45 protein-coding genes and 1 pseudogene (1 of these 46 running past the window's edge) are annotated in these 57,671 nt (G+C 73.7%); 26 read left to right on the top strand and 20 right to left on the bottom strand.

Annotation, left to right across the window (positions count from 1 at the left end; genetic code table 11):
• Positions 1-254, top strand: the 3' portion of a protein-coding gene (locus tag ACZ4A5_RS23660) for an acyl-CoA dehydrogenase family protein (RefSeq protein WP_467587613.1). The gene continues 904 nt to the left of window position 1, outside the view; 254 of the gene's 1,158 nt are visible here — the last part of the coding sequence; the start codon falls outside the window, past its left edge; the stop codon is at positions 252-254.
• A 23-nt stretch (positions 255-277) separates the two neighbouring features.
• Entirely contained in the window at positions 278-1,189 is a 912-nt protein-coding gene (locus tag ACZ4A5_RS23655; RefSeq protein WP_467587610.1) for an acyl-CoA thioesterase, read from the top strand.
• A gap of 598 nt (positions 1,190-1,787) precedes the next feature.
• Here ACZ4A5_RS23655 and ACZ4A5_RS23650 read toward each other — a convergent pair.
• Positions 1,788-2,576, bottom strand: a complete 789-nt coding sequence (locus ACZ4A5_RS23650) for a phosphatase (protein WP_467587608.1) — start codon at positions 2,574-2,576, stop codon at positions 1,788-1,790.
• A 179-nt stretch (positions 2,577-2,755) separates the two neighbouring features.
• Between ACZ4A5_RS23650 and speB the strand changes: the two genes are divergently transcribed.
• From speB to ACZ4A5_RS23625, 5 genes are all read left to right on the top strand, one after another.
• Complete coding sequence (speB, locus tag ACZ4A5_RS23645) at positions 2,756-3,727, top strand: agmatinase (RefSeq protein WP_467587605.1); 972 nt, start codon at positions 2,756-2,758, stop codon at positions 3,725-3,727.
• Between the two features lie 138 nt (positions 3,728-3,865).
• Positions 3,866-5,998 carry a potassium-transporting ATPase subunit KdpB gene (kdpB, locus tag ACZ4A5_RS23640; RefSeq protein ID WP_467587602.1) on the top strand — a complete coding sequence of 711 codons (2,133 nt, stop codon included), beginning with the start codon at positions 3,866-3,868 and terminating at the stop codon, positions 5,996-5,998.
• A gap of 104 nt (positions 5,999-6,102) precedes the next feature.
• Positions 6,103-7,170 carry an esterase-like activity of phytase family protein gene (locus ACZ4A5_RS23635; RefSeq protein ID WP_467587599.1) on the top strand — a complete coding sequence of 356 codons (1,068 nt, stop codon included), beginning with the start codon at positions 6,103-6,105 and terminating at the stop codon, positions 7,168-7,170.
• Between the two features lie 224 nt (positions 7,171-7,394).
• Complete coding sequence (locus tag ACZ4A5_RS23630; protein ID WP_467587597.1) at positions 7,395-11,162, top strand: ABC transporter ATP-binding protein; 3,768 nt, start codon at positions 7,395-7,397, stop codon at positions 11,160-11,162.
• A 124-nt stretch (positions 11,163-11,286) separates the two neighbouring features.
• The gene (locus ACZ4A5_RS23625) at positions 11,287-12,714 is read left to right on the top strand and encodes a S28 family serine protease (protein WP_467587594.1); all 1,428 of its coding nucleotides are present in this window, start codon (positions 11,287-11,289) and stop codon (positions 12,712-12,714) included.
• A 9-nt stretch (positions 12,715-12,723) separates the two neighbouring features.
• On the opposite strand, the gene ACZ4A5_RS23620 is transcribed toward ACZ4A5_RS23625, so the two are convergent.
• From ACZ4A5_RS23620 to ACZ4A5_RS23610, 3 genes are all read right to left on the bottom strand, one after another.
• Entirely contained in the window at positions 12,724-13,335 is a 612-nt protein-coding gene (locus ACZ4A5_RS23620; RefSeq protein ID WP_467587591.1) for a hypothetical protein, read from the bottom strand.
• A 350-nt stretch (positions 13,336-13,685) separates the two neighbouring features.
• Positions 13,686-14,312, bottom strand: coding sequence for a TetR/AcrR family transcriptional regulator (locus tag ACZ4A5_RS23615; protein WP_467587588.1), 627 nt, complete (start codon positions 14,310-14,312; stop codon positions 13,686-13,688).
• Between the two features lie 73 nt (positions 14,313-14,385).
• The gene (locus ACZ4A5_RS23610; protein ID WP_467587583.1) at positions 14,386-15,186 is read right to left on the bottom strand and encodes a sugar phosphate isomerase/epimerase family protein; all 801 of its coding nucleotides are present in this window, start codon (positions 15,184-15,186) and stop codon (positions 14,386-14,388) included.
• Between the two features lie 91 nt (positions 15,187-15,277).
• Between ACZ4A5_RS23610 and ACZ4A5_RS23605 the strand changes: the two genes are divergently transcribed.
• From ACZ4A5_RS23605 to ACZ4A5_RS23585, 5 genes are all read left to right on the top strand, one after another.
• Entirely contained in the window at positions 15,278-16,432 is a 1,155-nt protein-coding gene (locus ACZ4A5_RS23605; RefSeq protein ID WP_467587580.1) for a Gfo/Idh/MocA family protein, read from the top strand.
• Positions 16,429-17,586 (top strand): dihydrodipicolinate synthase family protein, encoded by a 1,158-nt coding sequence (locus ACZ4A5_RS23600; RefSeq protein ID WP_467587577.1) that lies wholly within the window; start codon positions 16,429-16,431, stop codon positions 17,584-17,586. Before ACZ4A5_RS23605 ends, ACZ4A5_RS23600 begins: the two co-directional genes overlap by 4 nt.
• Entirely contained in the window at positions 17,583-18,437 is an 855-nt protein-coding gene (locus ACZ4A5_RS23595; protein ID WP_467587573.1) for a sugar phosphate isomerase/epimerase family protein, read from the top strand. Before ACZ4A5_RS23600 ends, ACZ4A5_RS23595 begins: the two co-directional genes overlap by 4 nt.
• 257 nt (positions 18,438-18,694) lie before the next feature.
• Positions 18,695-20,986 (top strand): SF1B family DNA helicase RecD2, encoded by a 2,292-nt coding sequence (recD2, locus tag ACZ4A5_RS23590; protein WP_467587569.1) that lies wholly within the window; start codon positions 18,695-18,697, stop codon positions 20,984-20,986.
• 115 nt (positions 20,987-21,101) lie between these two features.
• Complete coding sequence (locus ACZ4A5_RS23585) at positions 21,102-22,388, top strand: citrate synthase (protein WP_467587563.1); 1,287 nt, start codon at positions 21,102-21,104, stop codon at positions 22,386-22,388.
• 418 nt (positions 22,389-22,806) lie between these two features.
• Here the strand turns inward: ACZ4A5_RS23585 and ACZ4A5_RS23580 are convergent, their stop codons facing one another.
• The 6 genes and pseudogenes from ACZ4A5_RS23580 to ACZ4A5_RS23555 all read right to left on the bottom strand — a co-directional run bounded on the left by ACZ4A5_RS23580 (position 22,807) and on the right by ACZ4A5_RS23555 (position 29,134).
• Complete coding sequence (locus ACZ4A5_RS23580) at positions 22,807-25,059, bottom strand: heavy metal translocating P-type ATPase (protein ID WP_467587558.1); 2,253 nt, start codon at positions 25,057-25,059, stop codon at positions 22,807-22,809.
• A 16-nt stretch (positions 25,060-25,075) separates the two neighbouring features.
• Positions 25,076-25,282, bottom strand: a pseudogene (locus ACZ4A5_RS23575) (heavy-metal-associated domain-containing protein); the annotation flags it as partial.
• A 177-nt stretch (positions 25,283-25,459) separates the two neighbouring features.
• Positions 25,460-25,666: a helix-turn-helix transcriptional regulator gene (locus ACZ4A5_RS23570; protein WP_398868440.1), complete on the bottom strand. Its 207-nt coding sequence runs from the start codon at positions 25,664-25,666 to the stop codon at positions 25,460-25,462.
• A gap of 218 nt (positions 25,667-25,884) precedes the next feature.
• Positions 25,885-26,976, bottom strand: a complete 1,092-nt coding sequence (locus ACZ4A5_RS23565; protein WP_467587548.1) for a Gfo/Idh/MocA family protein — start codon at positions 26,974-26,976, stop codon at positions 25,885-25,887.
• Between the two features lie 151 nt (positions 26,977-27,127).
• A complete protein-coding gene (locus tag ACZ4A5_RS23560) occupies positions 27,128-28,147 on the bottom strand; it encodes a Gfo/Idh/MocA family protein (protein WP_467587545.1) in 1,020 nt (339 codons plus the stop codon).
• 69 nt (positions 28,148-28,216) lie between these two features.
• On the bottom strand, positions 28,217-29,134 hold the full coding sequence (locus ACZ4A5_RS23555) for a sugar phosphate isomerase/epimerase family protein (protein WP_467587542.1): 918 nt from the start codon (positions 29,132-29,134) through the stop codon (positions 28,217-28,219).
• Between the two features lie 184 nt (positions 29,135-29,318).
• Between ACZ4A5_RS23555 and iolC the strand changes: the two genes are divergently transcribed.
• The 6 genes from iolC to ACZ4A5_RS23525 all read left to right on the top strand — a co-directional run bounded on the left by iolC (position 29,319) and on the right by ACZ4A5_RS23525 (position 38,168).
• On the top strand, positions 29,319-30,323 hold the full coding sequence (gene iolC / locus ACZ4A5_RS23550; RefSeq protein WP_467587536.1) for a 5-dehydro-2-deoxygluconokinase: 1,005 nt from the start codon (positions 29,319-29,321) through the stop codon (positions 30,321-30,323).
• A 412-nt stretch (positions 30,324-30,735) separates the two neighbouring features.
• A complete protein-coding gene (locus ACZ4A5_RS23545) occupies positions 30,736-31,605 on the top strand; it encodes a Cgl0159 family (beta/alpha)8-fold protein (protein ID WP_467587532.1) in 870 nt (289 codons plus the stop codon).
• Positions 31,606-31,645: 40 nt separating this feature from the next.
• Entirely contained in the window at positions 31,646-32,521 is an 876-nt protein-coding gene (iolB, locus tag ACZ4A5_RS23540) for a 5-deoxy-glucuronate isomerase (protein ID WP_467587528.1), read from the top strand.
• The gene (gene iolD / locus ACZ4A5_RS23535) at positions 32,518-34,398 is read left to right on the top strand and encodes a 3D-(3,5/4)-trihydroxycyclohexane-1,2-dione acylhydrolase (decyclizing) (RefSeq protein ID WP_467587526.1); all 1,881 of its coding nucleotides are present in this window, start codon (positions 32,518-32,520) and stop codon (positions 34,396-34,398) included. Before iolB ends, iolD begins: the two co-directional genes overlap by 4 nt.
• Positions 34,399-34,476: 78 nt before the next feature.
• The gene (locus ACZ4A5_RS23530) at positions 34,477-35,970 is read left to right on the top strand and encodes a CoA-acylating methylmalonate-semialdehyde dehydrogenase (protein ID WP_467587524.1); all 1,494 of its coding nucleotides are present in this window, start codon (positions 34,477-34,479) and stop codon (positions 35,968-35,970) included.
• Positions 35,971-36,065: 95 nt separating this feature from the next.
• Positions 36,066-38,168 (top strand): FUSC family protein, encoded by a 2,103-nt coding sequence (locus ACZ4A5_RS23525; protein ID WP_467587522.1) that lies wholly within the window; start codon positions 36,066-36,068, stop codon positions 38,166-38,168.
• A 28-nt stretch (positions 38,169-38,196) separates the two neighbouring features.
• On the opposite strand, the gene ACZ4A5_RS23520 is transcribed toward ACZ4A5_RS23525, so the two are convergent.
• Positions 38,197-38,796, bottom strand: coding sequence for a TetR/AcrR family transcriptional regulator (locus tag ACZ4A5_RS23520; protein WP_467587519.1), 600 nt, complete (start codon positions 38,794-38,796; stop codon positions 38,197-38,199).
• A 92-nt stretch (positions 38,797-38,888) separates the two neighbouring features.
• On the opposite strand from ACZ4A5_RS23520, the gene ACZ4A5_RS23515 reads away from it, so the two are divergent.
• The 4 genes from ACZ4A5_RS23515 (at position 38,889) to ACZ4A5_RS23500 (ending at position 43,610) form a co-directional block, all read left to right on the top strand.
• Positions 38,889-39,416 (top strand): PH domain-containing protein, encoded by a 528-nt coding sequence (locus ACZ4A5_RS23515; protein WP_467587516.1) that lies wholly within the window; start codon positions 38,889-38,891, stop codon positions 39,414-39,416.
• Complete coding sequence (locus ACZ4A5_RS23510; RefSeq protein WP_467587513.1) at positions 39,413-40,882, top strand: PH domain-containing protein; 1,470 nt, start codon at positions 39,413-39,415, stop codon at positions 40,880-40,882. The genes ACZ4A5_RS23515 and ACZ4A5_RS23510 overlap by 4 nt, the downstream gene beginning before the upstream one ends.
• 73 nt (positions 40,883-40,955) lie before the next feature.
• Positions 40,956-42,653, top strand: a complete 1,698-nt coding sequence (locus tag ACZ4A5_RS23505; RefSeq protein WP_467587510.1) for a sigma-70 family RNA polymerase sigma factor — start codon at positions 40,956-40,958, stop codon at positions 42,651-42,653.
• A gap of 63 nt (positions 42,654-42,716) precedes the next feature.
• Positions 42,717-43,610, top strand: coding sequence for a LysR family transcriptional regulator (locus ACZ4A5_RS23500; protein WP_398868454.1), 894 nt, complete (start codon positions 42,717-42,719; stop codon positions 43,608-43,610).
• Between the two features lie 189 nt (positions 43,611-43,799).
• Here the strand turns inward: ACZ4A5_RS23500 and crcB (ACZ4A5_RS23495) are convergent, their stop codons facing one another.
• The 4 genes from crcB (ACZ4A5_RS23495) to ACZ4A5_RS23480 form a co-directional block, all read right to left on the bottom strand.
• A complete protein-coding gene (crcB, locus tag ACZ4A5_RS23495; protein WP_467587505.1) occupies positions 43,800-44,162 on the bottom strand; it encodes a fluoride efflux transporter CrcB in 363 nt (120 codons plus the stop codon).
• Positions 44,159-44,515 carry a DUF190 domain-containing protein gene (locus tag ACZ4A5_RS23490; protein WP_467587502.1) on the bottom strand — a complete coding sequence of 119 codons (357 nt, stop codon included), beginning with the start codon at positions 44,513-44,515 and terminating at the stop codon, positions 44,159-44,161. The genes crcB (ACZ4A5_RS23495) and ACZ4A5_RS23490 overlap by 4 nt, the downstream gene beginning before the upstream one ends.
• The gene (gene crcB / locus ACZ4A5_RS23485; RefSeq protein WP_467587498.1) at positions 44,512-44,979 is read right to left on the bottom strand and encodes a fluoride efflux transporter CrcB; all 468 of its coding nucleotides are present in this window, start codon (positions 44,977-44,979) and stop codon (positions 44,512-44,514) included. Before crcB (ACZ4A5_RS23485) ends, ACZ4A5_RS23490 begins: the two co-directional genes overlap by 4 nt.
• A 145-nt stretch (positions 44,980-45,124) precedes the next feature.
• Positions 45,125-46,357, bottom strand: a complete 1,233-nt coding sequence (locus ACZ4A5_RS23480; protein WP_467587495.1) for a styrene monooxygenase/indole monooxygenase family protein — start codon at positions 46,355-46,357, stop codon at positions 45,125-45,127.
• Between the two features lie 367 nt (positions 46,358-46,724).
• Between ACZ4A5_RS23480 and ACZ4A5_RS23475 the strand changes: the two genes are divergently transcribed.
• The 3 genes from ACZ4A5_RS23475 (at position 46,725) to ACZ4A5_RS23465 (ending at position 50,725) form a co-directional block, all read left to right on the top strand.
• Positions 46,725-47,702 carry a polyprenyl synthetase family protein gene (locus ACZ4A5_RS23475; protein ID WP_467587491.1) on the top strand — a complete coding sequence of 326 codons (978 nt, stop codon included), beginning with the start codon at positions 46,725-46,727 and terminating at the stop codon, positions 47,700-47,702.
• 271 nt (positions 47,703-47,973) lie between these two features.
• The gene (locus ACZ4A5_RS23470) at positions 47,974-48,216 is read left to right on the top strand and encodes a chaplin (RefSeq protein WP_467587488.1); all 243 of its coding nucleotides are present in this window, start codon (positions 47,974-47,976) and stop codon (positions 48,214-48,216) included.
• A gap of 169 nt (positions 48,217-48,385) precedes the next feature.
• Positions 48,386-50,725 carry an ATP-binding protein gene (locus ACZ4A5_RS23465; RefSeq protein WP_467587485.1) on the top strand — a complete coding sequence of 780 codons (2,340 nt, stop codon included), beginning with the start codon at positions 48,386-48,388 and terminating at the stop codon, positions 50,723-50,725.
• A 246-nt stretch (positions 50,726-50,971) separates the two neighbouring features.
• Here ACZ4A5_RS23465 and ACZ4A5_RS23460 read toward each other — a convergent pair whose 3' ends face one another.
• The 5 genes from ACZ4A5_RS23460 to ACZ4A5_RS23440 are packed head-to-tail and all read right to left on the bottom strand — an operon-like array spanning position 50,972 to position 56,238.
• Positions 50,972-52,315, bottom strand: coding sequence for a hypothetical protein (locus tag ACZ4A5_RS23460; RefSeq protein WP_467587482.1), 1,344 nt, complete (start codon positions 52,313-52,315; stop codon positions 50,972-50,974).
• Positions 52,290-52,790: a hypothetical protein gene (locus ACZ4A5_RS23455; protein WP_467587480.1), complete on the bottom strand. Its 501-nt coding sequence runs from the start codon at positions 52,788-52,790 to the stop codon at positions 52,290-52,292. Before ACZ4A5_RS23455 ends, ACZ4A5_RS23460 begins: the two co-directional genes overlap by 26 nt.
• A gap of 49 nt (positions 52,791-52,839) precedes the next feature.
• Positions 52,840-53,589: a succinate dehydrogenase/fumarate reductase iron-sulfur subunit gene (locus ACZ4A5_RS23450; RefSeq protein ID WP_398868461.1), complete on the bottom strand. Its 750-nt coding sequence runs from the start codon at positions 53,587-53,589 to the stop codon at positions 52,840-52,842.
• A complete protein-coding gene (locus ACZ4A5_RS23445; RefSeq protein WP_467587476.1) occupies positions 53,586-55,532 on the bottom strand; it encodes a fumarate reductase/succinate dehydrogenase flavoprotein subunit in 1,947 nt (648 codons plus the stop codon). The genes ACZ4A5_RS23450 and ACZ4A5_RS23445 overlap by 4 nt, the downstream gene beginning before the upstream one ends.
• A 1-nt stretch (position 55,533) precedes the next feature.
• Entirely contained in the window at positions 55,534-56,238 is a 705-nt protein-coding gene (locus tag ACZ4A5_RS23440) for a succinate dehydrogenase (RefSeq protein ID WP_467587473.1), read from the bottom strand.
• Between the two features lie 225 nt (positions 56,239-56,463).
• Between ACZ4A5_RS23440 and ACZ4A5_RS23435 the strand changes: the two genes are divergently transcribed.
• Complete coding sequence (locus ACZ4A5_RS23435) at positions 56,464-57,426, top strand: ornithine cyclodeaminase family protein (protein ID WP_467587470.1); 963 nt, start codon at positions 56,464-56,466, stop codon at positions 57,424-57,426.
• The last annotated feature ends 245 nt before the right edge of the window (positions 57,427-57,671 follow it).

Here is a 57,671-nt window from a genome sequence, read left to right as displayed (position 1 = left end):
AGGCGGTCGTGGACCGCGCCCTGGAGGCCCACGACGCGGGCGAGCTGACCGCCGCCGACGCCGCCTCCGCGAAGCTCTTCACCACCGAGCGCGCCGCCGTCGTCATCGACAAGTGCCTCCAACTGCACGGCGGGTACGGCTACATGATGGAGTACCCCATCGCCCGCCTGTACGCGGACACCCGCGTCAGCCGGATCTACGGCGGTACGAGCGAGGTCATGCGCTCCATCATCGCCAAGTCCATGGGCCTGTAGCGGCCGGTAAGCCCCAGACGCCCATGAACGAGCCCCTTACACCCCTGGACGACCTGCTCTCCGTCCTCGACCCCGAGCAGATCGAGCGGGACATCTTCCGCGGCACCAGCCGCCCCTCGCTGGTGCCGCGCGTCTTCGGCGGGCAGGTCGCCGCCCAGGCCCTGGTCGCCGCCGGGCGCACGGTCCCCGGGGACCGGCTCCCGCACTCCCTGCACTCCTACTTCCTGCGCCCCGGCGACCCCGAGGTGCCCATCGTCTACACCGTCGACCGCATCCGCGACGGGCGGTCCTTCACCACCCGCCGGGTCGTCGCCGTCCAGCACGGTCAGCCGGTCTTCCACCTCTCCGCGTCCTTCCAGGCGCACGAGGAGGGGCTGGAGCACCAGGAGCCGATGCCGGCCGCGCCGGACCCGCTCTCCCTGCCCACCGCGGCCGAGATGCTGCCCCGCCACGCGCACCGCTTCGCCGACCCGCGGCTGCTCGACCGGCTGCTGGACGCCCGCGCGGCGGTCGACCTGCGCTACGCGGAGGAGCCGCCGTTCGGCAAGGTGGGGGAGCCCCGCGAACCGAAGTCGCAGGTTTGGTTCCGGACGAACGGCAAACTGGCGGACGATCCGCTGCTGCACATCTGCCTGGCGACCTATGTCTCCGACATGACGCTCCTGGACTCCGTGCTGCTCGCGCACGGGCGGGGCGGCTGGGCCGTCGGGGACGTCGTCGGGGCGAGCCTGGACCACGCGATGTGGTTCCACCGGCCGTTCCGGGCGGACGAGTGGCTGCTCTACGACCAGGAGAGCCCGACCTCCTCCGGCGGGCGCGGCCTGGCGCGTGGCCGCATCTTCACGGAGAACGGCGCGCTGGCGGTGTCGGTGATCCAGGAGGGCCTGGTGCGGGTGCCGCGTTTGCCGCGGGGCGGCGGGGCGGGGGAGGCTTAGCTTCTGCCCGGGGCAGGCCCCGGGCCCCCTGACGCGGCTGCGCCGCGTGTCCTCAAGCGCCGGACGGGCTTGTTCCGGCTGACGCGGGGGGCGCCGGCGGCCTCCGGCCGACGTGAGGCTCCGGCCGGCCCCAGGCTCCGGGCGACGGATGCTTTGGCCGACCTCGGGCTCGTGGTGACGGATGCTTCGGCCGGGCTCGGGCTCGGACCGGCCCCAGGCTCCGGGCGACGGATGCTTCGACCGGCCTCGGGCTCGGACCGGCCTCTGGCCCCGGCCGACGGATGCTTCGACCGGGCTCGGGCTCCGGCCGGCCCCAGGCCGCGGGTGACGGATGCTTCGGCCGGGCTCGGGTTCCGGGCGACGGAGGCTTCCGAGGGGCCTCGGGCTCGGCCTGGCCCCCCGGCCCCGGGTGACTGATGCTTCGGTCGGCCTCAGGCTCCGGCCGACGGATGCGTCGACCGGGCTCGGGCTTGGACCGGCCTCAGGCTCGTGGCGGAGGCTCCGCCGACTTCGGGCTCCGGGCGACAGAGGCCCCGGCCGGCCCCCGGCCCCGGGCGGCGGAAGCTCCGAGGCTCCGTCGGCCCAGGCTCCGACCGGCCTACGCCGGCACCCGCAGTCCCGCCGCGTTCAGCAGATACGCCGTCATCGGCTCGTAGAACCGCGGATCCACCACGTGGTCGTCCATCGGCACGGCCACCCGCAGCGTTCCCTCCGCCTCCGCCAGGAACAGCGCCGGGTCGTTGCTGTCCGCGTAGCCCACCGCGTCGATGCCGCGCTGCGCCGCGCAGCCCGCCCAGCCGTGGTCGGCGACGACCAGGTCGGGCAGCGGGCGGCCCTCCCGGGTGAGGGCGTCGAGGATCGTCGCCATCGGCGCGGGGGAGTGCGTGTGCCACAGCGTCGCGCCGCCCTCGAAGAGGGCGACGTCCGCGAACTGGCAGACCACGCCCTCGTCCGCCCGGAGCCCGCCCGGGATCCGGACGATCTCGCAGCCGGCCGCGCGCAGCGCCTTCGCCGTCGTGTGGTGCACGTCCAGCAGGCCGCCCGGGTGGCCGGTCGCCAGCAGCACCCGCTGCCGCCCCTCAGCCGCCTTGCGCAGCAGCGCCGCCATCCGCTCCAGCCCGTCGACCGTCAGCTCCGGGTCGATCGTGTCCTGGCCCGAGCGGTGGCCGAGGTCGTCGCTGACGCCGCAGCGCTCCGCCATCACGGCCAGCACGTCCTGCTCGTCCGACCAGCGGTCGCCCAGCTCCAGGCCCAGCCAGTGGCGCCGGTCGCCGGCCGCGAGCTTGCGGTAGTGGTCGAGGTTGTTCTCGCGCGGGGTCGCCACGGCGCCCGCGACGCGCGTACGGACAAGGTGGTCGATCAGTTCGGCACGGCTCGGTATCGGCATACGGCTCATTCTCTCCCCCGACGGCCTCGCGATGGACGTGATGTCCATATGGCGATGCCGGATCCTTCAGTACGTACATGTGCGGAACCCGCCGCCCTGCCTACCCTCGGGTACGTCCGCAGCCGCCGCCCCGACGTTGGTCCGACCGTGACGCGTCCGTGATTTCGAGAGGCTCCCGTATGAGCACCCCCGCCCCCCGTGAACCGCGCGGCCCCGTCGACTCCTCCCGGATCCCGCGCTACGCGGGCCCGGCGACCTTCGCCCGCCTGCCGCGCCTGGACGAGGTCGGCACCACCGACGTCGCCGTCGTGGGCGTGCCCTTCGACACCGGCGTCTCCTACCGGCCGGGCGCCCGCTTCGGCGGCAACGCCATCCGCGAGGCGTCCCGCCTCCTGCGCCCGTACAACCCGGCCCAGGACGCCTCCCCCTTCGCGCTCGCGCAGGTCGCCGACGCCGGTGACATCGCCGCGAACCCGTTCGACATCAACGAGGCCGTCGAGACCATCGAGGCCGCGGCCGACGACCTGCTCGGCACCGGCGCCCGGATGATGACCCTGGGCGGCGACCACACCATCGCGCTGCCGCTGCTGCGCTCGGTCGCCAAGAAGCACGGCCCGGTGGCGCTGCTGCACTTCGACGCGCACCTGGACACCTGGGACACCTACTTCGGCGCCGAGTACACCCACGGCACGCCGTTCCGCCGCGCCGTAGAGGAGGGCATCCTCGACACCGAGGCGCTGTCCCACGTCGGCACGCGCGGCCCGCTGTACGGCAAGAAGGACCTCACCGACGACGAGAAGATGGGCTTCGGCATCGTCACCTCCGCCGACGTCATGCGCCGCGGGGTCGACGAGATCGCCGACCAGCTGCGCCAGCGCGTCGGCGACCGCCCGCTGTACATCTCCATCGACATCGACGTCCTGGACCCCGCCCACGCCCCCGGCACCGGCACCCCGGAGGCGGGCGGCCTGACCTCCCGCGAGCTGCTGGAGATCATCCGCGGCCTGTCCTCCTGCAACCTCGTCTCCGCGGACCTGGTCGAGGTGGCCCCCGCCTACGACCACGCGGAGATCACCTCCGTGGCGGCCTCCCACACGGCGTACGAGCTGACGACGATCATGTCCCGGCAGATCGCGGCCGCCCGGGGCTGACGCGCCGCGCCGGGGGCGGCCGCGTCAAGGCCCCGTCAGGCCCGTGCCCTTCGGCGACAAGGGCCCGTCAGGGCGTCGGCGCGGCCCCCGCCCGGCCGGTTGGGTGAGGTGATCGTTCACCTCACCCGAAGGCCCTTGATGCTGCACCTGGCCCCTCAGCAGGACACCACCCCGCCCACCGTCGTCGGGCGGCGGCGCAGGCACCGGGCCGTCGCGGGCGGTGCCATCGACCCCAAGCAGCTGATCGCGTCCCTGCCGGACGCCGCCCGGAAGCTGCACCCGCGGGTGATGGTCAGGAACCCCGTGATGTTCGTGGTCGAGGTCGGCTCGGTCCTCACCACGCTCTCCGCCGTCCTGGACCCCTCCGTCTTCACCTGGCTGATCAGCGGCTGGCTCTGGCTCACCGTCGTCTTCGCCAACCTCGCCGAGGCCGTCGCGGAGGGCCGCGGCAAGGCGCAGGCGGAGTCGCTGCGCCGGACGCGGTCGACGATCGTGGCGCGCCGGCTGAACAGATGGCACGTGGGCCTGGACCACCGCGACTGGGAGGAGCGGAGCGTCCCCGCGACCGACCTGCGCCCGCAGGACGTCGTGGTCGTCGAGGCGGGCGGCACCGTGCCGGGCGACGGCGAGATCGTCGACGGGGTCGCCGCCGTGGACGAGTCGGCGATCACGGGCGAGTCCGCGCCGGTCATCCGGGAGGCGGGCGGCGACCGTTCGGGCGTGACGGGCGGCACGACGGTGCTGTCGGACCGGATCGTCGTACGGATCACCTCCCGCCCCGGCCACACCTTCCTCGACCGCATGATCGCCCTGGTCGAGGGCACCAGCAGGCAGAAGACCCCCAACGAGCTGGCGCTGAACATCCTGCTCGCCTCGCTCACCGTGATCTTCATCCTGGCCGTGGTCTCGCTCCAGCCCATGGCCGACTGGGCGGGCGCCCCGCAGACGATCACCGTGCTGGTCGCGCTGCTGGTGACGCTGATCCCCACCACGATCGGCGCGCTGCTCTCCGCGATCGGCATCGCGGGCATGGACCGGCTGGTGCAGCGCAACGTCCTCGCCCTGTCGGGCCGCGCCGTCGAGGCCGCGGGCGACGTCAACACCCTGCTGCTGGACAAGACGGGCACCATCACCTTCGGCAACCGGCAGGCGACCGCCTTCGTGCCCGTCCAGGGGATGGCGCACGAACTCCTCGCGGACGCGGCCCAGTTGTCCTCGCTCTCCGACGAGACGCCCGAGGGCCGCTCCATCGTCGCGCTCGCCGAGCGGTACGGCATCCACCACCACAGCGGGGACTTCACGCACGGCCGCTTCGTGCCGTTCTCCGCGCAGACCCGGATGAGCGGTGTCGACTTCGCCTTCGAGGGCGACTTCCTGCGCATCCGCAAGGGCGCGGGCAACGCGGTCGTCCAGTGGGTGACCCGCCGTGGCGGCCACGTGCCCGAGGACACCCGCCGGATCGTCGGCTCCATCGCGGCGGACGGCGGCACGCCCCTGCTCGTCGCCGTCGAGGACCGCGACGGCGCCCGCGTCCTGGGCGCCGTCCACCTCAAGGACATCGTCAAGCCCGGCATCGCCGAGCGCTTTGCCGCCCTGCGCAGCATGGGCATCAAGACCGTCATGATCACCGGTGACAACCCGCTGACCGCCAAGGCCATCGCCGCCGAGGCGGGGGTCGACGACTTCCTGGCCGAGGCCACGCCCGAGCAGAAGCTGGCCCGCATCCGGGAGGAACAGGCGGGCGGCAACCTCGTCGCCATGACGGGCGACGGCACCAACGACGCCCCGGCCCTCGCCCAGGCGGACGTCGGCGTCGCCATGAACACCGGCACCTCCGCCGCCAAGGAGGCCGGGAACATGGTCGACCTGGACTCCAGCCCCACCAAGCTGATCGACATCGTCGAGGTGGGTAAGCAGCTGCTCATCACCCGCGGCGCGCTCACCACCTTCTCCATCTGCAACGACGTCGCGAAGTACTTCGCGATCGTCCCGGCGATGTTCGGCGGGGTCGCCGGCTACGAGGGCCTGGAGAAGCTCAACATCATGGGCCTGCACAGCCCCACCTCGGCCATCGCCTCGGCGATCATCTTCAACGCGCTCGTCATCGTCGCCCTGATCCCGCTCGCCCTGCGCGGCGTCCGCTACGTCCCCTCCACCGCGCACGCGCTGCTGCGGCGCAACCTGAGCGTCTACGGACTGGGCGGCCTCGTCGCGCCGTTCGTCGGCATCAAGCTCATCGACCTGCTGCTGGAGCTCGTCCCCGGGATGTGAACCGGACGTTCACCGCGAGTTCCGGCAACCCGCCTCCCACCCCGCACCAGGGCCTCTACCGTCGACAGCAGCCGAAGCCTGTCCGAGCCCCAGGAGGCCCGCCCGTGCGCATCCGACCCGTCCTCGCCGCCGCCACCGCCGCGCTGACGGTGGCCGCCGGCCTGACCGTCGCCGGGCCGGCGCAGGCGCGGTCGCGGGCGGACGGCGCGTCGCGCGCCTGCTCGCCGTACGCCCGGATCGACGGGTTCTCCGACGGACTCGACAAGACGACATTCCAGGGCACGGCGGTGGGCAACCTCTCGGCGCTCGCCGTCGACCGGGACGGCACGGTCGCCGCGCTCTCCGACCGGTCGCAACTCTTCTCCCTGGAGGTACGCGAAGGGCTCGCGGCCAAGCCGGTGCGGGTCGTGCCGCTGACGGACGAGAAGGGCGCCGAGCTCGACTCCGAGGCGCTGGTCGTCGACCGCGACGGCAGCCGCCTGATCACCTCCGAGACCGAGCCGTCGGTCCGGCGCTACGCCCCCTCCGGCAAGCTCCTCGGCCGGCTGCCCGTCCCCGACGCCCTGCGGGTCGCCCCGGCCGGGCGCGGCCGGCCCAACCTCACCTTCGAGGGCCTCGCCCTCCAGCCCGGCGGCCGCACCCTCGTGGCGTCCATGGAGGCCCCGCTCACCGGCGACGGCCCGGACGCCGCCGGCCACCCGCTCGTACGCTTCCAGAGCTGGCGACGGCACGGCGGCGGGGAATTCCGCCTCTCCCGGCAGTTCGCCTACCCCGTCGACGCGGGACTCGGCGTCTCCGAGGCGACCGCCGCGGGCGACGGCCGCCTGTTCGTCCTGGAACGCGGCTTCACGCCGGGCGTCGGCAATACGGTACGGCTGTACGCGGCGGATCTCCGGGGCGCGAGCGATGTGAGCGCCGTCCCCGCGCTGCCGGGCCCGGGCGTGCGGCCGGTGCGCAAGACGCTGGTCGCGGACATCGGGGCGTGTCCTTCGCTGGGCGCCACGGCGAAGCAGCCGCAGCGGAATCCGCTGCTGGACAACATCGAGGGGCTGGCGGTCGTGGGGCGGGCGCCGGGCGGGCGTCTGCGCTTGCTGCTTGTCAGCGACGACAACGAGAATCCGAAGCAGGTCACTCGGCTGTACGGGATGACGGTGCGGCTGCCGAGGATGTAGGCGGTTTTTCTTCCCCAGCCCCGCCCCTCCCCGCACTGGGGGCAAGCCCCCAGACCCCCGCAACACGGCTTCGCCGCGTTGTCCTCAAACGCCGGACGGGCTGGTTTTGGCTGATGATGGGTGCGCAATTCAGCCCACCCCAAATGTTGCCGCGGGATGAAATCCGCAGCCCAGCGCGTTGGGCCCTCCGGAACGAGAAACGTGGGGACAGCGGGAGGTCTCGGGTGGGCAAGACGGAAGTGACCGGACAAGGATGGGCCAGGCGCCTGGCAGGACACTGCTGGCGCTACCGCCGCACCGTGCTGCTCGCGCTCGGGTCCTCCCTCGTCGGCATGGCCGTCATGGCCCTCGTCCCTCTCATACCCAAGCTGATCATCGACGACGTCATAGGCGCCCAGGACCGCCCGCTGGCGCCCTGGGCCACGCTGCTGATCGTCGCCGCCGTCGTCGTCTACGGCCTCACCTACCTCCGCCGCTACTACGGCGGGCGCCTCGCCCTCGACGTCCAGCACGACCTGCGGACCGAGATGTACGCGTCGATAGCCCGGCTCGACGGCAGACGCCAGGACGAGCTCTCCACCGGCCAGGTCGTCGGCCGCGGCACCAGTGATCTCCAGCTGGTGCAGAGCCTGCTGTTCATGCTGCCGATGATGATCGGCAACATCCTGCTGTTCCTGATCTCGCTGGCCGTCATGGTCTTCCTCTCGCCGCTGCTCACGGTCATCGCCCTGGCCGTCGCACCGGCGCTGTGGTTCCTGGCGAAGCGCAGCCGCGTCAAGCTCTTCCCGGCCACCTGGTACGCCCAGGGCCAGGCCGCCGCCGTCGCGGGCGTCGTGGACGGCGCCGTCACCGGCGTACGCGTCGTCAAGGGCTTCGGCCAGGAGGCGCAGGAGGCGGGGAAGCTGCGCGAGGTCAGCCGCAGGCTGTTCGCCGGGCGGCTGCGCACCGTGCGGCTCAACTCCCGCTACACCCCGGCCCTCCAGGCCGTACCGGCCCTCGGGCAGGTCGCCATGCTGGCCGTCGGCGGCTGGATGGCCACGCGTGGCCAGATCACCCTCGGCACCTTCGTGGCCTTCTCGACCTACCTCTCGCAGCTCGTCGGGCCCGTCCGGATGCTCACCATGATGCTGACGGTCGGTCAGCAGGCCCGCGCCGGAGTGGAGCGCGTCTTCGAGCTCATCGACACCGAGCCGGTCGTCGAGGAGCGCCCCGGCGCCCATACGCTGCCCGAGGACGCCCCGGCCACCGTCGAGTTCGACGGCGTCACCTTCGGCTACGACCCGGAGCGGCCCGTCCTCGCGGACTTCTCCCTGCGCATCGAGCCCGGCGAGACCGTGGCGGTCGTGGGCGCCTCCGGCAGCGGCAAGTCCACCGTCTCGCTGCTCCTGCCGCGCTTCTACGACGTCACCGCCGGCGCGGTCCGGGTCGGCGGGCACGACGTGCGCGATCTGACGCTGCCCTCGCTCCGGGCGGCCATCGGACTCGTGCCGGAGGACAGCTTCCTCTTCTCCGCCTCCATCCGCGACAACATCGCCTACGGGCACCCAGACGCCACCGACGAGGAGATACGGGCCGCCGCGCGCGCCGCGCAGGCCGACGGCTTCATATCCGCGCTGCCCGACGGCTACGCCACGGAGGTCGGCGAACAGGGCCTCACCCTCTCCGGCGGCCAGCGCCAGCGCATGGCCCTCGCCCGCGCCATCCTCACCGACCCCCGCCTGCTGCTCCTGGACGACGCGACCTCCGCGGTCGACGCCCGCGTGGAGCACGAGATCCACGAGGCCCTGCGCGGCGTCATGGCGGGCCGTACGACCCTCCTCATCGCCCACCGCGCCTCCACCCTGGCGCTCGCCGACCGCATCGCCGTCCTCGACGGCGGCCGCCTCGCCGACATCGGCACGGCGGAGGAGCTGGAGAGCCGCTGCGCGCTCTACCGCGAGCTGCTCACCGACCCCGAGGAACTGGCGGGCGTGCCGAAGGACCCCGCGGGCCTCGCCCCTGCCGACGGCCCCCTGGCCCTCGCGGGCGCCTTCGGCGGGGAGGCGGCGGCCACCGGCCTCGCGGACCCCGTGGCGACCGCGCCCCGCGCCGGGCGCCGGGTCGTCGACGGCGTCACGCCGTCCCTGTGGGTCCGCAAGGACACCGGCGAGAGCCCCGACATCGCCGGGATGCCCGCCACCCCGGAGCTGCTCGCCAAGGTGGCCGCGCTGCCGCCCGCGGACGACACCCCCGACATCGACGAGGAGCGCGCCGCCCGGCCCGAGGAGTCGTACGGCCTGCGGCAGTTGCTGCGGGGCTTCGGGGCGCCGCTCGCGCTGGGTCTGCTGCTGGTGGTCGTGGACGCGGTGGCGGGCCTGCTGCTGCCCATCCTGATCCGGCACGGCATCGACCAGGGCGTCCAGCGCATGGCCCTCGGCGCCGTCTGGGCCGCCTCCGGCCTCGCGCTGCTCGTCGTGACCGGCCAGTGGGCCGCGCAGGTCGCCGAGACCCGGCTGACCGGCCGCACGGGCGAGCGCGTGCTCTACGCCCTGCGCGTGAAGATCTTCGCCCAGCTCCAGCGGCTCGGGCTCGACTACTACGAGCGCGAGCTCACCGGCAAGATCATGACCCGGATGACGACGGACGTGGACGCCCTGTCGTCCTTCCTCCAGACCGGCCTGATCACCGCTGTCGTCTCCGTCCTCACCTTCTTCGGCATCCTCGTCGCCCTCCTCGTCCTCGACGTCGAGCTGGCCCTGGTCGTCTTCGCGACCCTGCCGCTGCTGGTCGTCGGCACGGTGATCTTCCGCAGGAAGAGCGTCAAGGCGTACGAGCTCGCCCGCGAGCGCGTGGGCGTCGTCAACGCCGACCTCCAGGAGAGCGTCGCCGGGCTGCGCGTCGTGCAGGCGTTCCGCCGCGAGGAGACCGGCGCCCGGCGGTTCGCCGAGCGCAGTGACGGCTACCGGCAGGCGCGGGTGCGCGGCCAGTGGCTGATCTCGGTCTACTTCCCGTTCGTCCAGCTGCTGTCGTCCGTCGCGTCCGCGGCGGTGCTGATCGTGGGCGCGGGCCGGGTGAGCGACGGCACCCTGACGGCGGGCGCGCTGGTGGCGTATCTGCTCTACATCGACCTGTTCTTCGCGCCCGTGCAGCAGCTGTCGCAGGTCTTCGACGGCTATCAGCAGGCGACGGTCTCCCTCGGCCGCGTGCAGGGGCTGCTGCGCGAGCCCACCACGACCCCGGTGGCCGCCGAGCCGCGCGAGGTGCGGGAGCTGAGCGGCGAGATCACCTTCGACGGCGTGCACTTCCACTACGGCGACGGGGAACCGGCGCTGACCGGCATCGACCTGACCATCCCCGCCGGGCAGACGGTCGCGTTCGTCGGCGAGACGGGCGCGGGCAAGTCCACGCTCGTCAAGCTGGTGGCGCGGTTCTACGACCCGTCCTCCGGCGCCGTCCGGGTCGACGGCCACGACCTGCGCGAGCTCGACCCCACCGGCTACCGGCACCGGCTCGGCGTCGTCCCCCAGGAGCCCTATCTCTTCCCGGGCACGGTGCGCGACGCCATCGCGTACGGACGCCCCGACGCCAGTGACGCCGAGGTCGAGGCCGCGGCCCGCGCCGTGGGCGCGCACGCGATGATCGCCGGGCTGGAGGACGGCTATCTGCACCGGGTCACCGAGCGCGGCCGCAATCTCTCCGCCGGACAGCGGCAGTTGATCGCCCTGGCCCGCGCGGAGCTGGTCGACCCGGACATCCTGCTCCTGGACGAGGCCACCGCCGCGCTCGACCTGGCGACGGAGGCACTGGTCAACCAGGCCACGGAACGGCTGGCGGGCACGCGCACCACCCTGGTCGTCGCCCACCGCCTGACCACCGCGGCCCGCGCGGACCGCGTGATCGTCCTCTCCCGCGGCCGCGTGGCGGAGGACGGCACGCACGACGAACTCCTCGCGCTGGACGGGCACTACGCCCAGCTGTGGCGCACGTTCACGGGGGCGACGATCGCGGCGTGAACGGCGGCCTGTCCGGCGGGCCTTGCGGTCCGCCGTGGCCGCCGTCGTCGGAAGAGGCTCAAGACAAACACCTGTCCACCCCGGTAGGTTCGCCGCGACCTATGCGAACCCAAGGGGAGGGCGAATGCGCAAGGTACTCAGATGGCTGTTGGCGCTGACGGTGCTCATGAGCACCGTCAGCCTCGGGGCGGCGACCACGGCCACCGCCGCGAGTCCGGACCCGGACATCAAACAACGCATCCTCGGCATCCCGGGGATGCACTTCCTCGAGGAGCGTCCTTATCAGGACTACCGCTATTTCGTCCTGAGCTACGACCAGCCCGTCGACCACCGGGACCCGTCGAAGGGCACGTTCCAGCAGCGCTTCACCCTGCTGCACAAGTCCGTCGACCGCCCGACGGTGTTCTTCACCTCCGGCTACAACGTCAACACCACCCCCGGCCGCAGCGAGCCCACCCGCATTGTCGACGGCAACCAGGTGTCGCTGGAGTACCGGTTCTTCACGCCGTCCCGCCCGCAGCCCGCGGACTGGTCCAAGCTCGACATCCGGCAGGCGGCCGAGGACCAGCACCGCCTCTTCGCGGCGCTCAAGCCCGTCTACACCAAGAACTGGCTGGCCACCGGCGGCAGCAAGGGCGGCATGACGGCGACCTACTACCGCCGCTTCTTCCCGCACGACATGGACGGCACCGTCGCCTACGTCGCGCCCAACGACGTCAACAACGACGAGGACTCGGCGTACGACCGCTTCTTCGCGAACGTCGGTGACAAGGCGTGCCGCGCGCAGCTCGGCTCCGTGCAGAAGCAGGCGCTCGTCCGCCGCGACGAGATCGTCGCCCGCTATCAGAAGTGGGCCGACGCCAACGGCAGGACGTTCAAGGTCGTCGGCAGCGCCGACAAGGCGTACGAGAACGTCGTGCTCGACCTGGTGTGGTCGTTCTGGCAGTACCACCTGCAGAGCGACTGCGCGTCCGTGCCCGCGACCGACGCCTCCACGGACGCCCTCTACACGTTCGTCGACACCATCTCGGGCTTCGACTCCTACACCGACCAGGGCCTGGAGAAGTTCACGCCGTACTACTACCAGGCGGGCACCGAGCTGGGCTGGCCCACGGTCAAGACCCCTCAGCTCAAGGGCCTGTTGCGGTACCCCGGCGTCAACGTCCCCCGGGCGTACGTCCCGCGGGACATCCCGATGCGCTTCCACCGCGGTGTGATGGCCGACATCGACCGCTGGGTCCGCAAGGACAGCGAGCGGATGCTCTTCGTCTACGGCCAGAACGACCCGTGGAGCGGTGAGCCCTTCACCCTCGGCAGGAACGCGGCGGAGCGCCACGACTTCCGCTTCTACGCCCCCGGCGGCAACCACGGCTCGAACATCGCCCAACTCGTCGCCGACGAGCGGGCGAAGGCCACGGCGGAGGTCCTCCAGTGGGCGGGCGTCGCGCCCAAGGCCGTCCAGCAGGACCCGTCCCACGCCAGGCCCCTCGCGCCGTACGACGCGAAGCTCGACCGTCCGGTCGTCGACCGGCAGCAGAGCCTGCGCCCGTAGCGGCGCCCCTCAGGTCAGGCGGCGGGCGCACCCGACGGGTGTCCCGCCGCCCACCTGCACATAGAGATCCGTCGCCGGCGGGCACGCGTCGCGCGTGGTGACCTCGTCGGTCACCCGGTACTCCGGCGCGTGCGCCCCCGAGCCGTCGCACGCGGTCTCCTTCACCACCCCGTCCCGCTGGGCGTAGACGCAGTCGCCGGTCACCGTCTGCGGGCCGCCGCCCTGCCCCGGGTCGCCCGGGTGCGGCGGCCGGAGGCCGCGCATGCAGGCGTAGCCCTCCGGCGAGCTGTCCTCCTCCGAGTCACCGTGGTCGACCGCCGCGATGTGCAGGACGAAGTCCGTCGCGGCCGGGCAGCGCGGGCCGTTCGCCTGCGGGCCGTTGTAGCGGGCGAGGACCCGTGCGGTCGCGCGCCGGTCCGCGCAGTCGACCTCCGTGAACGACTGCCCGCTCCCGCCCGCGCACGCGTCCTCGGCCAGGAACGCCGCCCTCTCCCCGGAGGAGGACGGCGAGGGCGTGACGACCGCGCCGGTCCGCTGCGGCGCGTGGCAGCCGGACAGCGCCGCCTGTCCCGTGAGTCCCATGAGTGCGAGCAGCGCGCCCGGCAGAGCGCGATGGCGCATGTCGTCCCCCGTCCGTCCTCCTGTGCGCTCCATCGTGCTCCCCGGAACCGGCGCGCGCCAGCCGCGCGGGGCGCGTACGGAAGGAGGGAACGGAGCGTGTGCGGGGCGCGCTGTACGGGTCGTACGCGGGCGTGTGCGGCCCTCGTCCGCGCTGTCAGGGCCGGGTGTTGGCGCCGCCGGCGCGTGGAAAGGGGGGTGCGCCGGCGGCGGTGCTGTCGGGACGCAGGCGGCGGAGAGGGTAGGTCAGCGACGCGGTCTGCGGCGTACGCCGATACCGCACTGCGATGCCCCGACGGCAGCACGCCCCTTGGACGGACCGGGCCTCCGGGCGGTTCCGTACGGGGCGTGTGTCAGCCGTGCGCGCGCCGTCTGCCGCTGAGCCGCGTCGGCAGCCGACGGGTGAGCAGCCGCGCGCGGGGGGCGAGCCGCCGGGCCATCGCGAACACCGACTCCGTGCGCGAGCGGTCGGAGTCGAGCACGGTGAAGAGGTTGACCCCGAGATAGAACGTGATCGCCGCGTTGGCCAGGTCGCGCGGTGGCGTCAGCCGGGCCAGCGGCGTCCCCCCGATGACCCGCTCCAGGGTCTCCTCGACGAAGGAGATCCACGGCTCCGCCCGCACCTTGATCTCGTCCCGCAGCTCCGGCTTGGCGACGGCGGCGGCGACGAGCTCGGAGAAGAGCGTGAGGTGCCCGGCCTCGACGTCGTGCCGGTAGACGCGGGTGCCCGCCTCCACGAGGTCCTCGAGGGTGCGGCAGTCGGTGACGGCGTCGGAGAGGACGTCCATCCGCTCGGCGGAGGACCGGTCGAGCGCGGCGAAAAGCAGCGGGTCGACACCGCCGAAGTGATAGAAGATCAGCGCCGAGTTGACCCCGGCCTCCTTGGCGATCGTCCGGGCGCTGGACCTGCCGTAGCCCTGCGTCCTCAGCACGGTGCCCGCCGCGCCGATCAGCCGTTCCTTGGTGTCCTCCACCGCCATGTGCAGCCCTCTCGCCAGGGCTGATCATACGGTTCGGGCGGTGGCCGGGACCGGGCGCGCCCGGCCTGGGGGCTCACGGCCCGGCAGCGGCCAGCAGGCCCTCCAGATACGCCCGCCCCGGGCCCATCAGCTGGACGAAGTCCGTGGCCTGCGGGTGCCACCGGCGCTCGTACTCCCAGCACAGCCAGCCGTCCCAGCCCGCCCGGCCGAGGACGTCCACGCAGGCGCCCAGCGGCAGCGAGCCCGTGCCCAGGGGCAGCGGGGCGGTGTCGTCGGCCGAGGCGACGTCCTTGAGCTGGACGTAGCCCAGGTGCGGGGCGAGCGCCGGGAAGCTGACGGCCGGGGTCTCGCCGCCCAGCCAGGTGTGGAGGACGTCCCAGAGCGCGCCGACGCTGGGGTGGCCCACGGGGCCCAGGACGCGGGCGGTGTCCTGGGCCCGGCGGTGGGAGTCGTGAGTCTCCAGCAGGACATGGACGCCGAGGTCCGCCGCGAGGGGCGCGACCGCGCCGAGGCGCCGCGCGGCGTCCGCGTCCGCCTCCTCGACGGGGCGGTCGCCGCCGCCCGGGAAGACGCGGACGTACCGCGCGCCGATGTCGCCCGCGAGCCGGATCAGCCCGTTCAGGCCGTCGAAGACGGCCTCGTCCGGCTCCTGGCCGGCCACCCGCACGTAACCGGCGACGCTCAGGATCTCCACCCCCGCGTCGGCGAACAGCGCGGCCGCCGCGGCCCGCTCGCGCGGGCCCGTGGCCGGGTGCAGGGGTTCCTCCGGGTGGGCCCGCAGTTCGACACCGTCGTAGCCGTGCGCGCGGGCGAGACCGGCCACCTCCGGGAGGGGCGTTCCGGGCACTCCGAGTGTGGAGAAAGCGAGTTTCATGGGGAGCGGGTTCCCCGGCGGCGTCCGGGAAATGCTTTCCGTACGGCAGAAGGGGGTGACCGGAACGGACACCAGAGCCTTACGGATAGCCATGAACGGTGTCACCGGACGCATGGGACACCACCAGCACCTCGTCCGCTCGATCCTCGCCCTGCGCGAGGAAGGCGGCATCGAGGTGGGCGACGGCACCCGGCTGTGGCCGGAACCCGTCCTCGTCGGACGCAGCGCACACAAGCTCAGAGCACTCGCCGGGCGCTACGGACTGGACGCGTGGACGACCGATCTCGACACCGTCCTCGGCGACCCGGCGATCGACATCTACTTCGACGCGCAGGCCACCACCGCCCGCGAAGGCGCCGTGCACAAGGCCATCGACGCGGGCAAGCACGTCTACTGCGAGAAGCCGACCGCACTCGACCACAGCGGAGCCCTCGTCCTTCACCACCGGGCCGTCCAGGTGGGCGTCAAGCACGGCGTCGTGCAGGACAAGCTCTTCCTCCCGGGCATCCGCAAGCTGAAGCGGCTGCTCGACAGCGGCTTCTTCGGCCGGGTGCTCTCGGTGCGCGGGGAGTTCGGCTACTGGGTCTTCGAGGGCGACTGGCAGCCCGCCCAGCGCCCCTCCTGGAACTACCGCGACCCGGACGCCGGCATCACCGCCGACATGTTCCCGCACTGGGAGTACGTCCTGCGCGAGCTGTTCGGCCCCATCCGGTCCGTACAGGCGCACACGGCCACGCACATCCCGCGCCGCTGGGACGAGCGGGGCCTGCCGTACGAGGCGGCCGCCGACGACGCGGTCTACGCGATCCTGGAGCTGGAGGGCGGGATCGTGGCCCAGCTCAACTCCTCCTGGGCGGTGCGGGTGCACCGCGAGGAGCTGCTGGAGTTCCAGGTCGACGGCACCGAGGGCTCGGCCGTCGCGGGCCTGCGGAACTGCCGCGCGCAGCACCGCTCCGCCACCCCGCGGCCGGTGTGGAACCCCGACGTCCCGGTGGCCGAGGACTTCCGCGCGCAGTGGCAGGAGGTCCCGGACAACGGCAGCGCGGGGGAGGACACCAACGCCTTCAAGGCGCAGTGGGAGCTCTTCCTGCGCCACGTCGCCCTGGACGAGCCCTGGCGCTTCGGGCTCGACGCGGGCGCGCGCGGCGTACGGCTCGGGCTGCTCGCCCGGGGCTCCGCCCGGGACGGCCGCAAGCGCGTGCTCGCGGTGTCCGGTCCCGGGGAGCGGGAGGGGGCGGCCCCGTGATCCGGCTCCCCGACGCGTCCGGCGCGCTGCGCCCGTACGAGCCCCGCGAGCTCCCCGCGGAGCCGGTGGCGCCGGGCGGCCCGCCGGTCTCCCGCACGCTCTTCGCCGCCGCCCACGTCGTCGCCGACCCCTGCGGCAACACCACGCCGTACGGCCCCGCCGACCTCGACTGGGACGCCACCCTCGCCTTCCGCCGCCACCTGTGGGCGCACGGGCTGGCCGTCGCCGAGGCGATGGACACCGCGCAGCGGGGCGCGGGCCTGGACTGGCCGCGGGCGGCGGAGCTGATCCGGCGCTCCACGGCCGAGGCGCGGGCCGTGGGCGGCCGGATCGCGTGCGGGGCGGGCACCGACCACCTCGCGCCGCCGTACGGCACGCTGGAGGACGTCACGGCGGCCTACGAGGAGCAACTGGACGTGGTGGAGGCGCACGGCGCCCAGGCCGTCGTCCTGGCCTCCCGGGCGCTCGCGGCCGTCGCCACGGGACCGGACGACTACCGGGAGACGTACGGGCGGCTGCTGAGCCAGACGTCGGGGCCGGTGATACTGCACTGGCTGGGCCCGGTGTTCGATCCCGCCCTGGAGGGCTACTGGGGCAGCGACGATCTCGACAGTGCCGCGCGGACGCTCCTCGACATCGTCTCCGCCCACCGGGAGAAGGTCGACGGGGTGAAGGTCTCGCTGCTGGACGCGGGCCGCGAACGGGCCCTGCGCAGGCGGCTGCCCGCCGGGGTGCGCTGCTTCACCGGCGACGATCTGCACTATCCCGAGCTGATCGAGGGGGACGAGCAGGGCCACAGCGACGCGCTCCTCGGGGTGTTCGACCCGCTGGGGCCGCTCGCCGTGGACGCCGCGCGCAGGCTCGACTCCGGTGACCGGCGGGGGTTCCGGGAGCGGCTGGACCCGGCGCTCGCACTGTCCCGACACCTCTTCGAGCCGCCCACGCGCGCGTACAAGACCGGAGTCGTCCTGCTGGCCTGGCTCGCGGGCCACCAGGAGCACTTCACGATGGTCGCCGGTCAGCACGCCGCGCGCTCCCTGCCGCACCTCGCGCGGGCCTACGAACTGGCCGACGGGCTCGGCCTGTTCCCCGACCCGGAGCGCGCGGCGGCCCGGATGGCGCGGCTGCTCGCGCTGCACGGGGTGGGCCCGTGACGGGGCGGGCGCGGTTCAGCCTCAACCAGCAGACCGTGCGCCAGTGGTCCCTGCCCGAGCTCGTGGCGGGCTGCGCGGCGGCCGGGGTGCGTCAGGTGGGGCTGTGGCGCGGGCCCGTGCGGGAGTACGGCGTGGCGGCGGCCGCCCGGCTGGTGCGGGACGCCGGCCTGGCCGTCAGCAGCCTGTGCCGCGGCGGCTTCCTGACCGCCGCCGACCCGGCAGGGCGGGCCGCCGCGCTGGCCGACAACAGGGCGGCCGTCGAGGAGGCGGCCACCCTGGGCACCGGCACGCTCGTGCTGGTGGCGGGCGGCCTGCCGCCCGGCTCCCGGGACCTGCCGGGGGCGCGCGAGCGGGTCGGCGCCGCGCTGGCCGAACTCGGGCCGTACGCGGCCGGGCTCGGGGTCCGCCTCGCGATCGAGCCGCTGCACCCGATGTTCGCCTCCGACCGGTGCGTCGTGTCGACCCTGCGTCAGGCGCTCGACCTGGCCGAGCGCTTCCCGGCCGACCAGGTGGGCGTGGTGGTCGACACCTACCACCTGTGGTGGGACGACGCCGTGGCCGGGCAGCTCGCGCGGGCGGGGGCAGGCGGCCGGATCGCGGCCTTCCAGCTGGCCGACTGGGTCACCCCGCTGCCGGAGGGCGCGCTGCTGGGCCGGGGGCAGCTGGGCGACGGCTGCGTGGACCTGCGGTGGTTCCACGAGCGGGTCGGCGCGGCCGGCTACCGCGGGCCGGTGGAGGCGGAGATCTTCCATCCGGGGCTGTGGGCGCGGGACGGCGGGGAGGTCCTGGCGGAGGTGCTGGACCGCTACGAGCGGCACGTGCTGGGGGTACCGACGGTAACGGGCGGCTGATCGTTCCCTGTTCGCGTAACGGAATGATAACTCCTTGAAGCCGGTGCAACCCTTTGGCCGTCAGCGGGGTCGTATCTTGCATCGGGCTTCCTGGGGAGGGATCCGGGGGGATTTCGGAGGAAGCCGGTAGTGGGGGGTGCCCGAGGGGCCCGGTCGTCGGACCGGGCCCCTCGGCTTGTCCCCGCTCGCTCCCCTCGCTCCCGCGGAGTTGTCCACAGCCCCGAACGCCTGTCGCACCCCGGCGGTACCGTCGGGTCATGGCGAACATGGCAGTGGTCGAAGGGGTCCTGGAGCGGATCACCTACGCCAATGAGGAGAGCGGCTATACGGTCGCCCGCGTCGACACCGGCCGCGGCAGCGGCGACCTCCTCACGGTCGTCGGCTCCCTGCTCGGCGCGCAGCCCGGGGAGTCGCTGCGGATGGAGGGCCGCTGGGGCTCCCACCCGCAGTACGGCCGCCAGTTCACCGTCGAGAACTACACCACGCTGCTCCCCGCCACCATCCAGGGCATCCGCCGCTATCTGGGCTCCGGCCTCATCAAGGGCATCGGCCCGCGCATCGCGGACCGCATCACCGAGCACTTCGGCACCGACACCCTGGACGTCATCGAGCAGGATCCCAAGCGGCTGATCGAGGTCCCCGGCCTCGGCCCCAAGCGGACGAAGATGATCGGCGCCGCCTGGGAGGAGCAGAAGGCCATCAAGGAGGTCATGGTCTTCCTCCAGGGCGTCGGCGTCTCCACCTCCATCGCGGTGCGGATCTACAAGAAATACGGCGACGCCTCCATCTCCGTGACCCGCCATCAGCCCTACCGGCTGGCCGCCGACGTCTGGGGCATCGGCTTCCTGACCGCCGACCGCATCGCCCAGGCCGTCGGCATCCCCCACGACAGCCCCGAGCGCGTCAAGGCCGGTCTGCAGTACGCCCTTTCCCAGTCCACCGACCAGGGACACTGCTATCTCCCCGAGGAGAAGCTGATCGCCGACGCCGTCAAGCTCCTCCAGGTCGACACCGGGCTCGTCATCGACTGCCTCGCCGAGCTCGCCGCCGACGAGGAGGGCGTGGTCCGCGAGCGCGTGCCGGGCCCGGACGGCCAGCCTGTGACCGCCGTCTATCTCATCCCCTTCCACCGCGCCGAGCTCTCCCTCGCCGGCCGGCTGACGCGGCTGCTGCGGGCCGAGGACGACCGGCTGGCCGCCTTCCGCACCGTGGAGTGGGACAAGGCGCTGGCCTGGCTCGCCGACCGCACCGGCGCCGAACTGGCCCCCGAGCAGGAGCAGGCGGTGCGGCTCGCGCTCTCCAGCAAGGTCGCCGTCCTCACCGGCGGCCCCGGCTGCGGCAAGTCCTTCACCGTGCGGTCGGTGGTCGAGCTGGCCCGCGCCAAGAAGGCCAAGGTCGTCCTCGCCGCGCCCACGGGGCGGGCCGCCAAGCGGCTCTCCGAGCTCACCGGCGCCGACGCCTCCACGGTGCACCGGCTGCTGGAGCTCAAGCCCGGTGGTGACGCCGCGTACGACGCCGACCGGCCGCTGGGCGCCGATCTGGTGGTGGTCGACGAGGCGTCCATGCTCGACCTGCTGCTGGCCAACAAGCTCGTCAAGGCTGTGGCCCCGGGCGCCCACCTGCTGCTCGTCGGCGACGTCGACCAGCTGCCGTCCGTGGGCGCCGGAGAGGTGCTGCGCGACCTCCTCGCGCCCGGCAGCCCCGTCCCGGCCGTGCGGCTCACCCGCATCTTCCGGCAGGCGCAGCAGTCCGGCGTGGTGACCAACGCCCACCGCATCAACTCCGGCGTGCAGCCCATCACTCAGGGCCTGGCCGACTTCTTCCTCTTCCCCGAGGAGGACACCGAGGAGGCGGGCCGGCTCACCGTGGAGGTGGCGGCGCGCCGCATCCCCGCGAAGTTCGGCCTCGACCCGCGCCGCGACATCCAGGTGCTGGCCCCCATGCACCGCGGCCCGGCCGGCGCGGGCAACCTCAACGCCCTGCTCCAGCAGGCGATCACGCCCGCCCGGCCCGACCTGCCGGAGCGCCGCTTCGGCGGCCGTGTCTTCCGCGTGGGCGACAAGGTCACCCAGATCCGGAACAACTACGAGAAGGGCGAGAACGGCGTCTTCAACGGCACGGTCGGCGTGGTCACCGCCCTGGACACCGTCGAGCAGCGCCTGACGGTGCGCACCGACGAGGACGAGGAGGTCGGCTACGACTTCGACGAGCTCGACGAGCTCGCCCACGCCTACGCGGTGACCATCCATCGGTCGCAGGGCAGCGAGTATCCGGCGGTGGTGATCCCGGTCACCACGGGCGCGTGGATGATGCTCCAGCGCAATCTGCTCTATACCGCCGTGACCCGGGCGAAGCGCCTGGTGGTCCTGGTGGGCTCCCGCAAGGCCCTGGGCCAGGCCGTCCGCACCGTTTCCGCAGGCCGCAGATGTACGGCTCTGGACCACCGGCTCGGCGCGGGCCCCGGCGGAAGTGATGCAGACGGCATTCCTTCCCAGACGGTTTACCAACCGGGGCGAACGGGGCAGTATGGCCAGGCTGGGCGGCACTGAGTGCCGTCATTAGGCCCTATGGCCGACCCCGAGTGCACGTGCATCGTCCAAATGGGGGAAGGTAGGGGTAGTCAGGGCACCTCGAAGAAGAGGCACAACGTCGGTGAGGGATGACGTGAGCGACAACTCTGTAGTACTGCGGTACGGGGACGGCGAATACACCTACCCGGTGGTCGACAGCACCGTCGGCGACAAGGGCTTCGACATCGGCAAGCTCCGCGCCGAGACCGGGCTGGTGACCCTGGACTCCGGTTACGGCAACACCGCCGCGTACAAGTCCGCTATCACCTACCTCGATGGCGAGCAGGGCATCCTCCGCTACCGCGGTTACCCGATCGAGCAGGTCGCCGAGCGCAGCACGTTCCTGGAGACGGCGTTCCTGCTGATCAACGGCGAGCTGCCGTCCGCCGACGAGCTCGCCACCTTCAAGGGCGAGATCACCCAGCACACGCTGCTGCACGAGGACGTCAAGCGCTTCTTCGACGGCTTCCCGCGTGACGCCCACCCGATGGCCATGCTGTCGTCCGTGGTCAGCGCGCTGTCCACCTTCTACCAGGACAGCCACAACCCGTTCGACGAGAAGCAGCGCCACCTCTCGACGATCCGTCTGCTGGCCAAGCTGCCGACGATCGCCGCGTACGCCTACAAGAAGTCGATCGGCCACCCGTTCGTCTACCCGCGCAACGACCTCGGCTACGTCGAGAACTTCCTGCGGATGACGTTCTCGGTGCCGGCCCAGGAGTACGACCTCGACCCGGTCGTCGTCTCGGCCCTCGAGAAGCTGCTGATCCTGCACGCGGACCACGAGCAGAACTGCTCGACCTCCACCGTGCGCCTGGTCGGCTCCTCGCAGGCGAACATGTTCGCCTCGATCTCCGCCGGCATCAGCGCCCTGTGGGGCCCGCTGCACGGTGGTGCCAACCAGTCGGTCCTGGAGATGCTGGAAGGCATCCAGGCCAACGGCGGCGACGTGGACTCCTTCATCCGCAAGGTGAAGAACAAGGAGGACGGCGTCCGCCTGATGGGCTTCGGCCACCGCGTCTACAAGAGCTTCGACCCCCGGGCGAAGATCATCAAGGCGGCGGCCCACGATGTCCTCTCGGCGCTCGGCAAGTCCGATGAGCTGCTGGACATCGCGCTGAAGCTGGAGGAGCACGCGCTCTCCGACGACTACTTCGTCTCGCGCAACCTCTACCCCAACGTGGACTTCTACACCGGTCTCATCTACCGGGCCATGGGCTTCCCGACCGAGATGTTCACCGTGCTCTTCGCGCTCGGCCGCCTCCCCGGCTGGATCGCCCAGTGGCACGAGATGATCAAGGAGCCCGGCTCCCGCATCGGCCGCCCGCGCCAGATCTACACCGGCGTCGTGGAGCGCGAGCTGCCGCTCGACCGCGGCTGATCCGCTCGGCGGCGCAGGCCGCGCAGCAGCGGTGACAGGCAGAGAAAAGCGCCCCGCTACCGATCCCCCCACGGGTCGGAGCGGGGCGCTTTCCGTTCCCCGGTACGGATTCCCCCCACGGGATCCGGCCGGGAGCCGCGGTGCGCGGTGCCGACGCGATCTGCCGGGACGCGTACGCACGGGAGGGCCGCTCAAAGCTCCCCGGTGTACGTGCCCCGGCCACGCGTGGCCGGTACCGTCCCCCAAGACGATCCAGCACTGCCTGGTTAGACCCACGACCCCCCGCAATGGTTACGTCGGAATCGCTGTGATCTAGGTCTCCTGCCATAACTGGACGTAAAAGGGCAAGGGGGTGAATGTGTGGGTGTTGTGTCGCTTTTATGGGTTACGTGAACGCGGGCCCCGCCCGGCCCGGCGCTCAGCGGAAAGCGCGCAGCCGCAGGCTGTTGGTCACGACGAAGACGGAGGAGAAGGCCATCGCCGCTCCCGCGATCATGGGGTTGAGGAGTCCGGCGGCGGCCAGGGGGAGGGCGGCCACGTTGTAGCCGAACGCCCAGAAGAGGTTGCCCTTGATGGTCGCGAGGGTGCGCCGGGCCAGCCGGATCGCGTCCGCCGCGACCCGCAGGTCGCCGCGGACGAGCGTGAGGTCGCCCGCCTCGATCGCCGCGTCCGTGCCGGTGCCCATCGCGAGTCCGAGGTCGGCCGTGGCCAGGGCGGCGGCGTCGTTGACCCCGTCGCCGACCATCGCGACCGTACGGCCCTCGCCCTGCAGCCGCCGGACGACGTCGGCCTTGTCCTGCGGCATGACCTCGGCGATCACCTCGTCGATGCCGACCTCGGCGGCCACGGCCTCGGCCACGGCGCGGTTGTCGCCGGTCAGCAGCACCGGGCGCAGCCCCAGGGCCTTGAGCTCGGCCACCGCTCGGGCGCTGGTCTCCTTCACCGTGTCGGCGACGGACAGGACCCCCCGGGCCTTCCCGTCCCAGGCCACCGCCACGGCGGTGCGGCCCTCGGCCCGCGCCGCGGCCAGTGCGTCCGCGAGGCGGCCGGGCAGCTCGGTCCCGGCCCCGGTCAGCAGGGACTCCCGGCCCACGAGCACCTCGCGCCCCTCGACCGTGCCCCGCACGCCCAGCCCGGCCACGCTCCCGAAGTGCTCGACGGGCGGCACCTCACCGGCCCGCTCCACGGCCCCGGCGGCGACGGCCCGCGCGACCGGGTGCTCGGAGGAGTGCTCCAGCGCCCCGGCCAGCCGCAGCAGTTCGCGCTCGTCCTCGCCCGGCGCGGTGACGACGTCGTGCAGCCCCATCCGGCCGGTGGTCACCGTGCCCGTCTTGTCCAGCACGACCGTGTCCACCCGCCGCGTCGACTCCAGCACCTCCGGCCCCTTGATCAGGATGCCGAGCTGCGCGCCCCGGCCCGTACCGACCATCAGCGCGGTCGGCGTCGCCAGGCCCAGGGCGCAGGGGCAGGCGATGATCAGCACCGCGACGGCGGCGGTGAACGCGGCCGTGGTGTCCCCGGTCGCCAGTAGCCAGCCGGCCAGTGTGCCGAGCGCGATCAGCAGCACCACGGGCACGAAGACGCCGGAGACGCGGTCGGCGAGGCGCTGCACCTCGGCCTTGCCGTTCTGCGCGTCCTCCACCAGCCGGGCCATCCGCGCGAGCTGGGTGTCCGCGCCGACCCGCGTGGCCTCGACGACCAGCCGCCCGGCGGCGTTGACGGTCGCGCCCGCCACCGTGTCGCCCACGGCCACGTCCACCGGCAGCGACTCCCCGGTCAGCATCGAAGCGTCCACCGCGGACGCGCCCTCGACGACTGTGCCGTCCGTCGCGATCTTCTCCCCGGGCCGTACGACGAAGCGGTCGCCGACCGCCAGCCGGGACACCGGGATCCGCTCCTCGCGCCCGCCCCGCAGCACGGCCACGTCCTTGGCGCCCAGCTCCAGCAGCGCCCGCAGCGCGGCCCCCGCCTTCCGCTTGGACCGCGCCTCCAGCCAGCGCCCGGCCAGGAGGAACGTCGTCACCCCGGCCGCCGCCTCCAGATAGATCGCCGACGACCCGTCCGTCCGGGACACGGTCAGCGAGAAGGCGTGCCGCATGTGCGGCATCCCGGCCGTGCCGAGGAACAGCGCCCACAGCGACCAGCCGAAAGCGGCCAGCGTGCCGATCGAGACCAGGGTGTCCATGCTCGCCGCGCCGTGCCGGGCGTTGGTCCACGCGGCCCGGTGGAAGGGGAACGCGCCCCAGACCACGACCGGCGCGGCGAGCGTCAGGGACAGCCACTGCCAGTTGTCGAACTGGAGCGACGGGACCATCGACAGCAGCACGACCGGCGCGGACAGCACGGCGGAGACGGTCAGCCGCCGCCGGAGCGCCCCCGCCTCCCCGCCGCCGTCGGCCTCGCCGGCATCCGCCGCGGGCCCGGGCGCCCGCGGCGGCTCGGCCGTATAGCCCGTCCGCTCCACCGTGGCGATGACGTCCGCCACCGCGACCCCCGCGCCGAGGGCGACGCGCGCCTTCTGTGTGGCGAAGTTGACGGAGGCCCGGACGCCGTCCATCCGGTTGAGCTTGCGCTCCACGCGGGCGGCGCACGACGCGCACGTCATCCCGCCGATGGCGAGTTCGACCTCGGCGGGAGCGGGTGCCTTCGGGGTGGGGGCCGTGCTGTTCATCGCGGGGTCCTGGCGGTCAGGCGCGGCCGGTGAGCTCGTAGCCGGCCTCGTCGACGGCGGCGCGGACCGCCTCGTCGTCCAGCGGCGCGGTGGCGGTCACGGTGACCTGGCCGGTCGCGGCGACGGCCTTCACCGAGGTGACCCCGGCGAGTGCGGAGATCTCCTCGGTGACCGCGGACTCGCAGTGGCCGCAGGTCATGCCGGTCACCTGGTAGACGGTGGTGGAGTCGCTCATGGTGGTTCCCCTCGGTGAGGTCGTGCGTCGTCGGACAACAGCGGCAACAGCTTACCCCCTGGGGGTATTCCCGGGCGGGTGTTCCACCGGTCCCGCGGGGGCGCGCACGGCCAGGGGCCCCGGGCCGGAAGTCCGGCCCGGGGCCCCTGTGAGGGCGATTCCCGGTCAGTCCTCGGCCGTGCGCCGGGAACGGTTGCCGGGGCGGGCGGCCACCCAGTCGCGGATGGTGTCCGCGAACCAGTAGGGCTTGCCGCCCTCGACGAGATCCGGCGTGGGCAGCATGCCGTGCTTGCGGTAGGTCCGGACGGTGTCGGTCTGTACGCCGATGTGTGCCGCGATCTCTTTGTAGGACCAGAGTCGACGGTCGGTCATCTCTCGCGCCTCTCCGCTGCGCCGCGGCGACGGAGGGGGGTCCGTCGGGGAAGCCGTGACGCGGCCTTCTTGATCACTGAGCCTGTGCCCGGTGAACGACCCCGAGTGACGGACGACGAGGGGTTGTTGGCCCTCTGTGACCGAAGCTCTGCGAAAGCGTGACGGTCGTAACGGGAGGATGACGGGCCAACCGGCCACAGGGCCCCGGCGGAGGGCGCTCACAGGCCCAGGGGGTCCACCCGCACGGGACGGTTCTCCCGCCGCGACACCTCGCACGCCTCGGCGACGAGCAGCGCCGCCAGCCCCTCCCGGCCGGAGCAGGGATTGGCCGCCTCGCCGCGCGCGGCCCGCAGGAAATGAGCCAGTTCGGCGCGGTAGGCGGCCTCGAACCGCTCCAGGAAGTCCGCCCAGGGCCGCTTTGGCGCCCCGGGCCCGCCGGGCTCGGCCGAGGTCGTGGGCGTACGCTCGCCGAGCCCGGCCACCCACTGGTCGCGCTCGCCGGACAGCTCCATCCGTACGTCGTAGCCGGCGCCGTTGTAACGGGTGGCGGTCGCGGTGACGAGCGTGCCGTCGTCCAGGGTGAGCAGGGCGGCCGCGGTGTCCACGTCGCCCGCCTCCCGGAAGAACGCCGCGCCGCCGGCCGAACCCCGCGCGTAGACCTCCGTCACCTCGCGCCCCGTCAGCCACCGCACGGTGTCGAAGTCGTGGACCAGGCAGTCGCGGATCAGACCCCCCGACAGCGGCAGGAAGTCCGCGGGCGGGGGAGCGGCGTCGGAGGTGACGGCCCGGATGGTGTGCACCCGCCCCAGCCGCCCCGCCCGCACCGCCTCACGCGCCGCCCGGAACCCGGGGTCGAACCTCCGCTGGAACCCCAGCTGCAACAAGGTGCCCGCCTCCTCGACCGCGCGCAGCGCCTCCCGCGTGCGGCGGAGGCCGAGCGCTACGGGCTTCTCGCAGAAGGCGGGCAGACCGGCTGCCGCGGCGCGCGTGATCAGCTCCGCGTGGGTGGCGGTGGGGGCGGTGATGACGACGGCGTCGGCGGTGCGGAGGAGGGTGTCGGGGGTGGTGGTGCGGGCGCTCAGGCGGGTGGCGAGTGCGGCGGCGCGGGGTGGGTCGGTGTCGGTGATGAGGAGGTCGTCGACGTTGTCGTTGGCGGCGAGGGCGGTGGCGTGGAACGAGCCGATGCGGCCTGCGCCGATGAGTCCGATGCGCATGGTGGGTGCCCCTTTCTTTTCCCCGGTCCCGCCCCTTCCCGAACTGGGGGCTGGCCCCCAGCCCCCTGCAACACGGCTTCGCCGCGTTGTCCTCAAACGCCGGACGGGCTGGATATCCAGCCCGTTGGGGGCACCTCTGGGGGCACCCCCGGACGGAGTCTGGGGGAGGTGGCCGGGGGAGTTTGAGGACGCGGCCGCAGGCCGCTTCCGCCGCAGGCGGCAACCGGCTCGCGCACCCCCGCCGACATCAGGCGTACAGCTCCGGCCGCCCCGCCAAGGAGACCACTTCGCGGGCGCCCGACCCCTGCGACCGGGTGCCCGCTTCGCAGGCCGCCGCCGCCGCGTAGCCGTCCCACGCCGACGGGCCCTCCACGCGGCCCGACCGCGTCGCCGTCACCCAGCGCTGCACCTGCTCGTCGTACGCGGAGCGGAAGCGGGTCACGAAGTCCTGGGCGATCTCGCCGCCCCAGCGGCCCGCCGTGTGCACGAGCGGGCCGTACGTCTCGCCGATGCGCGCGCTGCCGCGTTCACCGACGGCCTCGCACTGGACCTGGTAGCCGAAGCCGCAGTTGACGAAGATCTCGACGTCCGCGAGGACGCCGCCGGAGGTCTCCAGGAGGACGAGCTGAGGGTCGCTCAGACCCTCGGGCGCGGCGGCGGAGCGGGCCGGCTTGAGGACGGTGACGGCGGCGATCTCCTGGCCGAGCAGCCAGCGGGTGGCGTCGATCTCGTGGACCACCGAGTCATTGATCATCATCTGCTCGGTGAAGCCGGGCGGCGTGGTGACGTTGCGGTGCCGGCAGTGCAGCATCAGCGGGCGGCCGATCCCGCCGCCGTCCAGCAGGGCCTTGAGCTGGAGATACTCCGCGTCGTACCGCCGCATGAAGCCCACCTGGACGCGCCGGTGCCCGAGCCGGGCCTCGGCCTCCACCACGCGCAGCGCGGACGCGGCGTCCGGCGTCAGCGGCTTCTCGCAGAGCACGGGCAGGTCGCGCGCGAACGCCGCCAGCAGCGCGGCCTCGTGCGCGGGGCCCGGGGAGGCGATGAGCACGGCGTCCACGCCGGGGTCGGACAGGGCGGCGGCCGTGTCGGTGTAGGCCGCGCAGCCGTCGATGCCCGCGGCGGCCCGTTTCGCGCGGTCGCCGTCGACGTCGACGACCGCCGCGACCCGCGCCCCGCTGATGACCTCGTCGAGCCGCCGGACGTGGTCGGCGCCCATCCGCCCCGTGCCGATGACGGCGACGCCGAGCGTGCCTTGCTGCGTCATGGTGGGTGTCTCCTCGTCTCCGTGCGTCTCCGTGCGTCTCTGTGCGTCTCAGCGCGGGCGGGGACGCCGTCAGACGCCGCAGCCGCGCAGATAGCGCCGGGTGCGCCGGGCGATGGGCAGCGGGCGGTCGGGCGGGCAGGGGTACATGTCCTGCTCCACGATCGCGAACAGATCGGCGTCGAGCTTCGCGGCGGCCGCGAGCACGGGCTCCAGCGCCGGTACGCCGAGCGGCGGTTCGCACATCACGCCCTGCCGCACGGCGGGCCCGAACGGCGTGCCCTTCGCGACCACGTCCGCCAGCACCGCCGGGTCGACCTGCTTGAGGTGGAGATAGCCGATCCGCTCGCCGTAGGTCTCGATGAGCTTGACGCTGTCACCGCCGCAGTACGCGTAATGGCCGGTGTCCAGGCACAGGTTGACCAGCGCGGGGTCCGTCGCGTCGAGGAAGCGCTCGACGTGCGCCTCGGTGTCGATGTGGGTGTCGGCGTGCGGGTGGACGACGATCTCCAGGCCGAAGCGCTCGCGGACCTCGCGGGCCAGCCGCTCCGTGCCCGTGGTCAGATGGCGCCACTGCTCGGCCGTCAGCTCGGGGCTCTCGATGGCCTCGGCGGTGCGGTCGTCGCGCCAGAAGGCCGGGATGACGACCAGGTGCCGCGCGCCCGTCGCCCGCGCCAGCCCGGCGACGGCGGCCACCTGCTCCCACGTCGCGTCCCAGACGGCGGGGCCGCGGTGGAGGGCGGTGAAGACGGTGCCCGCGGAGACGGAGAGGCCGCGCCGGCCGGTCTCCTCGCGCAGCCGGGCGGGGTCGGTGGGGAGATAGCCGTACGGCCCGAGCTCGATCCAGGCGTAGCCCGCGTCGGCGACCTCGTCCAGAAAGCGCTGCCAGGGGACCTGGACCGGGTCGTCGGCGAACCACACGCCCCAGGAGTCCGGGGCGGAACCCACCCGGACGCGGGGCGCGGGCGACGGAGCGGGGCTGGGGGGCATCTGCGGCTCTCCTCGGGTCGCCTCGGACGAGGGGCGGGGCTCCTCCGTAGCTTCCCCGCCGCGCGGACGGGGTGTCAAGGTTACGTCCGGACATTCGGACGTCACGTCAAGTCCGGCCCGGGTACGTCAATATGTAAGGACAATTCCTTGACAGGGTCGTGAGGCCCCGGCTAGACCTGACCCCATGAGCGAGACGGGACCGTACGACCTGATCACGATGGGCCGGGTCGGGGTGGACCTCTATCCCCTCCAGCCCGGCGTGCCGTTGGCGGAGGTCGAGACCTTCGGGAAGTTCCTCGGCGGGTCGCCGGCCAATGTCGCGGTCGCCGCCGCCCGGCTCGGCCGCCGCACCGCGCTGATCAGCCGCACCGGCGCGGACCCCTTCGGCGACTACGTCCACCGGGCGCTGCGCGACTTCGGTGTGGACGACCGGTGGGTGACGGCCGTGCCGGCCCACCCCACGCCCCTGACCTTCTGCGAGATCTTCCCGCCGGACGACTTCCCGCTCTACTTCTACCGCCGCCCCAAGGCCCCCGACCTCGACATCCACACCACCGAGCTGGACCTGGACGCCGTGCGCGCCGCCCGGATCTTCTGGGTGACGGGCACGGGGCTGTGCGAGGAGCCGAGCCGCTCCGCGACCCTGGCCGCGCTGGCGGCCCGCGCCAAGCGGGGCACCACGGTCTTCGACCTCGACTGGCGCCCGCTCTTCTGGGGCGGCGAGGGCGGCGCCTCCGGCGACGGCGGGCGTACGGGCGCCGCCGCGATGGCCACCGCCCGGCCGTACTACGCGGCCGCCCTCGCCCACGCCACCGTCGCCGTCGGCAACGCCGACGAGTGCGAGGTCGCCACCGGCGAACGCGAACCCCTCGCGGCGGCCTGGGCGCTCCTCGACGCCGGCGTCGAACTGGCCGTCGTCAAACAGGGCCCCAAGGGCGTGCTCGCCGTCCACCGGGACGGCACGACGGCCGAGGTCCCGCCGGTGGAGATCGAGGTCCTCAACGGCCTGGGCGCGGGCGACGCGTTCGGAGGGGCGCTGTGTGACGGCTTGCTGGCCGGGCGCTCCTTGGAGGCGGCCCTGCGGTACGCGAACGCTGCCGGGGCGATTGTGGCTTCGCGGCTGTCGTGTTCGGCGGCGATGCCGGTGCCTGCGGAGATCGAGGGGCTCCTCGGCGGATCGGGTGGGTAGGGGGTGCGCTGTTTTATCGCCTGCGGCGCTTTGTTCCCCAGTCCCGCCCCTTCCCGAAACTGGGGGCGAGCCCCAGACCCCGCAACACGCTTCGCGCGTTGTCCTCAATCGCCGGACGGGCTGAATGGCGCACCCACATCAGCACAATCCAGCCCGTGGGGGCACCTCTGGGGGCACCCCCGGACGGAGTCTGGGGGAGGTAGCTGGGGGAGTTTGAGGACGCGCCCGCAGGGCGCTCCCGCCGCAGGCGGCAACGAAACCCGCGGCCGGGGGTCTGGGGCACGCGCCCCCCACGCGGCGGAGCCGCACATCAGATGCAGCCGGGAAGGGGCGGGGCTGGGGAAAGAGCCCGCCGCAGGCGCCAGCGACCCGCACCCCCCAAAAAAACCACCCGCCCCAACCAGAGGCCACCGTGAGAATCGACATCGCCGACCTCGCCAGAACAAGAAGCCGGCACCCCGAAGCCATCGCCGAAGCCGCGCGGCGAAGAGCGCGGCGGCCGCTCGTCGGTGACACCGGCCGGCTGATGATCATCGCCGCCGATCACCCCGCCCGCGGCGCCCTCGCCGTCGGCGGGCGGCCGTTCGCCATGGCGGACAGGGCCGGGCTGCTGGAGCGGCTGTGCCTCGCGCTGTCGCGGCCCGGCGTCGACGGAGTGCTCGGTTCCGCCGACGTGCTCGACGACCTGCTGCTGCTCGGCGCGCTGGAGGGCAAGGTCGTCATCGGGTCCATGAACCGCGGCGGGCTCGCGGGCGCCGCGTTCGAGATGGACGACCGGTTCACCGGCCACCGCCCCGAGGACCTGGCCGGGCTCGGCTTCGACGCGGGCAAGCTCCTGCTGCGCATCGACCACGAGGACCCCGGCTCGCTGCGGACACTGCACTCCGCGGCCCGCGTCATCGACGAGATGGCCGCGCGCCGGCTGCCGGTCTTCGTCGAGCCGTTCCTCTCCCGGCGGGTGGCCGGGCGGGTGCACAACGACCTGAGCGCCGAGGCCGTCACCACCTCCATCGCCGTCGCCTCGGGGCTCGGCGGGACCTCCGCGTACACCTGGCTCAAGGTGCCCGTCACCGACGACCCCGCCGACATGGCCCGGGTGCTGGAGACCACGACGCTGCCCACCGTGCTGCTGGGCGGCGACGTCGCCGACGGCACGTACGAGAAGTGGCGGGCCGCCCTGCGGCTGCCCACCGTGCAGGGGCTCGTCGTCGGCCGCTCCCTGCTCTATCCGGCCGACGGAGACGTGGCCGGTGCCGTCGACACGGCCGTAGGACTGCTGTGACGCTTGAGTCCCCACACGGCGTCAGGAGAGACGAGAACTCATGACCTTCGCCACTCACCACCTCCCGGCCGGCAGCGCCGCCGACGGTCCGTACGCCCTGGACATCCGGCCCGAGCGGGCCGGGTGGAGCCACTCCTCGCTGCGCGTCCTCGCCCTCTCGCCCGGCTCCACGCACACCTTCACGGCCGGTGACAGCGAGTGGATCGTGCTGCCGCTGGCCGGGGGGTGCACGGTCACGGCCGACGGGCAGGTCTTCGAACTGCGCGGCAGGAAGAGCGTGTTCGAGGGGGTGAGCGACTTCGCGTACGTGCCGAGAGACGCGCGGGTGACGCTCCACTCCGGCGCGGGCGGCCGGTTCGCGCTCGCCGGGGCGCGCTGCGAGCGGCGGCTGACCGCGCGCTACGGCCCCGCCGCCGACGTCCCCGTGGAGCTGCGCGGCACCGGCAACTGCTCGCGGCAGGTCAACAACTTCGCCGCCGCCGGGGCCTTCGCCTGCGACCGGCTCATCGCCGTCGAGGTGCTGACCCCCGGCGGCAACTGGTCCTCCTATCCGCCGCACAAGCACGACGAGCACCACCCCGGCGAGGAGTCCCTGCTGGAGGAGATCTACTACTTCGAGATCGAGGGCGGCACCGGGCTCGGCTATCAGCGCGTCTCGCCCTCGCGGCCCGGCGGCACGGACGTGCTCGCGGAGGTCCGCGGCGGAGACGCCGTGCTGATCCCCGACGGCTGGCACGGCCCGTCCATCGCCGCCCCCGGCCACACGATGTACTACCTCAACGTCATGGCCGGGCCCGCCCCCGAGCGGGAGTGGCTCATCCGCGACCACCCCGACCACGCCTGGATCCGGTCCACCTGGCCCGGCCGGCCCGTCGACCCCAGGCTGCCGCTGTACACCGCAGGAGAGGACCGATGACCGCACCCACCCGGCGGCTGACCGTCGCCCAGGCCCTGGTGGAGTTCCTCGCCCACCAGTACACCGAGCGCGACGGCACCCGGCAGCGGCTGATCGCCGCCTGCTGGGGCATCTTCGGCCACGGCAACGTCGCCGGGATCGGCCAGGCGCTGCTGGAGTCCGGGGACGCCATGCCCTACCACCAGGGCCGCAACGAACAGGCCATGGTGCACGCCGCCGTCGGCTACGCCCGGCACCGCGACCGGCTCTCCGCCCACGCCGTCACCACCTCGATCGGCCCCGGCGCCACCAACCTCGTCACCGGCGCCGCCCTCGCCACGATCAACCACATCCCCGTCCTCCTGCTCCCCGGCGACACCTTCGCGACCCGGCCCGCCGACCCCGTGCTCCAGCAGCTCGAACACCCCGGCGCCGGTGACATCTCCGTCAACGACTGCCTGCGGCCCGTCTCGCGCCACTTCGACCGCGTCACCCGCCCCGAGGCGCTGATCCCCGCCGCCCTGGAGGCCGCGCGGGTGCTCGCCGACCCCGTCGAGACCGGTGCCGTCACCCTCGCCCTGCCGCAGGACGTGCAGACCGAGGCGTACGACTGGCCGGAGGCGTTCTTCGCCGACCGCGTCTGGCGCGTGCGCCGTCCCGTGCCCGACGCCGAGGCCCTCGCCGAGGCCGCCGAGGCCGTACGGGCGGCCCGCCGCCCGCTGCTGATCGCCGGCGGCGGCGTCGCGCACAGCGAGGCGTACGACGCGCTCGCCTCCTTCGCGGACGCCACCGGCATCCCCGTCGCCTGCACCCAGGCGGGCAAGGGCGCGCTGGCCCACGGCCACCCCTGCGACGTCGGCGGGCTCGGCCACACCGGCACCGCCGTCGCCGACGGCCTCGCCCGCACCGCCGATCTCGTGATCGGCGTCGGCACCCGCTACAGCGACTTCACCACGGCCTCCTCGACCCTCTTCGCCGCGCCAGGGGTGCGCTTCGTCAACCTCAACATCGCCTCCTTCGACGCCCACAAGCTCGCCGGGCTGCCCCTGGTCGGCGACGCGCGGGCCGGCCTCACGGCACTGGCCCGGGCCCTGCCGGGCCACCGCGTGCCCGAGGAGTACGCGCGGGAGTACGCCCGGGGGAAGGCCGCCTGGGACGAGGCCGTCACCCGCGCCTTCGCCGCCCCCGACGGCGACGCCCGCCCCACCCAGGCCCAGGTGCTCGGCGCGCTCGACCGCCTCGTGACCCCGGCGGACGTGATCGTGAACGCCGCCGGCTCGCTCCCCGGCGACCTCCACAAGCTCTGGCGCGCCCGCGGCCGCCGCGACTACCACCTCGAATACGGCTACTCCTGCATGGGCTACGAGATCCCCGCCGCGATCGGCGTCCGGATGGCGAGCCCCGACCGCCCGGTGTGGGCGCTCGTCGGCGACGGCACGTATCTGATGATGCCGACCGAGCTGGTCACGGCCGTGCAGGAGGGGATCGCGATCAAGGTCGTGCTGCTCCAGAACCACGGCTACGCCTCCATCGGCGGGCTCTCGGAGGCCGTCGGCGCCGAGCGGTTCGGCACGGCCTACCGCTTCCGGGCCCCCGACGGCACGTACACCGGCGACCCGCTGCCCGTCGACCTCGCCGCCAACGCCGCCTCCCTGGGGATGTCCGTGCTGCGCGCCCGGACGGTCCGCGAGCTGGCCGACGCGCTGGCCCGGGCGCGCGCCGCGACCGTCCCCACATGTGTCTATGTGGAGACCGAAACGGCCGACACAGTGCCGGGCGCGCCCCCTGCCCAGGCGTGGTGGGATGTGCCTGTCGCCGAGACCGCGACCCGTCCCGCGGCGGTCAGGGCCCGTCAGGAGTACGAGCGGCAGGCGGCCGCCCGGCGCCGTCATCTCTGAGGCGCCGCCCCGCCGTTCCCGACCGCCACGTCATCGCAGCCAAGCCATCGCAGCCACCCGCCAGAAGGGCTCCCGAAGATGAAGACCGTGCACCACTGGATCGGCGGCAAGGCCGTCGAGGGCGCCTCCGGCACGTTCGGGCCGGTCACCGACCCCGCGACCGGGGAGCGGACGACGCGCGTCGCCTTCGCCTCCGTCGAGGAGGTCGACGCCGCCGTGGCCGCCGCGAAGGAGGCGTCCCGCTCCTGGGCCACCTCCTCGCTCGCCGCCCGCACCGCCGTCCTCTTCCGCTACCGCGCGCTCCTGGACAGCCACCGCGAGGAGCTCGCCCGGCTGATCACCGCCGAGCACGGCAAGGTCCACTCCGACGCGCTCGGCGAGGTCGCCCGCGGCCTGGAGATCGTCGAGCTGGCCTGCGGGATCACCACACAGCTCAAGGGCGAGCTGTCGTCCCAGGTGTCCAGCGGCGTCGACGTCGCCTCGATCCGGCAGCCGCTCGGCGTCGTCGCGGGCATCACGCCCTTCAACTTCCCGGCCATGGTGCCGATGTGGATGTTCCCCCTGGCCATCGCCTGCGGGAACACGTTCGTGCTCAAGCCGAGCGAGAAGGACCCCTCGGCCGCCTTCCTGCTCGCGGAGCTGGCTGCGGAGGCGGGCCTGCCCGCCGGTGTCCTCAATGTGGTCAACGGCGACAAGGTGGCCGTCGACCGCCTCCTGGAGCACCCCGACATCGCGGCCGTCTCCTTCGTCGGCTCGACCCCGGTCGCCCGGCACATCCACTCCGTGGCGACCGCCCACGGCAAGCGCGTCCAGGCGCTCGGCGGCGCGAAGAACCACATGCTGGTGCTGCCCGACGCCGACCTCGACGCCGCCGCCGACGCCGCGGTCTCCGCCGCGTACGGCTCCGCGGGCGAGCGCTGCATGGCCATCTCCGCCGTCGTGGCGGTCGGCGCCACCGGCGACGAGCTCGTACAGAAGATCGTCGACCGCGCCGCGAAGATCAAGATCGGCCCGGGCGACGACCCCGCGTCCGAGATGGGCCCCCTCATCACCAAGGCCCACCGCGACAAGGTCGCCTCCTATGTGGAGGGCGCCGCGGGGCAGGGCGCGCGGGTCGTGCTGGACGGCACGGGCTTCACCGTGGAGGGCCACGAGAAGGGCCACTGGATCGGCCTGTCCCTCCTCGACCACGTCGGCACGGACATGGACGCCTACCGCGACGAGATCTTCGGTCCGGTGCTGTGCGTGCTGCGCGCCGACACCTACGAGGACGGGCTGGCCCTGATCAACAGCTCGCCCTGGGGCAACGGCACCGCCATCTTCACCAGGGACGGCGGGGCGGCGCGCCGCTTCCAGCTGGAGGTCCACGCGGGGATGGTCGGCGTGAACGTGCCGATCCCGGTGCCGGTGGGCTACCACTCCTTCGGCGGCTGGAAGGACTCCCTCTTCGGGGACCTGCACATCTACGGCAACGACGGCGTGCGGTTCTACACCCGCGGCAAGGTGGTGACGACCCGCTGGCCCGACCCGTCGGAGGGCGGGGTCGACCTGGGCTTCCCGAGCCACAAGTAGCGGGCCCCCGCGCGCCGCGCGCCCGTGACGGCGCGCGGCGCCGCCGGTCCGGGGGCCACCCCCGGTTCGTCCGGGCATGATCGTAAGCTCGGGGTATGACCTGGTCGAGTGCCCTGAGAGAGACCGCACGGGCCGGGCTGACCGTGGAGCGCACCAAGCTCACGCCGCTTGTCGCCGTGCGCGGCGCCGCGGGTGTCGCGATCGTCATCGGGCTGATGCTGTGGCTGGGGAACCCTACCCTCGCCGTGTCCTCCGCCTTCGGGGCGTTCGCCTCGGGCCTGGCGACGTTCCAGCGGAGCTGGCGGCCGCGGCCCGTGCTGGCCCTCGCGGTGGCGGTGGGCCTGGGGATCAGCACATTCCTGGGGTACGCCGCGGCCGCCGACCACGTGCTGTTCGCCACGCTGCTGACGGTGTGGACCCTGTGCGCCGGCATGGCCTGGGCGGCCGGGCCGGTGTCCGGGCTGGTCGCGACGCAGACCATCGCGGTCATGCTGGTCACGGTCACCCTGCCCACGTCGCTGCTCGGCGCCCTGGAGCACGCCGGGCTCATCGCCTTCGGCGGTCTGGTGCAGGCCGCGCTGATCGTGCTGCTGCCCATCCGCCCCTGGGGCGACCAGCGGGACGCGCTCGCGGACGCGCTGGCCGCCGAGGCGGACTACGCGCGCAGACTCCGCCACGACCCCATGGCCCGCTTCGACCCGCAGCCGCTGATGGACGCGCGCGAGGCCGCCGAGCTGACCCCGCGTCAGGCCCGGAACCGGCCGCGCCAGCTCGGCGGGCCGCGCGGTGTGGCCGAGAGCATCCGGCCCGTGCTCGCCTCGCTCGCCGACCCCGTGCTGGGCGCCCCCGCGGAGGGGCCCGAGCGCGACCGGGCCCGCGACCTGCTGGCCGCCGCCGGGGCGGTCCTGGACGCCGTCGCCCGCGCCATCCGCTGGGGCAGGCCGGTGCGGCTGCCGGCCGAGGCGATGGCGGTGCTGGAGGTGCCCGCGTCGGGGCCGATGCTCAAGGGGCCGGCCCGGCGGTCGGCGTACCGCCTGATCGCGCTGCTCGGCGACGCCGTCGACGCCACCGACGAGCCGGTCCGCACGGAGCCCCCGCGGGCGCGGGCCGGGCAGGAGCACCGGCACCTGCCGCGGCCCTCCGTGCCCCGCCTCGCGCCGCTCGTGCTGAGCGCCGTGCGCCGCGAGGCGCGCTGGTCGTCGCCGGTCGGCCGGCACGCGGTCCGCACGGCGGTGGTCGTGCTGGCCGGCTATGTGCTGGGCACCGCGCTGCCGCTCGGGCACGGCTACTGGGCGCCGATGACCTCGGTGATGGTGATGCGGCCGGACTTCGGCCAGACCTACTCCCGGGGCGTCGCCCGCTTCGCGGGGACCGTCGTCGGCGTCCTGCTCGCCGGCGCGCTGGTCGCCGTGGCCCACCCGGGGGAGTGGGTGAACGCCGGGCTCGCCGTGCTGTGCATCGGCCTGATGTATCTGCTGATGCGCACCGGCTACAGCGTGGCGTCGGCGTGCATCGCCGCCTACGTCGTCTTCCTCCTGGGCATCGCGGGCGGGAGCTGGTCGCAGACCGTCCAGGCGCGGGTGGCCCTCACCCTGCTCGGCGGGCTGCTCGCGATGGCCGCCTACGCGCTCTTCCCCACCTGGGAGACGCCCCGGCTGCGCGACCGCCTCGCCGACTGGCTGACCGCCAACGGCCGCTACAGCCTGGCCGTGCTCAAGGCGTTCGGCAGCCCGGCCGAGCGCCGCCCGCGCCGGGTGCGCGAGGCGCTGCTGGCCTCGCGCTCGGCCCGCACGGCGTGGGACGAGGCGGCGGCCCGCGCCCTGACCGAGCCCGTGCGCCACCGGGGCCTGTCCCGCACCAAGGAGCGCGCGGCGGACGCGGCGCTCGCCACCATGGGCCGGGCCACGATGCTGATGGAGGCTCACCTCCCCGACCGCGACGCCGAACCCTCCAAGGGCGCCGAAGCCTTCGCCGCCGCCCTCCAGGAGGCCCTCCCCGCCGCCGCCACGGCCGTACGCGAACGCGGCCACCTCGACTGGACGGGCCCCCGCGCCGCCCTCACCGCCTGGCAGGCGGAGGTCGGCGACGAGGGCGTCGCCGTCCGCGGCGCGGACCTCCTCATGGACGCCCTGGACGACCTCGCCGAAGCCCTCTCCCCGGGCCCGGGCGGCCGCAACAGGGCGACGCGAAGGCCCTGAGGGGAGGCCGGGGCGCCAACCCGTGCCGCTACCGCGTGAACAGCCGCTCCAGATGCGCGTCGAGCAGCCGCAGCGCCTCCTTTGGGGAGCAGATGTCCAGGAGGGTGTGGTTGGTGAGGCCGTCCGCCAGGGCGATCAGGAGCATCGCCTCGGCGTCCGGGTCGCGGTCCGCGGCGATCTCGCCCCGGGTCATGCCCTCGCGCACCTGGCCGGCGAAGAAGGCCCGGAGCGCCGGGACGCCCTCCTTGGCGTGGGCGCGGAGTCGTTCGTCGTGGAGGGCGCGGACGAAGTAGGCGATCTGCACCAGGTTGCCCGTGCGGCTCGCCTCGTCCAGGGGCAGGATCTCCGCGACCGTCTCCCGCAGCACCTCGCGCGGCGCGGGCGCCGCGGGCAGCGCCCGCAGCCGCTCGGTCACCCGCCGCGTCGCGAGCTCGCTGATGTGGCCGAGGGCGAAGACGAGCATCTCGTCCTTGCTCGCGAAGTAGTGCTGCAACTGCCCGAGCGAGATGCCCGCCTCCGCCGCGACGTCGCGCAGGCTCGCACCGTCGAGACCGCGCTCGCACGCGATCCGCCAGAGGGCCTCCGCGATGGTCCTGCGGCGCTCCTCGTGGTCCACGCGCTTGGGCACGACCGCCACCTCTCATTTTCACGGGTCGGTTGTATTGCTATAGCTTAGCGCTTGCCAGTACGACTGACTTGGAAAGAATCGGGGGCACAGCGATGGCCGCACACCGGCACCATCCACAGGTCAGGCTCAGGCCGCCGCGGCACGGCGTCGATCCGCGGGCCCGGCGCTGGTGGGCCGCGCAGGCGCTGCTCACCGTCAGCGGGCCGCTGCTGCTCGTCGCCCTCGCGCTGCTCGTGCTGTCCCTGCTCTTCTTCCCCGGCGCCCTGCCGTGGCTCGCGCCGCTCGTGACCGGCGTGCTCGTGCTGCCCGCCGCCGGCTATCTCCTGGCGATGCCCCGGCTGCGCTACCGCGTCCACGCCTGGGAGCTGGGGGAGCACGCGGTCTACGCCGCCCGCGGCTGGCTGTGGCAGCAGCGGCGGATCGCCCCGCTGTCGCGGGTGCAGACTGTCGACACCGTACGCGGGCCCCTGCAACGGTCGTTCGGGCTCGCCACGGTCACCGTCACCACCGCCTCCACGGCCGGCGACGTGAAGATCGCCGGGCTGTCCGACGCCGACGCCCGGCACCTGGCCGAGCGCATCACGGACGCGGCGCGCCTGATACCGGGGGACGCCGCGTGACCGCCCCCGGCTGGCGCACCCTCGACGCCCGTACGCTCGTCCTGCACTGCACCTGGATGGGCGCGCCGCTCGGCTCGCTCGCCCTCACCGCGCTCGCCACCGGCGGCCGGCCGGGCACCCGCGCGTGGATCACCCTCGCCGTCATCGGCGCCGTCTTCGCCGTGCTCACCACGGCCGGGCTCGTCACCTGGCGGCGCACCCGCTTCCGCGTCACCGCGGACTCCTTCGAGCTGCGGACCGGCCTGTTCACCCAGAGCCTGCGCGCGATACCGCTGAGCCGGATCCGTACGGTCGACGTCACCGCCAGCCTCGTGCAGCGCGCCCTCGGCCTCGCCGTGCTGCGCGCCGGCACCGGCGGCCGGAGCGGGCGGCTGGCCCTGGAGGCGCTCGCCCGCCCGGAGGCCGAGCGGCTGCGCGCCGAGCTCCTCGCCCGCGCCGGGGCGCGCGACGCCGACGACCCCGTGCTCGCCGTCGCCGACCCCCGCTGGCTGCGCTACGCGCCGCTGACGTTCTGGGTGTTCGGCGGGGTCTTCGTCGCGGGCGGCACCGTGTGGCGGGTGCTCGACGGGATCGGCGTCGAGCCCTGGCGCATCGGCTTCGTGCGCCACGCCTTCCAGGAATTCGGCAACAGCGCCCTGTGGATCACCGTGCCGCTGGCCCTGCTCGCCGTGACCGCGTTCGGCGTCGTGGGCGCCGTGGTGCTGTACGCCGAGAACTGGTGGAAGTACCGCCTGGAATGGGACGGTTCGCACACCCTCCGCGTCCGCCGCGGCCTCTTCACGACCCGCTCCGTCTCCATCGAACGCGCCCGCCTGCGCGGCGTCACCCTCTGCGAGCCCCTGCTGCTGCGGGCCGGCGGCGGGGCGAGCGTGCGGGCCGTGGCGGGCGGCCTCGGCGACCGCGAGGAGAACCGCAAGCGCAGCGTCATCATGCCGCCCGCGCCCCGTGCCGAGGCGCTGCGCGTGTGCGCCGGCCTGCTCGGCGAGGACGAGGCGCCGACCGGCGGCGCCGGGCTCACCCCGCACCCGCGCGCCGCCCTGCGCAGGCGAATCGTGCGCGGCCTCCTCTGGTACGTCCTGCCGCCGGCCGTGGCACTGGCCGTGCTCGGGTGGCTGCTCACCCCCGTACTGCTCTGCTGCGCGGCCGGCTACGTCCTGCTCGCCGCCCCCGTCGCGTACGCACTCGCGCGCAGTGCCTACCGAGGGCTGGGGCACGCCGTGCGCGGGCGCCATCTGGTCGTGCGGTCCGGCACGTTGGGGCGGCAGACGGCCGTGCTCGACCGGCGGGCCGTCCTGGCCTGGACGTTCACGGACAATCCGTTCTCGCGCCGGGCCGGAGTCGTCACGCTCACGGCCGCCGTCGCGGCGGGCGAGGAGGGCTACCGCGTCCGTGACATGGCGGCGGCGGACGCGGCGGGCTTCGCGGAGTCGGCCGCCCCCGGCATCGTGGCCGAGTTCCTCGCGTAGCTCCCCGCCGGTTCCTCGCGTAAAAAAATTTCTCTCTCTTTTCTGTTATCCCGCGCGTCGCCCCACGTCTCCTATGTGTCGGACCGAACGGAAAAGCGAGAAGGGGTGGCGCGGCGTGAACAGTGACAGCGTGGCCGTGGTCGAGGCGGCGCGGGCCGGGGACCAGGCGGCACAGGACGAACTCGTCGCCGCCTGCCTGCCGCTCGTCTACAACATCGTCGGACGGGCCCTCAACGGCCACGCCGATGTCGACGACGTGGTCCAGGAGACGATGCTGCGGGTCATCAACGGCCTGGACGAGCTCCGGGACCCCGCCCGTTTCCGCTCCTGGCTCGTGGCCATCACGACCAATCAGATACGCAGCCACTGGCGGGCCCGCCCCGAGGCGCCCGTCAGTGGCCTGCAGGAGGTCGCCGAAGTCCCCGACCCGCGCGCGGACTTCGTCGACCTCACCATCGTGCGGCTGGGCCTCGCGGGCCAGCGCCGGGAGGTCGCCGAGGCGACCCGCTGGCTCGACGAGGGCGAGCAGACCGTGCTGTCCCTGTGGTGGCTGGAGGCGGCGGGCGAGCTGACCCGCGCCGAGGTCGCCGCCGCGCTGGAGCTCTCACCCGCGCACACCGCCGTCCGCGTCCAGCGCACCAAGGAGCAGCTGGACACCGCCCGCGGCGTCGTACGCGCCCTGGGCGCCGCGCCGCGCTGCCGCGAGCTCGCCGACCTCGTCGCCCCCTGGGACGGCGCCCCGTCCGCGCTGTGGCGCAAGCGCATCGCCCGGCACGCGCGCGCCTGCGGGGCGTGCGGGGGATCGTGGTCCGCGCTGGTCCCCGCCGAGCGGCTGCTCGTCGGCCTCGGCCTGGTGCCGGTGACGGGCGCGCTGCTCGGCTGGTGGAGCGGCGGGGCGGTGCTCCACACGCAGCCGGCCGCGGCAGCGGCCCCGGCCACCGCCTCCGTGCCCGGCGCCTCCCGCGCCGCCCGCCGCCGCGCGGGCGGCAGCCGTACGCACGGCCACCGCGCCGCCTCCCGGCCCCGCACCGCGAGGCGGGCCGCCGCCGGAGCGGCGGTCCTGGCCGTCGTCGCGGGCGGGGTGCTGGGCGGTGTCTGTCTCTTCACCGACTCCACGGACCGCCCGGACCGGCAGGTCTCTGCCGGGGACGAGATACCCACCCAGGTGAAGGCGCTCGACGCCTCCACCGGCGCACTGCCCCCGAGCGCCTCGCCGTCGCCCTCCGCGAGCGCCTCACCCAAGGCAAGCGCGTCCGCCTCCGCCTCGGCCTCCGCCCCGGCGAGCACCCCCACCAGTGAATCGCCCGAGCCGCGGAAGGCGGACCCCACCACCGCCCGCCCCGCCCCGAAGGCACCCCCGGCGCCCAAGCCGGCCGGCGGCTCCGGCGGCGGCTCGCTCGGGCAGCAGGTCACCGACCTCGTCAACGCCGAGCGCGCGAAGGCCGGCTGCTCGCCCGTCACCGAGAACGGCACCCTGGACCGGGCCGCGCAGGGCCACTCCGACGACATGGCCGCCCGCACCTTCTTCGACCACACCAACCCCGACGGCGCCGGCCCCGGCGACCGCATCACCGCCGCCGGGTACCACTGGAGCACATACGGCGAGAACATCGCCTACGGGCAGCAGGACCCCGCCGCCGTCATGGACTCCTGGATGCACAGCGACGGGCACCGGCGGAACATCCTCAACTGCTCCTTCAAGGAGATCGGCGTCGGCGTCAACCACGCGCCGGGCGGGCCGCGGTGGACGCAGGTGTTCGGGGCCCGCTGACGCGACAGGGACCGTCGATGCCGGAGCCTGTCCCGATAGGTTCCGGCTATATACGATGCGCGGGTGCAGTTCCAGCAGCTCCGCTACTTCACCACGCTCGCCGAGATCCGCCACTTCACGCGGGCGGCGGACGCGCTGCACGTCGCCCAGCCGTCGCTCTCCCAGCAGATCCGCGCCCTCGAACGCGAGCTGGGGGCCGAGCTCTTCCACCGGGCCCGGGGCAACATCACGCTCACCGACGCGGGCGAGGTGCTGCTGCCGCTGGCCCGGCAGATCCTCGCGGACACCGAGATGGCGCGCCGCGAGGTCCAGGAGGTCGTCCAGCTGCGGCGCGGCCGGGTGCGGCTCGGGGCGCCGCCCAGCCTCTGCGCGAGCCTGGTCCCCGACGTGCTGCACGCCTACCACGCGCGCTACCCCGGCATCGAGCTCGTGGTGGACGAGGGCGGCTCCCAGGACCTCGTCCGCACCCTCGCCGCCGGTGAGCTCGACCTCGCGCTGATCATCACCCCGCTGCCCGTCGGCGGCCCCGCCCTGGCCACCACCGAGCTCCTGCGCGAGGACCTCGTCGTCGTCACCGCCCCCTCGGCGCCCCCGCCGACCCGGCGCCGCGCCATCCGGGTCGCCGAGCTCGCCGACCGGCCCATGGTGATGTTCCGGCGTGGCTACGACCTCCGGGAGATCACCACGGCGGCGTGCCGGGCGGCCGGTTTCGAACCGTCCTTCACCGTCGAGGGCGGCGAGATGGACGCGGTCCTCGGCTTCGTCCGCGCGGGCCTCGGTCTCGCGGTGGTCCCCGGCATGGTCGCCGCCCGCTCGGGGCTGAGGGTCACTCCCTTCGAGGGGACGCGGATGCGGCGGACGATCGCGGTGGCCCACCGCAAGGATGTTGCCCCGCCGCGGGCCGCGCGCGAGCTCCGGGGGGTTTTGCTGGAGCACTTGGGTGGGGCGGCGGGGTAGGAGTGCGGGCTACGGTCCGCGTATCCAGCCCGTTGGGGGCACCTCCCAGCGTTAGCTGGGGGAGTTTGAGGACAACGCGCGAAGCGTGTTGCTGGGGGTCTGGGGGCTTGCCCCCAGTTTCGGGAAGGGGCGGGTAGGGGAAAAAGCCCGCCGCAGGCGCGGGGACCCGGAGCGCGTAGCCCCGAGGGGTCAACCGCTCAGCCAACCCCCCAACGCCACCCCCACCCACGCCGCCCCCAGCCCGCACACCACGCTCGCCCCCGCGTTCGCCACCGCGTAGACCGAAGCCCCCTCCTCCGACAGCCGCAGCGTCTCGTAGGAGAACGTCGAGTACGTCGTGAGCGCACCGCACAGCCCCGTGCCGAGCAGGAGCCACAGGCGGGCGGGGACCGCCGCGCCGGTCAGGGTGCCGAGGATCAGGCAGCCCACGACGTTGACGGTGAACGTGCCCCAGGGGAAGACCGAGTCGTGGCGGGACTGCACGGCGCGGTCCGTGAGATAGCGCAGGGGGGCGCCGGCCATGGCCCCGGCGACGACGAGCAGCCAGTTCACCCGGCGGCCCCCGGCTCCCCGCCGCGGCCGGTGTAGCGCACGACCTCCACCTCGTCGAGCAACACGAGCCCTCCGCCGATCAGTTCGTCCAGCTCGGGCACGAAGGCCCGTACGCGCTCCTCGGAGTCGACGATCACCACGGACACCGGCAGGTCCTCGCTCAGGGACAGCAGCCGTGACGTGTGGACGACGGAGGACGCGCCGAAGCCCTCGATGCCCCGGAAGACGCTCGCGCCCGCCAGCCCGGCGGCGCGGGCGCGGTGCACGATCTCGGAGTACAGCGGCCGGTGGTGCCAGGTGTCGGACTCACCGATGACGACCGTCAGCCGCAGCGCGTTGCCGTGGAGCCTCATCGGGCCCTCCCGCGCAGGAACATCCGGGTGAGGCCGGCCGCGGCCCACACCGCCGCCATCGCGGCGAGCAGGGTGCCCGCGAGATAGGCGAGGGCGGTCGCCACGTGGCCGCCGTTCACCAGGTTCCGGATGTCCACGGTGTACGTGGAGAACGTGGTGAAGCCGCCCAGCACCCCCGTGCCGAGGAAGGGCCGCAGCAGCCGGTGCGGCGTGGCGAGGTCGGCGATCACCACGAGCAGCACGCCGATCAGGGCGCAGCCGACGATGTTGATCAGGAACGTGGTCCAGGGGAACGCGCCCTGCGCGGTCGGCCACAGCAGCCCCGCGCCGTAGCGGGCGGCCGCGCCGACGCCGCCGCCCAGCGACACGGCGCAGACGATCGGCCACTGCCCGCGCGCGGCCGGGTGCCCGGGGGACGCGGTGGCCACCGGGGGAGAGTCCGTGACGGCTCGTGACGAGCTCATGATCAGCCTCCTACTCGCAGAGTGCCAGCAAGTAGGGACCGTTGGCGGCGCCTGTGCCGCGGTTGGGGTACGGCGGGCCCCACCGCCGCGTGCCGGCCGACGGCCGCCACCGGGAACCAGGCTACCGTCACCGCCCCGGCACCGCTCAGGCGTCCGCCACCGGCCGGCCGGTCACCGCGGCGAGATAGGCGTCGGCGCGGTCCGCGTCCAGCAGCCAGTCCCGGAAACCGGCCGGGTCGGCGTAGCCGTTGGCATAGCGGCGGGCGACCTCCGGATACTCGCGCGCCGCGGCCAGCACCCGGCGCACGTGCGGCGGCGGGGACGGCAGCAGCAGATGGGTGAGGGCCACCGTGTGCCGGGCGTGTTCCCAGAACGCCGCGAACGTCCGCAGCATCCACGTCCGGTCGAAGGGCTTGTCACCGTGGGCGAGGATCGCCCGGAGGTAGGTGTCGGCGCAGCGGGCCGCGGAGTTGGCGCCCTGGCCGGTCAGGGGATCGTTGACGACGACCGCGTCGGCCATGCCGAGGACGTGACGGTCGTCGCCGACCCTCGCCACCGGGTGCCGGACCACCGGGGTGACGGCGCCGGTGAGCGCGGCGCCCGCGTCCGTCGGCTCCATGGCCGCGCACAGCTCGTACTCCCAGGGCATGTGGTCCCGCAGCAGGCCGAGCGTCCGCTCGACCACGGCGTCCGGGCCCGGCCGGTCCTGCCAGCGGTCGAAGGGCCCGCCGGGCACGGCCTCCCACAGCAGCATCCCGCACGGCCCGCCCGCCGCCGTGCCCTCCATGGCGAGGAACTCCCCGGCGCCCTCCACCGGACTGCACCGCAACTGCGGCCAGGCGGCGTCCGGACCGGTCCGCAGACCGCGCACATAGACGGCGGCCAGGGTGCGCTGGGGGCGGTCGTACGGGCTGTGCCGCTCGTCCCGGCCGAAGAGCTCCGACAGCGGGCCGCGGCCGGTCGCGACGAGCGTCAGGTCGTGCGCCCCGGCGATCCGCTCCAACCCCTCCGGCTCCACCGTGCCGTACTCGACCCGGCCGCCCCGCTCCTCGAACAGCTCCAGCCAGCGCGCCGTCTTCACGCGCTGGTCGACGCACTGCGCGGGCTCGTCGAACGGCCCGGTGAGGTCGCCGTCCGCGGTGGTGACGCGCAGCGAGCCCAGCCGCGGGGTCTCCGCCTCCCACAGGTGCAGGCCCGCCGCGCGCTCCAGGGCGAGGGCGGGACCGTACATCAGCTGTGTGGACAGGATCGGGCCGGACCGGACCTCGCCCGCGGTCCGCGCCGCGTACACGGTCACCTCGTGGTCCCGGCCGGCGACCAGCCCGAGGGCCAGGTGCAGCCCTCCCTGGCCCGCGCCGACAATCGCGATCCTGCGCATCGTCGCCTCCCGCTCGCCCGTCCCGGGCTCCCGTTTGTAGCCGCGCCGCGGGCGCGCTGTACAGACGGCCTGTCGGGATCCGGCGCCCGCCGGACGCCCCCGCCGATCCGGGGGCGCTCGCGCAACAGCCCAATATGAGCCATGCGCGCAGACCCTCGTTCGGCCGACCGGCCGTGTGCTCCGGGCCCCCGGATCCCCTGATTCCGCGGCGGGCGGCGAGCGCGTGGCTCGATCCGGTATGGCAGGAAACCACCGCTTCCGGCGCGCTGCGCTGGGAAGCCTTCTGGCCGGTCAGGCTCCGCCGACGCGGCGGAGCACCCGCCGGCCCGGCCGGTCGCAGGCCGGAGCCGATCCAGGGAGGCACACGATGACAGCGCAACCAAGGTTGCCGCGCTCGCCGGCGCCCCAGGAGGTGGCCCCCCAACTCCAGCGCGCGGGCATGCTCGACCGCGTGGAGGAGCGCCTGCGCGGCCTCCTCAACGACGAACACCGGCGCTGGCGCACCGCCGACACCCGGGGCGCCGGGCTGATCGAGTCCCTCGCCGAGCTCGTCGCGGTGGGCATCGACCGGGTGCGCCCGGTCATCCTGCTCACCGGCTATCTCGCGGCGGGCGGCGACCCCGAGGGCCCCGACTCCGCCGAGGCGGTCGACGCCGCGGCCGCCCTCGAACTCCTCGACACCTGCACCCTCATCCGCAGCGACGTCCGCGACAACGCCGCTCTGCGCCGTGGCATCCCCACCCTCCACGTCAGCCGCGCCGCCGAGCACGAGCGCAACGGCTGGGCGGGCGACGCCGGGCGCTTCGGCGAGTCCACCGCGAACCTCGCGGGCGACCTCTCCCTCACCCTCGCCGACCGGCTCGCGGCCCGGCTGCCCGTCGCCGCCTGGCGGACCTGGGACGAGCTGCGCCTGGAGCGGGTGGTCGGCACCTATGCCCACGAGGCGATGGCCGCCGAGTATCTCGACGACCCGTGGCCGGGGCGGTGCATAGCGGGGTGCGACCGGGGCTGCACCGCCGGCTGGTACGCCGTGCGGCACCCGCTGCGCCTGGGCGGTGCCCTGGCCGGCCGCCCCGATCTCGACGTCACCTACGACGCCTACGCCCGGGCCCTGCACGCCGCGTGGCGGCTGCGCGGCTTCCTCGACGGCGGCCCGGAGTACGACTGGGACGCCGAGCTGCTGCGGGAGATCCTCCTGGAGCGCGAGGAACGCGGCATCGCCGAGCGCCACATCCGCGAACTGGTCGACCGGGCCACCCGCATCGCCACGTCCTCGCGGCTGGCGACGGGCTGGTCCGAGGAGCTCGCCGCCTTCGCCGCGCGGATGGCGGCGGAGCAGGGCTGAAGCCCGGTGCCGGGGGGGGGGGGGGGGGGGGGGGGGGGAGAGGGGGGGGGGGGGGGGAGGGGGGGGCGCCCCCCCCCCCCCCCCCGGCCCTGTGGGGGACACCGGATCAGCCGTCCGGTCCAATGCCGCAAATGGGCGGTTAGGAGGGGTGAAGTCCTGAGTCACCCGTCCGCTCCATGTACGAAACCTTTGTGACTATCAGGCGTTGAGCCACACCCCGGCTGTCACCGGCCGGGTGCCTCCCAGAACGACTGAGCAAAGGTGTCTCCGCATGTCTCGAATCGCCAAAACCGTCGTACTGACCGCCACCGTCGGCGCCGCGCTCGCGGGCTTCACCGGAGGGGCCGTCGCCGACTCCGGGGCCCGTGGTGTCGCCGCAGGCTCGCCGGGCATCGTCTCGGGCAATGTCATCCAGGTGCCGCTGCACGTCCCGATCAACCTGTGCGGCAACAGCATCGACATCATCGGCCTGCTGAACGCGGCGTCCGGCAACACCTGCGTCAACAAGTCGTGACTCCGCCCCCCATGGCCTGACCGGGGCCCTCGCCCCGGACCGTGCGTGGCGCCCCTGCCCCGTCCTGGGCGCCACGCCGGCCGCGGCCCCGTTCCCCTCGGCCGGAAGCCGTCCATCGGCGCGATCTTCCCGATAGCGTGGGCGGATCGCGACTCCGGGGAGGGCAGACGTGGATCCGTTCACGACGGCGGCGGTGCTTTCGGCCGTGAACACGGCGACGTCGGGCGCGCTGTCGGGCGCCGCGGGAGAAGTGGGCCGGCGCACCACGGAACGCCTCGCCGCACTCGCCCGCCGCATCCGCGGCCGGGACACCGACGACGCGCACGCGCCGACCGTCCCCACGGACCCGGCCGCCCGCCGCGACCTCGCCGAGCGGCTCTTCGAACAGGCCCGTCGCGAACCGGCCTTCGCCCGCGACCTCCTCGCCTGGCTCCGCGAGACCGACCTGCTGCGCGACACCACCGGGCCCGTCCGCGCCACCGCCGCCCGCCCCCGGCTGCTCCCGCCCGGCACGGCCGCCTTCACCGACCGCGAGCCCGTACGGCAGGCCATCGCCGCCCTCCTCGACGACCCCGCCGCGAGCGCCGCGGGCGCCCCGCGCATCGTCGTCCTCACCGGCCCCGGCGGCGTCGGGAAGACCGCCACCGCCGTGCATTTCGCCCGCGCCTTCGCCGACCGCTTCCCCGACGGCCAGCTCTACGCCGACCTCCGCGGCGCCTCCCCGGCGACCGCCGTCGCCCCCTCGGCGACGCTCGTACGGTTCCTGCACGGCCTCGGCGTGGCGGCCGACCGGGTGCCCGCCGCCGAGCAGGAACAGGCCGACCTCTACCGCGACCGCACCGCGGACCGGCGGCTCGTCGTCCTCCTCGACGACGCCCACTCCGCCGCCCAGGTCGCCCCGCTGCTCACCGCCGCGCCCGGCTCGCTGACCCTCGTCACCAGCCGCCACGGCCTGCCCGAGCTCGTACGCGACCACGGCGCCCGCGTCCTGCGCCTCGGCCCGCTGGCCGGGGACGACGCGGTGCTGCTGCTCACCCGGATCGCCGGCCTGGAACCGGCCGGCGCGCAGCGCGCGCACGCCGAGGCGGTGGCGGCGCGCTGCGGAGGCATGCCGCTGGCGCTGTGCGAGACGGGCGCGCTCGCGGCCGGGCGGGAGGAGGTCGACTGGGCGCGCCTGGAACGCGAATTCGCCTCCCCCGGCCCCGGACCGGCCGCCCCGGCCCCCGCCGACCCCACCCGCCTCGCCACCGACGTCGCCTACCGCGCCCTCGCCCCCGCGGCCGCCCGCCTCTACCGGCTCCTCGGGCCGTGCCCCTGGCCCACCGTCCCCGTCGGCGCGGCGGCCGCCGCCGCGGACCTCGCCCCCGCCGGGGCGCGCGGCCTGCTCGGCGACCTCGTCGGCGCCCGCCTCCTGGAGGTGGCCGCCGACGGGCGCTACCGCTTCCACGACGTCGTACGCCGGCACGCCGAGTCGCGGGCCCACGAGGAGGACGGCCGCGCGGCGGCCAGGGACGCGGTCGAGCGCGTGATCCGCTGGTACCTGGACCTCGCGGTGGCCGCCGACTATCGCGTCATACCCGCCCGTTGGCACCTCGGGCCCCGCTACGGCCGGCTGCCCCGGCCCACCGCGTCACCCGACGCCGCCCGCGACGCCCTGGAGGAGCTCACCCGCGAACGCGAGAACCTCGCCGAGGCCGTGCGGGCCGCGGAGGAGTACGGATTCGACGAGCTCACCTGGCAGTTGTGCGAGGCGATGTGGGCACTGCACCTGCGCCTCGGCTTCCACGAGCAGTGGGTGGCCACCCATGTGGCAGGTGTGGCCGCCGCTCGGCGCTGTGCCACGCGTGAGCCCCGGGCCGAGGGGCGGATGCGCTCCCAACTCGCCTTCGCCTATATGGGACTCGGCCGCCCGGCCGACGCCGAACGCGAACTGAACGCCGCCGCGGCCGCGGACCGCGCGGCCGGGCACCACCGGGGCCACGCCAGCGCCGTGGAGTCCCTGGGCCTGCTCTGCCTGCGGCAGTGGCGGTACGAGGACGCCGAGGAACGCTTCCGCCGGGCGCGGGCGATCTGGGACGAGGTCGGCCCGGGCGACGACGGCGAGGAGGACGCGCCACGCGCCCTCGCCCTCCTGGAACACCACCTCGGCCGCGCCCTGACCGGCCAGGGCCGCTACCCCGAAGCCGCGGCCCAGCTGCGCCGTGCGCTCACCCGCTTCCGCGCTCTGGAGCGGCGCGACGCCTACAACGAGGCGCGCGTGCGGATGAGCCTGGGCGAGACGCTGCTCGCCGGCGGCGATGTGGTGGGGGCGCGGGTGTCGCTGGACGAGGCGATCTCGGTGATGACGGCGGAGGGGGCGACGCTTCAGCTGGCGGACGCGCTCGAATTGCGGGCGGGGTGCGGGGAGGATCCTGCGGGTTTTCTGCGGCGGGCGGGGGAGTTGTACGGAGTGGTGGGCGACGCGGGTGGGGTGGCGCGGGTGGAGGCGCGACTTCGGGGTGCGGGGTGATTTTCTCCCCAGCCCCGCCCCTTCCCGGCTGCGTCTGATGTGCGGCTCCGCCGCGTGGGGGCAAGCCTCAAGACCCCCAACGGGCTGGATTGCGCAATCAGATCAGCCAGATCAGCCCGTCCGGCGATTGAGGACAACGCGGCGAAGCCGTGTTGCTGGGGGTCTGGGGGCTTGCCCCCAGTCTGGGGAAGGGGCGGGTAGGGGAAAAAGCGCCGCAGGCCAACGCGCCCGCACCCGGAAGCCGGGTCACCCCGCCACTTCCACGCGCACCGAAACCACCCTCCCCACCCCGCCCGTAACCACCCGCACCCCCGAATCCGCGGCCTCCGCAAGCGACTTCCCCGCCACCAGCCACGCGTACAACGCGGAGCCGTAAGCCGCCGGATCGCACAGATCGGCCCGCCCGTCAGGCCCCGCCCCCGCCGACAGCCGCACCAGCTCACCGCCGCGCAGCCGCACCGTGCAGGAATCCACCCCCGTCACGTACACCGCGAGCCCGCACCCCGGATGCCGGGCCAGGACCTCCGCCGTCCATGCCGACGGCGGGCCGACGCGAGGGTCGTCGGCTGAGCCGTACCGCACGATGACGTCCGCCAGGCGCAGGCGTGACGCGTCCCGGGTGTCCTCATGGACGACGGTGTGGGCGTCCCAGCCGATGCCGTCGTCGTCCTCCGGTTCGTACGGGCCCTCCGTGTGACGGGTGACGGCGATCTCCGGCGGGGCCGCCCCGAGCAGGCGGGTGAGGGCCCGTACGGGGGCGGTGCGTTCGGCCGGTTCGAAGGCGGGCAGGGGCAGCCGGTCGAGCAGGGCGGGCCGGCCGGCGGGCTCGGGGATGCCGATGAGGTCGTGGAAGACCCGGCGCAGCAGCCGCGCCGATGCCCCCGGGGCCGAGCTGACCTGGTCGGCGAACTCGCGGTAGCGGTCCGGTTCGTGGTGGTCGACGACCTGGTCGAGCTGGGCGCGCAGCCCCTCGTACGGGCGCAGCCTGGGCGCGGTCCGGCCGAGGGCGGCGACCGGCGAGTCCGGGTCCAGGGTCGTGTCCGGGAAGGCGCCCAGCAGCACGGGCGTGCCGATGGCGGCGGCGTAGTAGGTGACGGACCCGTGGTCGCCCAGCACGCAGTCGGCGGCGATCAGCGCCTGCCGCCAGCCCTCCAGCGGTGGCACGAGCGCCAGCCCCGCCCTGCGCGCCCGGTCCAGCCAGGCACGCACCTGGCCGGGGCCGTGCCCGTGCCAGATGTTGGGGTGGAGGACGGCGGCCACGCGGTACTCGTCGGCGGGCAGCTCGGCCGTCAGCCGGGGGAGCAGGGACGGCAACAGGTCCCCGTCGCCGTCGCCGAAGAGGGAGCCGGGCGACCAGGTCGAGTTGACGACGATCAGCCGCTGCCCGTCCGCCACCCCGAGCGCGCGCCGGAACCTGCCCCGGTGGGGGAGGGCGTCGAGGATGCGGTCGTAGCAGGGATCCCCGGCGAGCACGGCGGTGGCCGCGGCCTCGGGACAGGCGGCACGGAGCCGGTCGAGCTGCTCGGGATGGGAGAGCACGGTGGCGTCGGCTATGGGACGGCCGTCATGGAGCAGCCAGTCGGGATCCATCCCGAAGACGGGGGCGGAACTCCCGGAAGCGGTGGATGCGACGGCAGCGGCGGACGCGCCCCGCGCACGGTGTCCGGTGTCCGGTGTCCGGTGTCGCCAATCTCTTATTGTAGCCAACGCCGTGTGAGAGTATCACCAACTTCCCCTGGATGAGCGGGAGTTCACCGCCGTAGCTCGCCGAGACCGCCAGGTCCACCGGCGTCGCCTTCGCCTGCTCCCACGGCAGTACGGGCAGGCCCGCCGCCGCCAGCAGCTCCGGCACGCCGGCCAGGAACGGCGAGGAGCCCGTGCAGGTCGCCAGCAGTTGCAGGCGCGTGTCGTCGGCGAAGAGCGGCAGCACGTCGAGCAGGCGGGTCGCCGAGGTGACGTTGTGCACCACGAAGAGCACCTTCCGGGCCCGCCCGCGCGTCCTCCACCGCTCCGCGTCCTCGCCGACCGGCACCCTCAGCCAGTCCTCACCCGTCACCCGCACCACACGCGCACCCCCAATAAGGCGAACATAACAGTGCGGTGCGGGCGGTGGATCAGCGCTTTCCGGCCTTGCGGGTGGCGCGCAGCCACTCCTTGTTCATGGCGGCGATGGACGGCAGCGGGATGCCCTTGGGGCAGGCGGTGGCGCACTCGCCGGTGAGGGTGCAGCCGCCGAAGCCCTCGGCGTCCATGGTGGCGACCATGTCGAGCACGCGGGACTCCCGCTCGGGCGCGCCCTGCGGCAGCACATTGAGGTGGTTGATCTTCGCGGAGGTGAAGAGCATCGCGGAGCCGTTGGGGCAGGCCGCCACGCACGCGCCGCAGCCGATGCACTCGGCGTGCTCGAAGGCGTAGTCGGCGTCCGGCTTGGGCACGGGCGTCGCGTGGGCCTCGGGCGCGGAGCCGGTGGGGGCGCTGATGTAGCCGCCCGCCCCGATGATCCGGTCGAACGCCGACCGGTCCACGACCAGGTCCCTGACCACCGGGAAGGCCGTGGCGCGCCACGGCTCGATGTCGATGGTGTCCCCGTCGGAGAAGGACCGCATGTGCAGCTGGCAGGTCGTGGTGCGCTCGGGGCCGTGCGCGTCGCCGTTGATGACCAGGCTGCACGCGCCGCAGATGCCCTCGCGGCAGTCGTGGTCGAAGGCGACGGGGTCCTCGCCCTCCAGGATGAGCTTCTCGTTGAGGGTGTCCAGCATCTCCAGGAAGGACATGTCCTTCGAGATGCCGTCGACCTCGTAGGTGGCCATGGCGCCGGGGGCGTCGGCGTTCTTCTGCCGCCAGACGCGCAATGTGAGCCTCATGCGTAGCTCCGCTGAGTGGGGTGGACGTACTCGAAGACGAGGTCTTCCTTGTGCAGGACGGGGGCGTCGCCGGTGGCCGCGAACTCCCAGGCGGCGACGTACGAGAACTCCTCGTCCCTGCGGGCCGCCTCACCGCCCTCGGTCTGCGACTCCTCGCGGAAGTGGCCGCCGCAGGACTCGGACCGGTGCAGCGCGTCGAGGCACATCAGCTCGGCGAGCTCCAGATAGTCGACGACGCGGTTGGCCTTCTCCAGCGACTGGTTGAACTCCTCGCCGGTGCCCGGCACCTTGATCCTGCGCCAGAACTCCTCGCGGATCTGCGGGATCATCTCGAGGGCCTTGCGCAGGCCCTCCTCGGTGCGGGCCATCCCGCAGTACTCCCACATCAGTTCGCCGATCTCCTTGTGGAAGGAGTCGGGCGTGCGGTCGCCGTCGACGGCGAGCAGGCGCTCCAGGCGCTGGGTCGTCTCGGTGACCGCGGCGACGGCCGCCGGGTGGGTGGCGTCGACCTCGTCGTGGTGCGGGTGGCGGGCGAGGTAGTCGTTGATGGTCGACGGCAGGACGAAGTAGCCGTCGGCCAGGCCCTGCATCAGCGCGGAGGCGCCGAGCCGGTTGGCGCCGTGGTCGGAGAAGTTGGCCTCACCGATCGCGAACAGGCCCGGGACCGTCGTCTGGAGGTCGTAGTCGACCCACAGCCCGCCCATCGTGTAGTGGATCGCGGGGTAGATGCGCATCGGCACCTCGTACGGGTTCTCCGCGGTGATGCGCTCGTACATGTCGAAGAGGTTGCCGTACTTCGCCTCGACGGCCGCCCGGCCCATCCGCTGGATGGCGTCGGCGAAGTCGAGGTAGACGCCCTGCCCGCCGGGGCCGACGCCGCGGCCCTCGTCGCAGACGTTCTTCGCGGCGCGGGAGGCGATGTCACGCGGCACGAGGTTGCCGAAGGAGGGGTAGATCCGCTCCAGGTAGTAGTCGCGCTCGTCCTCGGGGATCTGCCCCGGCGGCCGGTCGTCGCCCTTGGCCTTGGGCACCCAGATGCGGCCGTCGTTGCGCAGCGACTCGCTCATCAGCGTCAGCTTCGACTGGTGGTCGCCGGAGCGCGGGATGCAGGTGGGGTGGATCTGGGTGAAGCAGGGGTTGGCGAAGTACGCGCCGCGCCGGTGGGCCCGCCAGGCGGCGGTGGCGTTGGAGTTCTTCGCGTTGGTGGAGAGGTAGAAGACGTTGCCGTAGCCGCCGGAGGCCAGCACCACCGCGTCCGCGAAGTACGTGTCGATGCGGCCGGTGATCAGGTCGCGGGCGACGATGCCGCGGGCCCTGCCGTCGACGACGATCAGGTCGAGCATCTCGGTGCGCGGGTGGAGCTCGACGTTTCCCGCGGCGACCTGGCGGCTGAGCGCCTGGTAGGCGCCGAGCAGCAGCTGCTGGCCCGTCTGCCCGCGGGCGTAGAAGGTGCGGGAGACCTGCACGCCGCCGAAGGAGCGGGTGTCGAGGAGACCGCCGTACTCCCGGGCGAACGGCACGCCCTGTGCCACGCACTGGTCGATGATCTCGACCGAGACCTGGGCGAGGCGGTGGACGTTGGACTCGCGCGCCCGGAAGTCGCCGCCCTTGACGGTGTCGTAGAAGAGGCGGTGGACCGAGTCGCCGTCGTTGCGGTAGTTCTTGGCGGCGTTGATGCCGCCCTGCGCGGCGATCGAGTGGGCGCGGCGCGGTGAGTCCTGGTAGCAGAACTGCACGACGCGGTAGCCCTGTTCGGCCAGGGTCGCGCCGGCCGCGCCGCCCGCGAGCCCGGTGCCCACGACGATCACGGTCTGCTTGCGCCGGTTGGCGGGGTTGACCAGCTTCGCCTCGAAGCGGCGGCGGTCCCAGCGCTCGGCTATGGGGCCTTCCGGCGCCTTGGCGTCGACGAGCGGCTCGCCGGTCGTGTAGTCGGTGTAGGTCATGTCAGCTCACCACTCCGGTCATGACGCCCACGGGGACGGAGATGAAGGCCGCGGTCAGCAGCACCGTCAGCACATTGGCCACGGCCTTGAGGATCCGGTCGCGCGTCGCGTTGCCCACGCCCAGCGTCTGGGCGGCGCTCCAGAAGCCGTGCCGGATGTGCAGGCCGAGGGCGAGCATCGCGACGATGTAGATGACGTTGCCGTACCAGGTGGAGAAGGTGTCCACCACGTTCTGGTACGGGTGCCCCTCCTGGAAGCCGGGGTGCACGGTGCCCGTCGTCAGGTCGAGGATGTGCCAGACGATGAACAGCGCGAGGATGATCCCGCCCCACCGCATCGTGCGCGTGGCATAGCTCGCGCGCTGCCGCTTGTGCACATAGCGCGTGGCGCGGGCCTTGATGTCGCGGCGGCTCAGCTGGTACGCGGAGACCCCGTGCAGGATCACGGACGCCGACAGCACCACGCGGGCGATCCACAGCCCCCACTCGCGGTGCAGGACCGGGGCGCCCATGACGCGCAGCCAGTGGCCGTAGTCGTTGAAGTCGCCGGCGCCGAAGTAGATCTTGGCGTTGCCCAACGCGTGGACGGCCAGATACGCGACCATGATCAGTCCGGTCGCGGCCATCACGGTCTTCTTGCCGACGGTCGATCCCCAGAAGGTGCGCGTGATGGACGGCCGTCGGTCCGTCCGCGTTGCCAATGCCATGAACACGACCTTAGGTCGGCCCCACCCGAGAGGGCCAAGACATAGTCCGACTCATATCGATAGGCATCGGCTATGGAGCCGGACGCACCTGTGATGATCCCGACGACGGCTCCGAGCGGGGATGACGCGGGCCGCGCGGGGTACGAGCCGGGGGCGGGGGCGCGCGTAGGCTGACGCACGCCACTCCGCCGACCTCCTCGTGCAACCGGACCCTGGGCGTGAAACGTGCTGAAAATCCTCGACGCGAAGACCATCGACGGCCTCCTGTCCGTACCCGAACTCGCGGCGGGGATCGGCGCGGCCTTCACCTCGGGCGGCGGCGCGGCCCCCGGGTTCGCCCGGACGTCCGTGCCCGTCGGTGACGGCGAGCTCCTGCTCATGCCCGCGGCCCACGCGACGACGCTGTCGGTCAAGCTGCTCACCCTCTTCGACGCGTCTCCCGAACTGCCCGCCGTCCAGGGGCTCGTGCCGCTCTTCGACGCCGTCACCGGCCGCCCGCTCGCCGTCCTGGACGCCACCGCCGTGACCCGCCTGCGCACGGCCGCGGTCAGCGCCCTCGCCACCGACCTGCTCGCGCCCCGGGACGCGCGGGTGCTGACCGTCATCGGCGCCGGCGTGCAGGGCAGAGGCCACCTCGAAGGATTCGCCGGGCTGCGGCCCTGGACCTCCGTCCGCCTGCACAGCCGCGACCCGCGCACGGCCCGCGGCCTCGCGGAGTGGGCACGCGGGCAGGGCATCGACGCCGAGGTCCACGAGGACATCACCACCGCCGTCCGCGACGCGGACGTGATCTGCACCGCCACCTCCGCGTCCCGCCCCCTCTTCGAGGACGCCGCGCTGCCGCGCGAGGGCCTGCACGTCAACGCCGTAGGGGCGTACGGCCCGACGCGCCGCGAGCTGCCCACCGAACTGGTCACCCGCGCCCGGCTGTTCGTGGAATCGGAGGAAGCGGTGCTGCGGGAGGCGGGTGACGTCCTGATCCCTGTCTCCGAGGGCGCGCTGCCGGAGCGGCCGGCGATGACGGAGCTGGGGGATGTGCTTGCCGGCCGCCATCCGGGGCGTCGCTCCGAGACGGAGGTGACGGTGTTCGAGTCGGTGGGGGTGCCGGTGGAGGACGCGGTGGTTTGTGACGTGCTCTATCAGTGTGCTGTGGCGCGGGGGGTGGGGGTGGATGTGGGGTTCGATTGAGGGGGCGGTTGCCGGCGCCTGCGGCGGGCTTCTTCCCCTACCCGCCCCTTCCCGGCTGCATCTGATGTGCGGCTCCGCCGCGTGGGGGGCTGCGCCCCAGACCCCAGCAACACGCTTCGCGCGTTGTCCTCAAACGCCGGACGGGCTGGTTGTGCTGGCTACGGTCCGCACAATCCAGCCCGTCCGGCGTTTGAGGACGCGCCCGCAGGGCGCTCCCGCCGCAGGCGGCGAACCGGCCCGCAGCC

It is taken from the genome of Streptomyces sp. NPDC025618 (assembly GCF_055558795.1).
This window is presented reverse-complemented; position numbering and strand designations above follow the sequence as displayed.

What these genes read in the sequence shown, in the direction of transcription:
- ACZ4A5_RS23655 (WP_467587610.1), top strand. Translation starts at nt 278, where the DNA reads ATGAACGAGCCCCTTACACCCCTGGACGACCTGCTCTCCGTCCTCGAC.
- ACZ4A5_RS23650 (WP_467587608.1), bottom strand. Translation starts at nt 2,576, where the DNA reads ATGCCGATACCGAGCCGTGCCGAACTGATCGACCACCTTGTCCGTACG.
- speB (WP_467587605.1), top strand. Translation starts at nt 2,756, where the DNA reads ATGAGCACCCCCGCCCCCCGTGAACCGCGCGGCCCCGTCGACTCCTCC.
- kdpB (WP_467587602.1), top strand. Translation starts at nt 3,866, where the DNA reads ATGCTGCACCTGGCCCCTCAGCAGGACACCACCCCGCCCACCGTCGTC.
- ACZ4A5_RS23625 (WP_467587594.1), top strand. Translation starts at nt 11,287, where the DNA reads ATGCGCAAGGTACTCAGATGGCTGTTGGCGCTGACGGTGCTCATGAGC.
- ACZ4A5_RS23620 (WP_467587591.1), bottom strand. Translation starts at nt 13,335, where the DNA reads ATGCGCCATCGCGCTCTGCCGGGCGCGCTGCTCGCACTCATGGGACTC.
- ACZ4A5_RS23615 (WP_467587588.1), bottom strand. Translation starts at nt 14,312, where the DNA reads ATGGCGGTGGAGGACACCAAGGAACGGCTGATCGGCGCGGCGGGCACC.
- ACZ4A5_RS23610 (WP_467587583.1), bottom strand. Translation starts at nt 15,186, where the DNA reads ATGAAACTCGCTTTCTCCACACTCGGAGTGCCCGGAACGCCCCTCCCG.
- ACZ4A5_RS23605 (WP_467587580.1), top strand. Translation starts at nt 15,278, where the DNA reads ATGAACGGTGTCACCGGACGCATGGGACACCACCAGCACCTCGTCCGC.
- recD2 (WP_467587569.1), top strand. Translation starts at nt 18,695, where the DNA reads ATGGCGAACATGGCAGTGGTCGAAGGGGTCCTGGAGCGGATCACCTAC.
- ACZ4A5_RS23580 (WP_467587558.1), bottom strand. Translation starts at nt 25,059, where the DNA reads ATGAACAGCACGGCCCCCACCCCGAAGGCACCCGCTCCCGCCGAGGTC.
- ACZ4A5_RS23570 (WP_398868440.1), bottom strand. Translation starts at nt 25,666, where the DNA reads ATGACCGACCGTCGACTCTGGTCCTACAAAGAGATCGCGGCACACATC.
- ACZ4A5_RS23560 (WP_467587545.1), bottom strand. Translation starts at nt 28,147, where the DNA reads ATGACGCAGCAAGGCACGCTCGGCGTCGCCGTCATCGGCACGGGGCGG.
- ACZ4A5_RS23555 (WP_467587542.1), bottom strand. Translation starts at nt 29,134, where the DNA reads ATGCCCCCCAGCCCCGCTCCGTCGCCCGCGCCCCGCGTCCGGGTGGGT.
- iolC (WP_467587536.1), top strand. Translation starts at nt 29,319, where the DNA reads ATGAGCGAGACGGGACCGTACGACCTGATCACGATGGGCCGGGTCGGG.
- iolB (WP_467587528.1), top strand. Translation starts at nt 31,646, where the DNA reads ATGACCTTCGCCACTCACCACCTCCCGGCCGGCAGCGCCGCCGACGGT.
- iolD (WP_467587526.1), top strand. Translation starts at nt 32,518, where the DNA reads ATGACCGCACCCACCCGGCGGCTGACCGTCGCCCAGGCCCTGGTGGAG.
- ACZ4A5_RS23530 (WP_467587524.1), top strand. Translation starts at nt 34,477, where the DNA reads ATGAAGACCGTGCACCACTGGATCGGCGGCAAGGCCGTCGAGGGCGCC.
- ACZ4A5_RS23525 (WP_467587522.1), top strand. Translation starts at nt 36,066, where the DNA reads ATGACCTGGTCGAGTGCCCTGAGAGAGACCGCACGGGCCGGGCTGACC.
- ACZ4A5_RS23515 (WP_467587516.1), top strand. Translation starts at nt 38,889, where the DNA reads ATGGCCGCACACCGGCACCATCCACAGGTCAGGCTCAGGCCGCCGCGG.
- ACZ4A5_RS23505 (WP_467587510.1), top strand. Translation starts at nt 40,956, where the DNA reads ATGTGTCGGACCGAACGGAAAAGCGAGAAGGGGTGGCGCGGCGTGAAC.
- ACZ4A5_RS23490 (WP_467587502.1), bottom strand. Translation starts at nt 44,515, where the DNA reads ATGAGGCTCCACGGCAACGCGCTGCGGCTGACGGTCGTCATCGGTGAG.
- crcB (WP_467587498.1), bottom strand. Translation starts at nt 44,979, where the DNA reads ATGAGCTCGTCACGAGCCGTCACGGACTCTCCCCCGGTGGCCACCGCG.
- ACZ4A5_RS23480 (WP_467587495.1), bottom strand. Translation starts at nt 46,357, where the DNA reads ATGCGCAGGATCGCGATTGTCGGCGCGGGCCAGGGAGGGCTGCACCTG.
- ACZ4A5_RS23475 (WP_467587491.1), top strand. Translation starts at nt 46,725, where the DNA reads ATGACAGCGCAACCAAGGTTGCCGCGCTCGCCGGCGCCCCAGGAGGTG.
- ACZ4A5_RS23470 (WP_467587488.1), top strand. Translation starts at nt 47,974, where the DNA reads ATGTCTCGAATCGCCAAAACCGTCGTACTGACCGCCACCGTCGGCGCC.
- ACZ4A5_RS23460 (WP_467587482.1), bottom strand. Translation starts at nt 52,315, where the DNA reads ATGGATCCCGACTGGCTGCTCCATGACGGCCGTCCCATAGCCGACGCC.
- ACZ4A5_RS23450 (WP_398868461.1), bottom strand. Translation starts at nt 53,589, where the DNA reads ATGAGGCTCACATTGCGCGTCTGGCGGCAGAAGAACGCCGACGCCCCC.
- ACZ4A5_RS23445 (WP_467587476.1), bottom strand. Translation starts at nt 55,532, where the DNA reads ATGACCTACACCGACTACACGACCGGCGAGCCGCTCGTCGACGCCAAG.
- ACZ4A5_RS23440 (WP_467587473.1), bottom strand. Translation starts at nt 56,238, where the DNA reads ATGGCATTGGCAACGCGGACGGACCGACGGCCGTCCATCACGCGCACC.